The sequence below is a fragment of the Spirosoma areae genome, from assembly GCF_054781775.1.
The window spans coordinates 288358-346028 of record NZ_BAAGTT010000027.1 but is presented as its reverse complement, the minus strand read 5'-3'; the positions used below and the strand labels follow the sequence as shown (position 1 = coordinate 346028).

Annotated in this window: 42 protein-coding genes (2 of these 42 only partly in view); 22 read left to right on the top strand and 20 right to left on the bottom strand. The window is 52.0% G+C overall.

Annotated elements, in window-relative coordinates; translation table 11 throughout:
* A protein-coding gene (locus ACYVI1_RS15545; RefSeq protein ID WP_460911532.1) for a sugar phosphate isomerase/epimerase family protein crosses the window boundary here: on the top strand, positions 1 to 676 show its 3' portion. Its footprint begins 179 nt before the window's first position; the window shows 676 of its 855 coding nt (coding positions 180-855); its start codon lies beyond the left edge, outside the window; its stop codon occupies positions 674 to 676.
* Between the two features lie 14 nt (positions 677 to 690).
* Here ACYVI1_RS15545 and ACYVI1_RS15540 read toward each other — a convergent pair whose 3' ends face one another.
* Entirely contained in the window at positions 691 to 2217 is a 1527-nt protein-coding gene (locus ACYVI1_RS15540) for a gliding motility-associated C-terminal domain-containing protein (protein ID WP_460911531.1), read from the bottom strand.
* Between the two features lie 133 nt (positions 2218 to 2350).
* Between ACYVI1_RS15540 and ACYVI1_RS15535 the strand changes: the two genes are divergently transcribed.
* Complete coding sequence (locus tag ACYVI1_RS15535; protein ID WP_460911530.1) at positions 2351 to 2479, top strand: hypothetical protein; 129 nt, start codon at positions 2351 to 2353, stop codon at positions 2477 to 2479.
* A gap of 61 nt (positions 2480 to 2540) precedes the next feature.
* On the opposite strand, the gene ACYVI1_RS15530 is transcribed toward ACYVI1_RS15535, so the two are convergent.
* The 3 genes from ACYVI1_RS15530 to ACYVI1_RS15520 all read right to left on the bottom strand — a co-directional run bounded on the left by ACYVI1_RS15530 (position 2541) and on the right by ACYVI1_RS15520 (position 9862).
* Positions 2541 to 3770, bottom strand: a complete 1230-nt coding sequence (locus ACYVI1_RS15530) for a Pycsar system effector family protein (protein WP_460911529.1) — start codon at positions 3768 to 3770, stop codon at positions 2541 to 2543.
* 75 nt (positions 3771 to 3845) lie between these two features.
* Positions 3846 to 7526, bottom strand: coding sequence for a BamA/TamA family outer membrane protein (locus ACYVI1_RS15525; protein ID WP_460911528.1), 3681 nt, complete (start codon positions 7524 to 7526; stop codon positions 3846 to 3848).
* Positions 7523 to 9862: a hypothetical protein gene (locus tag ACYVI1_RS15520; RefSeq protein WP_460911526.1), complete on the bottom strand. Its 2340-nt coding sequence runs from the start codon at positions 9860 to 9862 to the stop codon at positions 7523 to 7525. Before ACYVI1_RS15520 ends, ACYVI1_RS15525 begins: the two co-directional genes overlap by 4 nt.
* Before the next feature lie 356 nt (positions 9863 to 10218).
* On the opposite strand from ACYVI1_RS15520, the gene ACYVI1_RS15515 reads away from it, so the two are divergent.
* The 6 genes from ACYVI1_RS15515 (at position 10219) to ACYVI1_RS15490 (ending at position 20226) form a co-directional block, all read left to right on the top strand.
* Entirely contained in the window at positions 10219 to 10881 is a 663-nt protein-coding gene (locus ACYVI1_RS15515; RefSeq protein ID WP_460911525.1) for an RNA polymerase sigma-70 factor, read from the top strand.
* 63 nt (positions 10882 to 10944) lie between these two features.
* Positions 10945 to 11946, top strand: a complete 1002-nt coding sequence (locus ACYVI1_RS15510; RefSeq protein ID WP_460911524.1) for a FecR family protein — start codon at positions 10945 to 10947, stop codon at positions 11944 to 11946.
* 107 nt (positions 11947 to 12053) lie between these two features.
* Positions 12054 to 15488: a SusC/RagA family TonB-linked outer membrane protein gene (locus ACYVI1_RS15505; RefSeq protein WP_460911523.1), complete on the top strand. Its 3435-nt coding sequence runs from the start codon at positions 12054 to 12056 to the stop codon at positions 15486 to 15488.
* Between the two features lie 8 nt (positions 15489 to 15496).
* Positions 15497 to 17188 (top strand): RagB/SusD family nutrient uptake outer membrane protein, encoded by a 1692-nt coding sequence (locus ACYVI1_RS15500; RefSeq protein WP_460911522.1) that lies wholly within the window; start codon positions 15497 to 15499, stop codon positions 17186 to 17188.
* 208 nt (positions 17189 to 17396) lie between these two features.
* The gene (locus tag ACYVI1_RS15495; RefSeq protein ID WP_460911521.1) at positions 17397 to 18680 is read left to right on the top strand and encodes a polysaccharide pyruvyl transferase family protein; all 1284 of its coding nucleotides are present in this window, start codon (positions 17397 to 17399) and stop codon (positions 18678 to 18680) included.
* A 187-nt stretch (positions 18681 to 18867) separates the two neighbouring features.
* Positions 18868 to 20226: a polysaccharide pyruvyl transferase family protein gene (locus ACYVI1_RS15490; protein WP_460911520.1), complete on the top strand. Its 1359-nt coding sequence runs from the start codon at positions 18868 to 18870 to the stop codon at positions 20224 to 20226.
* Between the two features lie 56 nt (positions 20227 to 20282).
* Here the strand turns inward: ACYVI1_RS15490 and ACYVI1_RS15485 are convergent, their stop codons facing one another.
* Both ACYVI1_RS15485 and ACYVI1_RS15480 read right to left on the bottom strand, forming a co-directional pair.
* On the bottom strand, positions 20283 to 21098 hold the full coding sequence (locus ACYVI1_RS15485) for a sugar phosphate isomerase/epimerase family protein (protein WP_460911519.1): 816 nt from the start codon (positions 21096 to 21098) through the stop codon (positions 20283 to 20285).
* Positions 21099 to 21292: 194 nt separating this feature from the next.
* A complete protein-coding gene (locus ACYVI1_RS15480; RefSeq protein ID WP_460911518.1) occupies positions 21293 to 22342 on the bottom strand; it encodes a phosphotransferase in 1050 nt (349 codons plus the stop codon).
* A 37-nt stretch (positions 22343 to 22379) separates the two neighbouring features.
* Between ACYVI1_RS15480 and ACYVI1_RS15475 the strand changes: the two genes are divergently transcribed.
* Positions 22380 to 23237 (top strand): SGNH/GDSL hydrolase family protein, encoded by an 858-nt coding sequence (locus ACYVI1_RS15475; protein ID WP_460911517.1) that lies wholly within the window; start codon positions 22380 to 22382, stop codon positions 23235 to 23237.
* A 206-nt stretch (positions 23238 to 23443) separates the two neighbouring features.
* On the opposite strand, the gene ACYVI1_RS15470 is transcribed toward ACYVI1_RS15475, so the two are convergent.
* Positions 23444 to 24496, bottom strand: a complete 1053-nt coding sequence (locus tag ACYVI1_RS15470; RefSeq protein ID WP_460911516.1) for a sugar phosphate isomerase/epimerase family protein — start codon at positions 24494 to 24496, stop codon at positions 23444 to 23446.
* Positions 24497 to 24567: 71 nt separating this feature from the next.
* Between ACYVI1_RS15470 and ACYVI1_RS15465 the strand changes: the two genes are divergently transcribed.
* The gene (locus ACYVI1_RS15465; RefSeq protein WP_460911515.1) at positions 24568 to 24954 is read left to right on the top strand and encodes a hypothetical protein; all 387 of its coding nucleotides are present in this window, start codon (positions 24568 to 24570) and stop codon (positions 24952 to 24954) included.
* A 42-nt stretch (positions 24955 to 24996) separates the two neighbouring features.
* Here ACYVI1_RS15465 and ACYVI1_RS15460 read toward each other — a convergent pair whose 3' ends face one another.
* The 3 genes from ACYVI1_RS15460 to ACYVI1_RS15450 all read right to left on the bottom strand — a co-directional run bounded on the left by ACYVI1_RS15460 (position 24997) and on the right by ACYVI1_RS15450 (position 27774).
* Positions 24997 to 26142, bottom strand: a complete 1146-nt coding sequence (locus ACYVI1_RS15460) for a Gfo/Idh/MocA family protein (protein WP_460911514.1) — start codon at positions 26140 to 26142, stop codon at positions 24997 to 24999.
* An 89-nt stretch (positions 26143 to 26231) separates the two neighbouring features.
* Positions 26232 to 26600 (bottom strand): four helix bundle protein, encoded by a 369-nt coding sequence (locus ACYVI1_RS15455; RefSeq protein ID WP_460911513.1) that lies wholly within the window; start codon positions 26598 to 26600, stop codon positions 26232 to 26234.
* A 40-nt stretch (positions 26601 to 26640) separates the two neighbouring features.
* Positions 26641 to 27774 (bottom strand): Gfo/Idh/MocA family protein, encoded by a 1134-nt coding sequence (locus ACYVI1_RS15450; RefSeq protein WP_460911760.1) that lies wholly within the window; start codon positions 27772 to 27774, stop codon positions 26641 to 26643.
* A 288-nt stretch (positions 27775 to 28062) separates the two neighbouring features.
* Between ACYVI1_RS15450 and ACYVI1_RS15445 the strand changes: the two genes are divergently transcribed.
* Together ACYVI1_RS15445 and ACYVI1_RS15440 are read left to right on the top strand one after the other, a co-directional pair.
* A complete protein-coding gene (locus ACYVI1_RS15445) occupies positions 28063 to 29319 on the top strand; it encodes an MFS transporter (protein ID WP_460911512.1) in 1257 nt (418 codons plus the stop codon).
* A 266-nt stretch (positions 29320 to 29585) separates the two neighbouring features.
* A complete protein-coding gene (locus ACYVI1_RS15440; protein ID WP_460911511.1) occupies positions 29586 to 31271 on the top strand; it encodes a tetratricopeptide repeat protein in 1686 nt (561 codons plus the stop codon).
* A 23-nt stretch (positions 31272 to 31294) separates the two neighbouring features.
* On the opposite strand, the gene ACYVI1_RS15435 is transcribed toward ACYVI1_RS15440, so the two are convergent.
* On the bottom strand, positions 31295 to 31456 hold the full coding sequence (locus tag ACYVI1_RS15435) for a hypothetical protein (RefSeq protein ID WP_460911510.1): 162 nt from the start codon (positions 31454 to 31456) through the stop codon (positions 31295 to 31297).
* A gap of 44 nt (positions 31457 to 31500) precedes the next feature.
* On the opposite strand from ACYVI1_RS15435, the gene ACYVI1_RS15430 reads away from it, so the two are divergent.
* Positions 31501 to 33021, top strand: coding sequence for a serine hydrolase (locus ACYVI1_RS15430; RefSeq protein ID WP_460911509.1), 1521 nt, complete (start codon positions 31501 to 31503; stop codon positions 33019 to 33021).
* 41 nt (positions 33022 to 33062) lie between these two features.
* Here ACYVI1_RS15430 and ACYVI1_RS15425 read toward each other — a convergent pair whose 3' ends face one another.
* Both ACYVI1_RS15425 and ACYVI1_RS15420 read right to left on the bottom strand, forming a co-directional pair.
* The gene (locus ACYVI1_RS15425; protein ID WP_460911508.1) at positions 33063 to 36164 is read right to left on the bottom strand and encodes a sensor histidine kinase; all 3102 of its coding nucleotides are present in this window, start codon (positions 36162 to 36164) and stop codon (positions 33063 to 33065) included.
* Between the two features lie 128 nt (positions 36165 to 36292).
* On the bottom strand, positions 36293 to 37207 hold the full coding sequence (locus ACYVI1_RS15420; RefSeq protein WP_460911506.1) for an LEA/WHy family protein: 915 nt from the start codon (positions 37205 to 37207) through the stop codon (positions 36293 to 36295).
* Positions 37208 to 37348: 141 nt separating this feature from the next.
* On the opposite strand from ACYVI1_RS15420, the gene ACYVI1_RS15415 reads away from it, so the two are divergent.
* Together ACYVI1_RS15415 and ACYVI1_RS15410 are read left to right on the top strand one after the other, a co-directional pair.
* Positions 37349 to 38134 (top strand): META domain-containing protein, encoded by a 786-nt coding sequence (locus tag ACYVI1_RS15415; RefSeq protein WP_460911505.1) that lies wholly within the window; start codon positions 37349 to 37351, stop codon positions 38132 to 38134.
* A 160-nt stretch (positions 38135 to 38294) separates the two neighbouring features.
* Positions 38295 to 41729, top strand: coding sequence for a ThuA domain-containing protein (locus ACYVI1_RS15410; protein ID WP_460911504.1), 3435 nt, complete (start codon positions 38295 to 38297; stop codon positions 41727 to 41729).
* A gap of 259 nt (positions 41730 to 41988) precedes the next feature.
* Here the strand turns inward: ACYVI1_RS15410 and ACYVI1_RS15405 are convergent, their stop codons facing one another.
* Positions 41989 to 43428 carry a serine hydrolase gene (locus tag ACYVI1_RS15405; RefSeq protein ID WP_460911503.1) on the bottom strand — a complete coding sequence of 480 codons (1440 nt, stop codon included), beginning with the start codon at positions 43426 to 43428 and terminating at the stop codon, positions 41989 to 41991.
* A 293-nt stretch (positions 43429 to 43721) separates the two neighbouring features.
* Here ACYVI1_RS15405 and ACYVI1_RS15400 point away from each other — a divergent pair, with 293 nt between their 5' ends.
* The 3 genes from ACYVI1_RS15400 to ACYVI1_RS15390 are packed head-to-tail and all read left to right on the top strand — an operon-like array spanning position 43722 to position 46814.
* Entirely contained in the window at positions 43722 to 45689 is a 1968-nt protein-coding gene (locus ACYVI1_RS15400) for a hypothetical protein (protein ID WP_460911502.1), read from the top strand.
* A gap of 55 nt (positions 45690 to 45744) precedes the next feature.
* Positions 45745 to 46200 (top strand): MarR family winged helix-turn-helix transcriptional regulator, encoded by a 456-nt coding sequence (locus ACYVI1_RS15395; protein WP_460911501.1) that lies wholly within the window; start codon positions 45745 to 45747, stop codon positions 46198 to 46200.
* Between the two features lie 47 nt (positions 46201 to 46247).
* Positions 46248 to 46814 (top strand): YceI family protein, encoded by a 567-nt coding sequence (locus ACYVI1_RS15390; RefSeq protein WP_460911500.1) that lies wholly within the window; start codon positions 46248 to 46250, stop codon positions 46812 to 46814.
* 85 nt (positions 46815 to 46899) lie between these two features.
* Here the strand turns inward: ACYVI1_RS15390 and ACYVI1_RS15385 are convergent, their stop codons facing one another.
* Positions 46900 to 48285, bottom strand: coding sequence for an alpha-L-fucosidase (locus ACYVI1_RS15385; RefSeq protein WP_460911499.1), 1386 nt, complete (start codon positions 48283 to 48285; stop codon positions 46900 to 46902).
* A gap of 112 nt (positions 48286 to 48397) precedes the next feature.
* The gene (locus ACYVI1_RS15380) at positions 48398 to 49666 is read right to left on the bottom strand and encodes a hypothetical protein (RefSeq protein ID WP_460911498.1); all 1269 of its coding nucleotides are present in this window, start codon (positions 49664 to 49666) and stop codon (positions 48398 to 48400) included.
* Between the two features lie 106 nt (positions 49667 to 49772).
* Here ACYVI1_RS15380 and ACYVI1_RS15375 point away from each other — a divergent pair, with 106 nt between their 5' ends.
* The 4 genes from ACYVI1_RS15375 to ACYVI1_RS15360 all read left to right on the top strand — a co-directional run bounded on the left by ACYVI1_RS15375 (position 49773) and on the right by ACYVI1_RS15360 (position 54468).
* Positions 49773 to 50285, top strand: a complete 513-nt coding sequence (locus tag ACYVI1_RS15375; protein ID WP_460911497.1) for a DUF2911 domain-containing protein — start codon at positions 49773 to 49775, stop codon at positions 50283 to 50285.
* Between the two features lie 11 nt (positions 50286 to 50296).
* Positions 50297 to 51430, top strand: a complete 1134-nt coding sequence (locus tag ACYVI1_RS15370; RefSeq protein WP_460911496.1) for a LamG domain-containing protein — start codon at positions 50297 to 50299, stop codon at positions 51428 to 51430.
* A 362-nt stretch (positions 51431 to 51792) separates the two neighbouring features.
* A complete protein-coding gene (locus tag ACYVI1_RS15365; RefSeq protein ID WP_460911495.1) occupies positions 51793 to 53571 on the top strand; it encodes an ATP-binding response regulator in 1779 nt (592 codons plus the stop codon).
* Between the two features lie 342 nt (positions 53572 to 53913).
* Positions 53914 to 54468, top strand: a complete 555-nt coding sequence (locus tag ACYVI1_RS15360; protein WP_460911494.1) for an RNA polymerase sigma factor — start codon at positions 53914 to 53916, stop codon at positions 54466 to 54468.
* 57 nt (positions 54469 to 54525) lie between these two features.
* Here ACYVI1_RS15360 and ACYVI1_RS15355 read toward each other — a convergent pair whose 3' ends face one another.
* The 4 genes from ACYVI1_RS15355 to ACYVI1_RS15340 all read right to left on the bottom strand — a co-directional run.
* Positions 54526 to 55608, bottom strand: coding sequence for a M20 family metallo-hydrolase (locus tag ACYVI1_RS15355; RefSeq protein ID WP_460911493.1), 1083 nt, complete (start codon positions 55606 to 55608; stop codon positions 54526 to 54528).
* 62 nt (positions 55609 to 55670) lie between these two features.
* On the bottom strand, positions 55671 to 56108 hold the full coding sequence (locus tag ACYVI1_RS15350; RefSeq protein WP_460911492.1) for an OsmC family peroxiredoxin: 438 nt from the start codon (positions 56106 to 56108) through the stop codon (positions 55671 to 55673).
* A 74-nt stretch (positions 56109 to 56182) separates the two neighbouring features.
* Positions 56183 to 57067, bottom strand: coding sequence for a S1 family peptidase (locus tag ACYVI1_RS15345; RefSeq protein WP_460911491.1), 885 nt, complete (start codon positions 57065 to 57067; stop codon positions 56183 to 56185).
* 68 nt (positions 57068 to 57135) lie between these two features.
* On the bottom strand, positions 57136 to 57671 hold the 3' portion of the coding sequence (locus tag ACYVI1_RS15340; protein ID WP_460911490.1) for a DUF937 domain-containing protein. The gene runs 370 nt beyond the window's last position; 536 of the gene's 906 nt are visible here — the last part of the coding sequence; its start codon lies beyond the right edge, outside the window; its stop codon occupies positions 57136 to 57138.

Below are 57671 nucleotides of genomic sequence, written 5' to 3'. Positions count from 1 at the left end.
AAGCACCTGCGTGACGGTGGTTGGCCCAGAGGCCAATCCGGCCAGTGCGTCGGCCAGCGTGCGCGAACAGGGGTTAATCCATCTGAAAGGAGCCATCGACCGGGCACACGCTATGGGAGCAACGGTCATTTGTGGCCCGTTTCATTCGGCGTTTGCAACGTTCTCCCGCCGGGAACCACAAATGGACGAATACGCCCACAGTGCCGACGTGCTCCACGCGGCAGGCGACTACGCGAAGCAGGCGAACATCATGCTGACCCCCGAAGCGCTGAATCGTTTTGAGTGTTATCTCTGTAACACCATGAACCAATTGGCCTATTTAGTGGCCCGAACCGAGCACCCGAATGTGCGGGCTATGTTCGATACACACCACGCCAACATGGAAGAAAAGCGATTTCCTGACGCACTCCGTACCATTGCCCCCGTGCTGGCACACGTGCATATCAGCGAAAATGACCGGGGAACGCCCGGCGATGGACACATTCCCTGGGACGACACCTTCCGAACCCTGGCCGAACTGAACTACAACGGCTGGATGACCATTGAAGCCTTTACGCGCAACGATATTGATTTTGCCAACTCCATCAACGTTTGGCGGGAGTACAACGAACCCTGGGACATCGCCGAAAACGGCCTCAGATTCATCAAAGCCATGCAGGCGAAGTACGCCAGGTAGCGGGTTGACTTAGATCACCGAATCAGACTAAGCGCACCCTGTTTCTGGTCGACGGTTTGCTGCTTTCCCTGCGTCAGGCTGTACCGGATGCGCCAGGCATACGTTCCTGCCACACAGAGCGTTCCCCGGTAATACCCGTCCCACTGAAACGGTGGGGTATCGGTCTGGAAAATAACTTCGCCCCATCGGTTGAAAATGGCGAGCGACTGAATCAGAATATCTCCGCACCCGTAGGCCAGAAAAACATCGTTGACCTGATCCTCATTGGGCGTAAAGCAGTTAGGCGCATAGAGTACACAATCGCAGGCGCCGTAGGAGATCGCGATTGAATCGGTAACGGTTGCACAGTCGTTGCTGACACTCGCCCGAAACACACCCGAACTGCTCACCGTGCGTTCGATGGCGTTAAATTCATCCTGCCAGCGAAATTCCCCTTCTGTAATGGTGGGTATAATCGTGAACAGTTCGGCTCCGCACAGGTCCTTGTTGGGGCCTAACTCCAGTTCGGGAGGTCGTATGTACCGCACCCGGATGGTGTCGGTAACGGTGCAGTTGCCCTGCTTAACCCGAATACTGTACTGCCCGGCCTGCCTGACCGTGTAGATGGTTTGCCCGGAGCCATCCTGCCACCGGTAAGTAGCTTCCGGGTTGGCCGGAACGCTCAGTGCGACCGCCTGTCCGTTGCAGAGCGTAGTATCAGCACCTAAATCAAAGTTAAGCGCATAGTTGATGGTAATGGTATCGGTCAGGACTTTACAGGGCGTAATTACGGTTACGGAATGTCGGCCGGGTTTGGTTACCAGCAGTGTGGGGTCTGTGCTGCCATCACTCCACTTATAAAAGGCAGCACCGGGCGTTGTGGCATCGAGCAGGCGGGTGCTTCGACGGCCACACAGGGTCGTATCGTTGCCTAAATTCAGTGTGATTGGCACTAAGGAAACATCGTCGATAAACAAATAATAAAACCCCAGCAAAACAGGCAGCCGGTCAAAGTTCCCAATCGTTGCGTACTTCTCTCCACCCTTTGCTTTGAGCGTGCCCGACACCCGTTGCCACTTTAGGGCCGGATCGCCGGGACTCAACTTGTTGTCGAGAATCTGCGGCTTAGCGGTCAATAATTCTTTATCCGTCGAGGTAAGCGGTTGTGCCGACAGGTGAGCGCCAAATGTTTCGGTGAGATGTTTGGCGGGCGTTTCCATGGCTACATACATCTCGAAATAATAGCACTCGTCGGCAAGCAGGGGTTTCGTAAGCGGCACGGCGAGGTATTCGGCCCAGCCTTTATCAAAAAACAAACGTGCCACGCCCTGCCCCGACCTCGGGGGCAGGGGTAATTGACCGGAATGAAAACAGCTATGGTAAAAATCAGGCGTTGCCAGGTTAGGATTATACCAGGGTACGGCTTCTTCGAGCAGATTATCCAAACGGGGGCAGGTTCGGTAGGTTTCAAAGCTGCCGTTCGGCACGAGGTTCTGGCCCATAGCAATCCGGGGCAGGTAGCTAACCAGCCAAACAAATAGCCAGATATAATTTCTCTGCATAGTCCCGCCGTACTATAATTGGCCCAATAGAGTAGTTGACCGATTCGCTCAAAACAGGGTATCGAAGATACTGATTTTCAGTCAATCTGACCAGGTTTCAGTAAAGTTATTGTCGTTACCAGATCTCTACCAAATGGACTTGATGACCCATCAGGAGTATGACCGGTATCTGAAAGAGAAAACCGAACCGCCCTTTTTGATAGTCGTGAAAGATGCCTACCGGCGGTTCGGTAGGCATGGGACAACGAATAAGCCAACCTGAATCTATTAACCGATATAAGAGCATAGCAGGTTAAAACCCGGCGTAACCCACCTCTTCAGACTCACTTCATAAAAAAGAGGAACACAACCAGAAACGCCAGAATAGACACGACAAAACCGAACATGAAAATGGTGTAGGCTACCCGTAGCAATTTGTACTTTTTGGCCAGCACACGGCCTAAGTAGTAAATATCGCGGGTCATGGTGCCGTAGAGGTAGTTCGTATCCTGCATTAACTCCCGAATGCCCCACTCATATTCGCCCAGGCTCATCTGGTGGAAATTGCCAAAGAACAACAGATTTCCTTTTTTCTGCTGAATATCCTCATGGCTGAATGTGCCCTGGGTAACGTTGGGCCGGGTGGCGAGTATCGCAAAAATGATTGTCAGCACGGCGGTAGTCAGAAACAGGGCTGTGGGCATCATCAGGTACGAATTTTCTTCAATCCGACGCGGCACAACCGACACCAGTACCGACACCATAATCGAGTTGACCGAGATCATGATGTTGGCTTTGCTGTCGGCAATTTCGCTCAGGCGAAGATGATTGGTGGAGGTGGTCCGAAACATGGTATCAATGCCCCGGTCGGGTCGGCTTTCCTTCGCTTTTTTCCTGTCGTCGGCGGGCGGTGGTGGCGCAGCAAGGAGTTCGGCAGAGTCTGGTTCAGCTTCGATTTCCGGTTTGACGTCAGCGTCTTTCTCAGCTTGTTTTTCCTTCAAACGACGAAGATTATCGGCCTGGCCTTTCTGCCGCAGCGTTTTTGCATACTCGGTAAAATACTGGTGCGTTTCGAGCAGGGCGATGTTTTGCTGCCGCCAGTCGCTGCGCGATATGTCGGTTCCAGTTAGTTTTTCCCGTTCTTTTCGAAACAACTTCTGTTTGTCGTTGTAGCCCTCGCTGCCTAAATGAAACAGGTCGGCATCACACAGGATTTCTTCGAGCCGGTTTTGGGGTGATTGCGGCATTTTGGTAGCCAGAATGCCGTGCTTCACCAGCTTTACAAGGGATTTCGGATGGTCGAATTGCCGCAGGAAACTGGCCGCCATCTCGGCGCCCCGTTCTTCGTGCCCTTCCGGCGGACCGGCCAAATAACCGGCATCATGAAACCAGGCTGCAGCCAACACCGCTAAGTGGTCTGTTTCGCCCAATTGATAGTGCTGGGCCAGTTGCTCGGCTGCCTGAACTACCTCCCGCGTGTGTGCAAGATTATGATAGACGAGGTCGGGCCGGGGCTGCTCCCCGAACAACCCGACAACATAAGCTTCAACTTGGTGTAAGAGTGTCGTGGTCATGGTGGTTAAGTGTAGTTAGGTAATGTTGTCTCTATGCATCCGCCACAGCGGCCCGGTCAAACAGCTTCTTAACCATCAAAATCGGAAACCAAGCGATATGTACGGCAACGCGCCTTCTTCCGAAAATCCAACCGAAGCCGCCACGACGAGCAGACTGGCAGGCATGGCATATAGCCCCCCCCCGTAGCCATCGTGCCAGCGTTGAGAAGGTTCGTCGTTGAGCCATACCCGACCTATATCGTTGAAGGCCAGCAGCCCCACGCTGCCCGGAAATAGAAATGATCGAAAATCAAAAAGTTTCAGGCGAACTTCCAGATTATAGTAAAACAGGTGATTCCCCGCGAATCGGTACGTTCGGAAGCCCCGCAGGTTATCCTGCCCGCCTAAGTAAAGCAACTGATAAAACGCCGGATTGCCGTAGGTTAGTCCCCCGCCGATGCGGTTGACAATCACAAACCGGGGCAACTGGCTAAAGCTGGCATAAACAGCCATCTCCGAGTGGAGTTGCGTGAGCTGATTGCGTTGTTCACCAAAGCCCTGAAGCCCCAGCACTGTCGTGTTCCAATACAAGCCTCTGGAGGGTTGCACGGGGTTGTTGCGGTTGTCGAGAGCAACACCCACCTGTAAGCCCGCGTAGCTTTCCCGGCGCAGAAACTGTTCCTGTTTGGGCAGTTGAGTTAGATAAGTTTCAATAAACCGGCCATTGTTGCCATCCTGGCTTAGTCTGAAATGCTGAAAAACCGGCCCAGCCGACACTTCCATGTGCCCACCTACAGTACGTTTGAGCAGTGCCGCCAGGTTAATCAGATTGTAGCGGGTTCGGTAATAACGAATCCCCCGCTCCTTTTCGTAATCTGTCTCGTTGCCCGGTCCGAAAAAGTTGGTAACGTTATCGGGGGCTTTTATGGACGCATTAATCCAAAGGTCATTCCGTCCGATGAGGTCTGTGAATATACCGTCGTATTTGATCGATAGGGCGTAGGTAGCCAGCGCCTGACGAATCATCAGGCGATTCATGGCGGCATAGGGAGCTTTCCGAAAGCCCTGTTTTATCCACTGAACGCCAGTACCCAGCAACAAACCATCATCTAAATTATAGCCTGCCGTTGCAAGCGGAGTCAGCTTATCGTAGACAAAAGCGTGCGGATCATACTGATTCACCGCCTTGTCGGTCGAGAGTTGCAGGTTTGCCCGATGTGGCGCGGGCAGTTCATTGGCTTCGGTACTCAGGTCGTAAATGACAGGCCTGCCGGGATTCCCGTCTACAGTAAAGACATCGGCTCCTTTGCCGCCAACAAGACGGACTGTGATGTTGGCTGACTCAGTACCGCTGACCTCGAATTTATCATTGCCTTTCTGTCCATACAATCGAATCTCGTTCGTAACCGACGCATCGAATACGCGATTGTAGACCCGCTGCGCCACCGACCCATCTTTGGCAATCTTAAATACCGAAACCGCTACCCGTTCTCCGTTCCGGTGTTCAATGCGAAATAATTCTGTTTTGTTGGAGCCGGGAATGTCCACCGCTTTGGCCAGAAAACGGTAATAACCCAGTCCTTTTTTCAAAAGCCAGCCCCGCCGGATTTTGAGTGTTTCCAGGATCCGATTGCCCGATTCCTGCCGGATAGTGTCCGGTAGCTGGTCGATGGCGCGTTGCAGCACCTCGTCGGTCAGCGATTCGCGCAGGTTCGTAATTTCTTTCGTCCAGTCCTGCACGTCGAGACCCTGCAGAAACAGCCGGTCAACATGCCGGGCGTTGAACATAAAGCCGTTCACGTTGGCGAGTTTGGGCGTAAACCCCTGAAATTTAGGCTGTAGCCAGGGCAGTGCGGCAATGGCGGGAAACAAGCCGCCAGCCCTGAAAAACACCTGGTCGCGGTCGCGGGGAATGGGGTAGAACGCCTTACCCCTTTCGGTTTTCCGGCTTCCCCAGCGCCACTGGTCTTCGTGGCGGTCCCAGTCGCCAATCAGCAAATCGAGCATTCTGGCCCGTAGCACGGCCCGCTGGTCAACCTGGTTATCGTTGTCATCTTCCAGCGCATCGAGCACTTTGGCCGTGCTGATGGACTTAGCATCACCCGGACTGCGTTCTTCGAGCAAACAAACCGAATGGCCAAAATCGGCCTGATAGATACCCAGTGCCGGGTCGTCGGGTACATAAAACAACAGCGGGTTTGCATGAGGAACCCCGGCCGCCAGCGCCAGCGTCGTAACCACCATTGGCGCGTAGGGATACCCCGCCGACACTTCGTCCTGTAATACCTCTTTGGCAATGGTTTCGCGTAACGGAACCGGCAGGGCATTGGCCGGGTCTTTCTGAATGCTTCGCAGCACCCACTCCCGCCCGCTGGCATCTTCGAGCCGCAGGGATTTGGTTTGCTGCCCTCCACCACGCTGGAGAATGGTGAAGCCGCCTTTTGTGCGGGTCAGGTCGAAAACGGGCAACGCAACCGGCGTGGCCCATTCCGTGCGGTAGTTTGTGCCGAAAAGCCAGCGATGCAACCGGCCCACACTATCGTAGGCGGGTGCAATGGCCACCCGCACACTGTCGGGGAAGGTGGGCCGCTGCACGGTAATTCGCACGGAGTCTCCGCCAGACGAAACCAGGTTGGCGGGAATTGTGAAGAGGGCCGCCCGGTGCGCTTCAGTCGCGTTGGCGGCTTCATCGACCGTGTAAAACGTGGCGATCAGCCGACCATCTACCAACTCATCCAGGATAACATATCCCCACTCAGGACTGACGAACGCAGCCAGTTTTCCGTTCTTATTCACCCGCTCGCGGTTAATGCCCGCCCCGCTAACGATGTAGTTTCGGGAGCCGTCGGCGATGTGCTGCACGGCATGGTCGTGGCCCGACACAAACACCACATTGGGGGCGGTTGAAACGGCTTTTTCCACTGCCCGAAACATCTGCCGATACCGGGGATGGGGCAAATCCTGAATGTTGCCAAATACCCCCCGAACCAGCGGATAAAGTGAACCAATAACCGGCAGGGGAAGATAAGCCCAGGATGCGAAGTCGGTTGTCGGGAAGATGTGCTGTTTGAGTTTATAATAGCCGCCATGAATGCCGTAGCTGCGAAACGGGTGATGCGTGGCCAGAATAATGCCTTTATCCTTATTTCGGAAGGCAATATCAGCCAGCCGGGTAATCAGCTCGTCGTCATTTCGGCAGGCGCAGTCTGATCCAGCAGATTCGCCCGGCTTGCGTTGGGTGTGCAGCCACCATTGCGAATCCACAATGACCAGCACCAGCTTGTTGGTCAGATGAATCTCTTCCGGGCCGGGGCATCCGTCGGCAGGCAGCAATCGTATGTTGGGCGCGTTCAGGCCATCTATCCACTGCCCCTGCTGTTTAATTCGTTCCCAGCCGTCCGAACGGCCCTGTGCCCAATCGTGATTGCCGGGTATGAACAGCACCTGAGATTGCTTTCCCAGGCCCGGCCCGGCCTGATACCGAAGTATAGCCGCTAACGAATCGTGATCGGGGCTGCTTTCGTCCGATAAACCACGCGGATAGACATTGTCGCCCAAATACAACAGCGTCGTGCGCGGGTTATCGAAATCATACCGGGCACGAACCGCATCGACCACCGGATTTTTACCGTGAAACAGCCGCCCGGCATCGCCGATTAGAATGACCCGGTGCCGGACCGAATCTGCCGGAACAGACTGCCCCGGTGCCGCCGTCAGGAAGCAGAAACTACCCACTATCCCCAGGAACCAACAACCTGTTTTACCCATCCTGTTCATGCCTGTGGGGAGTCGGTATACGTAATGCGAAGACGAAGGGCTTTCAGACGAATAACGCCCTGCATCGGCTCCAGGTCGAGGTGTTCCAGGCCGGGCTGCACCTGTCCGGCCTCCTGCATACGGGTAATTAAGGGTAAATAATCGGCTACTTCTGAGATATGGCTATACACCAGCGCAATGGTGTCGGGTTGGGTCAATCGCTCCTGCGTACCTTCGATGCAGGCTTTGTCGATTCGTTTTTTCAGCACTTCGTAGCGGATACTGTAGGACCCCTCCACATCGAACCGACGCTCGTCCTGCCGGAAACTGATGTCGACCGGGTGCGCGTGAGCCAGAATCAACTGGGTTGTCTGCAACGGAAGGGGCAGGCTGGGCAGTAGCCGGTGCGTTAACCTGGCCATCTCAACCATCGACGTCAACTGCCATTGAAACAGTTGCCGACGGACCTCTGGAGCAAAGGCCACATCGGGTGCAATTGACTGGCCAACGTAGAGGGTGTATTCGGTACCATCGGTTCGGTAGCGCTCAAAATAATGCGGATAAATAGTTTGCAGCCGCTTTTCTTCCTCGTCGATGTATTCATTTACGGTTGCGTTGAGCCAGTCCATACTCCGTTCATACCGCTTGAGTGCCTGATTGAACAGCCCGGTAGCGGGGTTCGTCCGCGCAAAATAACGGCGTACCTCCGCTTCGAGGGCGGGCTGTTCCGTCAGCAACAAATTCAGATAGGGATTTACGTCCTGCTCCAGGAAAATAGCGACTCCCTCTTCGTCTTCGGGATTTAGCCCGGCCGCCAGCTTATGCTGGCACTGGCAGCTCTCCTCCCGAAGGTGCTCGGGTCTGGCCCAGTTCGACGGAAAAGCAGGGTTAGCCAGGAGTTGGTCGAGAGCCGCCAATTGATCGGCTAAATCCTGCTGAACCGCTTTGTGCCGCTCAACCGATGAGTTGCGAATATCAACGGCTCCGTAGAGCGGATAGACCTGCGGAAACCGTATCGGAATATCACCGCCCGCCGATTCGCTTTGGCTGCGGCTCAGATACGCCCAGGCCGTTTCATAAAACTTCCACTCGACGGAAGGTTGCAGCGACGTAAATTTTTTCCGTATAAGTTGCTCTAAACTGTTGTTGAACTGATTGAGTTGGTAGCGCAGCAGTTCCTGAATGAGGGGGAGGATGCGCTCAATTTTATCCAATATGCCCTCATCGAAAGCGTTGGCCCGCGAACTTCCCATTTCGAGCATACCAAGCACGTCGCCAGCGTTTGTGACTGGATACACCAAAAAACTTTCGATACCTTGCTGAGCCAGCGCTCCGCGCTCTTTTTCGGGCAGGCCGTCCAGGCTGGGGAACAGGTAGGGAATCGGATTCCGGGCCAGTTTAGTGGCCATTTTCTGGGCGGGTGAGTTTTTATAATTGGTTGTATTTATAGCGGCATTCCGTAAGAAAATACTTCGGGTTTTACTGGCGGGGTGGTACACAAACTGGCCGTTCACCTGCGGCATCGGTATGATGCCAATCTGGAGGTCGGGCTGGCCGCACAGGTTCCGCAGTGCCGATTCAAACCGCTGATAAATAATCGGTTCGGTATCCGAATGCAGATGAGCGAATACTTCCTGTAGCTGCTGAATCGTTTCGGCCTCCGTTACGTCCTCCATCTGAAAAAACGAAAAGCCCTCGAACGTAAACTCGTCCAAGGGTAACGGCGTCACCTCATCGGGCAATGGCGCCGTTCCGTTCACAAAGTCGATCCAGGCCGGTTGGAGTGGCGGCAGCGGCTGGGTTGAGCGGGGTTCAATAAACGAATTATTGACTTCCAGCCGGTAATAACTCGTTAGTCCATTCCGGTTTTTCTGGAACCGAAACGAAAGCACGGCTTTCTGGGCGATCTGTATCCCGTAGAATTTTTCCAGAATAAGCTGATACAGAAAGCGTTGTTTTTTTTGAACGTCAACCTGATTCGGCAGGTCCAGCAGAAAATCAGGATACTGGGTGATTAACCGCTCAAATGCCGATGAATAATGATACAGGGTTAGCGGTACCGGCAAACCAAACGAATACAGCATGTCGCGTTTCGTGTGGTTTAGCGGTAACACGGCTACGGTTGCTAATTGAAAAAGACCCTTCAGGCGGGCTTCATCGAGTGGCTCGCTCTGAAGTTCGGCCAGGGCAATGGCCTCCGTAAACTGGTCAATCAAATAGGCGTATAGCTCGTATAGCCCATCGGAAGGCGGGCGGCTCTGTTGTTGTGCTTTCAGGAAAGCAACAAAAGGCCGGAACGACAACCGGAATTGAAGTGCTAAATCGTCAATCTTTGGCAGGTAAAAAAGTGTTTCCATAGCAATGTATTCTTATCGACAACTGCAACACAGGCGTATCCATAACCAAATGAGCCGACAAGACCTCAACAAACAGGAAGTTGAATTTGGGGCAGTTTAGGGCCGGATTCATTTTTTAACAATAGCGAAGGAGTCGTAGTTCAGGAAAGGTCGCTAAATGCCGGGGCGGCAGCTCAATTCTCTGGTTGATGTTGATACCAGGCCTTGAAACGTATACAGCAAGTAGTCCTAACGATTGATTCTATACGTTCCCCGTTTTCCATTAATTACCATCGGGCAAAAAAGTTTTTGCGACCATGTGGGGTAAAATAGTGCAATTTTGTCTGTGATGCAGACAAGAAAACCGCCCCCGGCCTATGGAACCTGTACCTCATAACCAGCCAGAACACCAGCAGCCCTCCTTCGTTCGGTTGTCGGATGATTCGTCTCCATCGACCACGGTTATCAGCGAGGAACAATTCCTGCGTCGCTTGTTTGAGCAGGACGCCCGCAAGGGTTGCGAGGTGTTGTTTCGGCGCTATTATGCCAATCTCTGCAACCACGCCATTCGGTTTGTGTATGCCAAAGACATTGCCGAAGAAATTGTTGCCGAAGTGTTCGCCAATTTCTGGCAGGGGCGGGTTTTCGAGCAAATCAACACCTCTTACCAGGCTTATCTCTACAAAGCCGTCCGGTATCGGGCCTACAACTACATCCGGTTTGAACTCAACCGAAACATGCCCTTCGATGCGGCTGAAAACAAGCCTGAGGTTCCGGTTCTGAAACCCGATGAAGTATTGCACTACCACGAACTCTGCCGCAAGGTAGACACCATCGTGCAGCACCTCCCCCCGCAATGCCGCCGGGCTTTTCAACTCAATCGGTTAGAGGGTAAAAAATACGCCGAAGTCGCCCAGGAACTGAACATCACCGTCAGTGCGGTCGAGCGGCTGATTAGCCGCGCCTTAGCCAAACTCCGCACCGACCTGCGGGAAGACTGGCTGCTGGGGTTACTCCTGCTAACCCATCTGCTGGCCTGAACCTTAGCCCGCCATGTGGGGTATAATTACCCTTTTTTGTCTACACGTCAACTATGACTGGTTATGAAAACATCCATTCCTAAAAGTGTCCTGTTCGACTTCTTTGAGGGCAAAGCCACATCCATCCAGCGGAAACTGATAGAAGAGTGGCTGGAAGTCCCTCAAAATGAGCCGCTTTTCTACCAATGTTTAGATGAATGGGAAAGCCAGCATCCGCAGTACCTGCCCAACACCGGGCAGGCGCTGAGCCGGTATCTGGACCAGCTAAAAACGCCACCTGTCGCCGTGGTCGCGGAGCCGGAAAAACCTGTTTCGACGCTGGTTGTCAGCCGCTCCTGGTTCAGCCAGTGGTACATGGCCGCGTCGGTTGTTATGCTGCTGGGCGCAGGGTTGTTTTTCTTCCGCAAACCGCTTCGCTACCAAACTTATCATACTGGAAACGCCCAAACCCAGGCGGTTCGGTTAGCCGACGGGACGCAGGTTACGCTCAATGCCAACTCGACGCTGTACGTCCCGCGCTGGGGGTTCAATTCGGCGAAGCGGGTGGTTATTCTCGACGGCGAAGGCGAATTTAACGTAACCCACATGGCTGACAATAAACGCTTTACCGTACAAACCGAAACCGATTTCGAGGTAGAGGTGCTGGGAACCGAATTTGTGCTGTATGCCCGCGAACGGGGCAAAAAGGTTGTGCTGAACAAAGGAAAAGTACAGATTAACTACCAGGCCGGTAAGCAACTAACCCTGAAGCCCGGCGACGTGGCCACGTTGAACCAGCGTTCCGGCAGGATGCACCTGGCCCAAACCGCCAAGCCGCAACTACACAGTTCATGGAAAAACCACCAGTTCTATTTCGACCAGACGCCCCTCTCGGAAGTAGCCGATGTGCTGCACGACCACTTCGGGGTAGATGTCGTTATTGAAGACAGCACGCAGGCAAACCGGCGCCTGGCCGGGTATTTCAAGGCAAAAAATCCGCAGGAAATCATCGACGTATTATCGACCCTGCTCAATCTGCCCATCGAACAACGGGGCAACCAGGTTATTATCCACGCAGCACAATAGGCAAAATTAAATTCTGTAGATTCTTTGGCTTTGACAATCAAGCCGTTATTCTTAATAGAATCCAAAAAATCTACAGAACCCATAGAATCTTCCAAACCCGGTTAACCATGAAAAAACAAGTACACAAATTACTGAAAGTCAGCAGTTTGCTGAGTCTGCTGTGTATTTACCAGACCGTCGTTATGGCCCAACAGGTGGCCTTTGCCCGGCGTATGCCTGTTCAGGTAGCGGCAGCCGCCCAACCTGATGCGGGCACCAAACGGCTCAAAGATGTGCTGAACGAACTGAGTCGCCAGTACAACGTCAGCATTCTGTTCGAAGAGACCATTGTTCAGCACATCATCGTCAATCCGAACGGCGCTGCGTCGGCCAAAAAGCTGGAAAAGCAGTTGGATAACCTGCTGAAACCGCACGGCCTGCGTTTCAAAAAAACGGGTAGCAGCCAGTACATAATTTTTCAGGATACCCGAAAAAACACGAATCAGGCATCGGTAGAGTCCCTCCCCCAAACCGCACTCGACATCGCTCAGAATACGCAGCAAAACAGCCTGACCTATTCGTCGGCCCTTCTGAACAGAACCACCGTTTCCACCACCCCGGCCCCTACCGACCAAACCATTAGCGGCACGGTGACGGATGAAAAAGGCGGAGGACTGCCGGGCGTAAGTGTCGTTATAAAAGGTACCCAGCGCGGCACCACTACTGACCCGGACGGTAAATACAAACTTACCACGCCTAATGATGTGCCCATTACCCTGACCTTTTCCTTCGTCGGTTATGCGTCGCAGGAGGTCGTGGTTGGCAACCGAAGTACCCTTAATATCAGCTTAGTCCCCGACAAAAAATCGCTGGACGAAGTGGTTGTGATTGGCTACGGCACCCAGTCGAAGCGTAACGTAACGGGGTCGGTGGCCAAAGTCGATTTGAAGCAACTCGTCAACACACCCAACACCAACATTTCGCAGGCACTGCGGGGCCGGGTGGCCGGTGTGCAGTTCACCGACAACGGTCGGCCCGGCCAGGGCGGCAGTATTCTGGTACGCGGGCAACGGTCAATTTCGGCCAATAACAACCCGCTGATTGTGGTCGATGGTATTTTTTTCAACGGCAGTCTGGCCGACATCAACCCCAACGACATTGAGTCGATGGAGGTACTGAAAGACGCCAGTGCGGCCGCCATTTACGGTTCGCGGGCGGCCAATGGCGTGATTCTGATTACGTCCAAAAAAGGCACGACCGACAAGCCCACCATTCGCGTCAACAGCTACTACGGCGTGTCGGACTGGAGTTATAAGATGAAACTGCTGTCGCCCGAACGCTACATTCAGAAAACCCTCGATTTTCGCAGTCAGACCGGTCTGGACGCGGACCCGGCTAAAATTGAGTCGTATCTGGCCCTGTCGGAAGCCGAAAACTACAAAAATGGCCGGACCATCGACCCCTGGGACGAGGTGTCGCAGGATGCCGGAATTCAGTCCTATGACGTAAGCATTTCGGGCCGGTCGGGTCGCACGAATTATTACCTTTCGGCGGGGTTAGTTGACGAGAAAGGGCTGATTTACAACGATAATTCCAAACGAACGTCGTTCCGGGCGAACGTCGAAAACCAAATCACGGACTGGCTCAAAATCGGCATCAATAGCACCTATATCAACCGCAACCTGTCGGGCCAGGAAGCCAGCCTGTACAATGCGTACTTTACCAGCCCCTACGGTAAGCTCTACTACGATGACGCCAAAACCCAGCCGACGCAGTTTCCCGTGCCGGAAGACCAGTTGATTGGCAACCCGATGGCGGGCCTGCTGAACAAAAACGAGGAAATTAACCAGAACCTGTTTACCAACTTTTTTGCGCTGGTGCAGGTGCCGTTTCTGGAAGGACTGAGCTACCGGCTCAACGTGTCGCCCAACCTGCGGTGGTCCCGGAATTACAACTTCAACCGGCAGGATGTAAACCGCCCCGCCGTCAACACAACCAGTGCCAGCAAAATGAATCGGCAGGATTACGACTGGGTGCTGGAAAACATCCTGACCTACGACAAACAAATCAACGAAAACCACGGCTTCGACGTGACGCTGCTCTACGGCCGCAACCATGCCGGGTGGGAGTCGACAACCGCCAGTGCATCGCCATTGGCTAATGACGCGCTGGGCTGGAACAACCTGAACCTGGGGCAGGTACAGGTGACCCGGTCCGATGGAGCCGCACAGGACGGTGTTTCGTCGATGGCCCGCTTCAACTACCGGTTCAAAAACCGCTACTTAGCTACGTTTACCGCCCGCCGGGACGGGAGTTCGGTGTTCGCGGCCAACAACAAATACGCCACGTTTCCGTCGGGGGCGCTGGCCTGGATTGTCTCCGATGAGCCGTTCATGAAACGTATTTCGGCGCTTAATCTGCTCAAACTTCGCCTGTCGTATGGCACGGTGGGGAATCAGGCCATCAGCCCCTATCAGTCGCTGGCCCTGTCGACCACCAATCAGTACGTTTTCGGCGACGGGGGTTCTACCGCAACGGGCATTTTTACGTCCAGCATGGCCAACAATGACCTGAAATGGGAAACAACTGTATCGGCCAACGTAGCCCTCGATTTTGAACTTTTTAAAGGGCGAATCGGTGGCACCGTGGAGTATTACAACATGGACACCCGCGACCTGATTCTGCGCCGTGCCCTGCCCACAAACACAGGCTTCACGTCCATTCTGTCGAACTTAGGCGCAACCAACAATAAGGGTATCGAACTGACGCTGAACACAGTAAACCTGCAACAGGGTAAGTTTGAGTGGAGCAGCAACCTGATTTTCTCGGCCAACAAAAACAAGATTGTCCATATCTATAACAGCGATACCAACGGCGATGGCCGGGAAGATGACGACCTCGGCAACCGCTGGTTTATTGGTCAGCCAGTGAGCGTATTGTATGACTATTCCTTCGACGGAATTTACCAGCAGGGCGATAACCTGCCCACGGGCTACAAACCCGGCTGGGTGCGCGTGAAAGACCTCAATGGCGACGGCAAATTCGACGCGGCCAACGACCGGTCGGTGATTGGGCAGTTGCAGCCCAACCTGCGCTGGGGCATCACCAACGTGTTTCGGTACGGCAACCTGAGCCTGTCGGTATTCATCAACGCCATGCAGGGCTGGATGCAGTCGCTGAGTATTCTGGACATTCGCAACGCCCCGACGGGCGCAGGCAACTATCCCGAACGGCCCGCCAACATGATTGACGCCGGTTGGTGGACGCCCGAAAATCAATCGGCTACCCGGCCTGGCATGAGTTACACCAATCCGCTTGGCCATAACTACTACATGAGCCGGGATTTTATCCGGATTCAGGATGTCTCGCTATCCTACGAATTTCCGAAAACGGTGCTGTCGCGGCTGAAAATCGGCAGTTTACGGGCCTATGCCAGCGGTCGTAACCTGGCAACCTTCACCAAATGGCTTGGCCCGGACCCCGAAAGCGGCTACAACCGGCAGGACTCCCCCTTTTACCCAACACCCCGAACCGTTACGCTGGGACTAAACCTTAGCTTCTGATAATCAAGATGAAACGATATACACGCCTTTATTCCCTGAATCGCCTGCTGTCGGGCGGGTTGATTGTCTTTCTTTCGTTTGCAGGCAGTGCCTGCAATGATGACTTTCTGGAGGAAATACCCGTTGGGTCGCTGAATCCTGATGTGGTACTGACGACCAAAACCGGCTTCGAGAACTACATCACGGGGCTGCACGTAGCGGCTCGTGAGGAATTTGCGGGCTTCGATGCCCTGCACGGTCACGTTACGATGAACATGGGCACCGATGTGGGCACTCCATCCCTGCCTACTTACAATTTCGTGGATTATAACGTAACGCTTGTGCCGAGCTACCAGGGTGCTCAGTACTACTGGGATTGGGCGTACACGCGGATGCTGTCGCGTGCCAACACCATCATCACCTACGCCCAAAAACCGGAAATTAATGGTATCTGGGCCAATGAAGCCGAAAAGAACGCCGTTCTGGCCGAAGCCCGGTTCTTTCGGGCCTATACCCATAACGTGCTGGCGAATCTGTACGGGGGCGTTCCGGTGGTTGAACAAATCTTCACCGGCCCCAAAACTGATTTTGTCCGTGATACACGCAAAGAAGTGTACGAATCGGCCATGAAAGATTTGGTGTTTGCCTCGCAGTGGCTTCCCAAAACGGTGGACAAAAGCCGCGAAGGGCGCATCGTGAAGGCTGCTGCCGACCATCTGCTGGCGGAGGTGTACATCAGTCTCGGTGAGTACGACAAGGCCAGCGCCAGCGCGTCCGACGTGATTAATTCGGGCCTATACAAACTCATGACGACCCGCTTCGGCAGTGACAAAGACCTGCCCGGCGATGTGTTTTCGGACCTGTTCAAAGACAACAATACCAACCGGAGTTCGGGGAATCAGGAAACGATTTATGTGCTTCAGATTGAAGACCAGACGCCCGGCGGGAAGCCCGTGACGAGCATTTACGATAACAACACCAATAGTGGTGGCACAGGTGGCAATCACTGGCTGCGGGCCTGGGGGCCATTTTATGCCAACCTGAAAGACCCGGCGGGCAAATCGGGTATGGTGCTGGTCGATAGCATGGGCCGGGGTGTGGGCTGGATTCGACCCACGAATTACGTCCTGTATGACATCTGGAAAGACAATTTCACGAACGACATGCGGAACTCGCCCTACAACATTCGCCGGACGTTCAAGTACACCAATCCCGCGTCAACGTTCTTCGGAAAAACCGTGGGCAAGCTCACCGCCGACGTCGATACCATGCAATCGCTCTACCCGACCATCCGCAAGATTGAGGGTAAAGTGGGCAAAACGACCGATAACACGTATGGCAAAACCTTCAAAGACTACCCGGTGATGCGGCTGGCCGAAACCTATCTTCTGCGAGCCGAAGCCTACCTGCTGAAGGGCGACAAACAGAAAGCCGCCGACGATATCAACGTAGTTCGTGCCCGCGCCAACGCCAAACCAGCTACCGCCAGCGAGATGTCGCTCGACTATATCTTAGACGAACGCGCCCGCGAACTCATCGTGGAGGAGCAACGACGCCGGACCCTCACCCGGATGGGCAAGTTGGTGGAGCGGGTTCGTAAATACAGCATCCGGGCCTCCACCCGTACCACCATTCAGGACAAACACGGCCTTTTCCCGATACCCCAGTCTGCCATCGACGCCAATTTCAGCGCGAAATTAGAGCAGAATCCAGGGTATTGACATAAGACCGCTGCCAACTTAGGTGTGATGTCGGTGTTAGTGTGGTGTCGGTTTCTCAAAACCGACACCTTCTCGTCAGCAATCGTGTCGGTTTTGAGAAACCGACACCACACCGACACCACACCGACACCAACACCAACACCGACACCACACCGATGCACGTGTGCTGGTGTAACTACATTTTTTTATAAGAAAGCCCTATACTTTTATGAAAAATCATACGACCCGTCGCCAGTTTCTGCAAACCACCGGCCTGGCTGCTGCCGGAACCTTCCTGATTCCGCAGTTGCTGAAAGCTGCCGGGAAAGCTAACCCGGTCATTCTGCTGACCTCGGGCTGGCAGGACATCAATATCGGCGACATTGCCCATACGCCGGGGATACTGGCCATTCTGAAAGAACGACTGCCGCAGGCAACCGTTATTCTCTGGAAAAAAAGCAAAAGCGAACGGGTCGAGGCTCTGCTCAAGCGGCATTACCCGGCAGTACGCATCATTAACGGACAGGTAGACAAAACCACGTTTGTGCCGCAGACCGATGAGGTGAAAGAAGCCTTCCAGAAAGCTGATTTCTTCCTGCATGGCTCTGGGCCGTCGGTCGTAGCGGTCGATTTTGTGGACGCCTGGCACCGGCAGACGGGCAAACCGTTCGGCATTTTCGGCGTAACGACGCAGGACGTAACCCCCGCCCTCCGCGATTTGCTGCAACAGGCATCGTTCATTTTTACCCGCGAAACGGCAAGTATCGAAAAACTGAAACAAGGGGGTGTAACGAGTCCGCATGTGGCGTTTGCTCCCGACGCTACCTTTGCCCTGACCATTCAGGACCGGGAGCGGGCACAGCAGTTTATGCAGACGAACGGGCTGGAACCAAAGAAGTTTATCTGCGCCGTTCCCCGACTACGCCGAACGCCCTACTATAAACTCAAACCCAACAACAGCGGGTGGAGTCCAGAGTATATTAAAGAGATGGATGCCCTCAACGACAAGTGGAAAGAAATCGACCACGCCAAACTGCGGGAAGCGATGATTACGTGGGTGCGCCAGACGAAAAACAAAGTCGTGGTCTGTCCCGAAATGACCTATGAAGTAGACATCATGGATGAACTGCTCATCAATCCCCTGCCCGATGATGTGAAGCCGTTTGTGGTCAAACACGATTACTGGATGCCCGACGAAGCAGCTTCGCTCTACGCTCAGGCCCACACCGTGCTGAGTTGCGAGTGTCATTCGCCAATTATCGCCCTTACCAACGGAACGCCTGCGTTTTACCTCCGTCAACCCCAGGACACTATCAAAGGCCAGATGTACTACGACCTGGGCCTGGCTGACTGGACATTTGAAATCGAGCAAACGACCGGAAAACAGATTGCCGACCGGCTCATGCAGGTTCACGCCGACTACCCCACCGCCGAACGAAGCATTGCTCAATCGCTGAAAAAAGTCAGGGCGCAGTACGACACGGCTTTTAACTTCATTAAAAAGCAGGTTTGACGTACAGCATCCGGGTTTTATCACCCGTCAGGCTAAACACGCTTTGTTGTCAATTCCGCAGTCGGCTATCAACAGCCTGAGTATTAACAAGCAGTTGTCGCACTTTATAGGTTGGTTTCCAAAAGGCCGTCAGACGTTTCTGTCGGTCTTTTTATAAACATTTTCAGTTAAGCCTTTCCTGATTTTCATGCAAAACCGCCGAGACTTTCTTAAACTCTCTACCCTGTCGGTAGCCGCGACGACGCTCCCCGTCTCTATTATACCGGCGACAAAGTCGGTAAGCCCGGCTGGTTCGGCTCAAAAGCCCGTCATTCTGCTCCGCTCGTCCTGGAACGACGCCAACATTGGCGACCAGGGGCATACGCCCGGTACGCTGCGGCTGCTGCAGCGGTACGTGCCCGAAGCCGAAATTCTGCTCTGGCACCAGACAGCCCGGCCCGAAACGGAGAAGATTATCACGAAGAATTTTCCGAATGTAAAAATCGTCCGGGGAGATTTCTATGATGGCGACAAACCCTTCGAGGGCGAGTTAAAGGACGCGTTCGACCGGGCCAATCTGTACATGGTCAACTCCGGTATGGTGTACAACTACGGGCTGTTCGGTTATGACTGGCCCGCGACAATGGCTAACCTGACGCCGTTTTACTACTGCCTCGACCGGGGCGTTCCCTTCGGGCTGTATGGACAGTCGTTCGATAAGTTCGCCCATCCCGCCATGCCCGTTTTCAAGGACGTGCTCAGCCGGGCCGCGTTCATCTACACCCGCGACGACGAATCACGGAAGTTTTTGAAAGAAAATAACTTCAAACCTGGTGTACTCGAATTTGGGCCGGACGGTTGTTTTGGTATCGACGTGCGCGACGAAGAAAAAGGCGTGGCGTATCTGAAGAAAGTCGGATTGGAGGACCAGAAATTTCTGGCCGTCGTTATCCGCACCAACACAAAACACGTATACGACACGGGCAAAGGCAGTTTGATGAACCCCGCCCAGGCTACTCCCGAACAGCAGGAACAGGACCGGGTGCGGATGGGGTACGTGCGCGACCTCATCACGACCTGGGTGCGCGAAACCGGCCTGAAGGTGTTGCTGGCCCCCGAGGTCAGTAAGGAAGTGGCCCAGAACAAAACGAAGGTATATGACCTACTCCCCGCCGACGTGCAGAGCAAGGTCGTCTGGCGTGACTCGTACTGGAACGCCGACGAAGCCATGTCGGTGTACGCCCGTGCCCATTCGATGTTTGGTATCGAGCCGCACTCGCTCATCATGGGGCTGGCGCTGGGCGTGCCGGTCGTTCACGCCCGCTCCCTGTTGCACGGGCGCAAGGGCTGGATGTTCCGCGATATTGGCCTGCCGGAGTGGCTCTTCGATATCGATAAGACGTCGTCTGCCGACATCACCAAAGCCGTGATGGACATTCACAAAGATTATCCGCTGGCCAAAGAGAAGGTAAAAAAAGCCATGCAGTTCGTAGCCGACCGGCAAAAGTCAACCATGCAGGTGGTTCGTAAAACGGTAAAACTGACTGAGGGTAAACTCAGGGGTTGATTCCGATCGGGCTATGCGTCCGATGAGCCAGGTCCTGATACTACCTGATACCCTGCTTAATTGACCGATTCATACCGTTTCTTTAACAGATTCAGCATGAACACATTCACCTCCCACTGATTGGCTACAGGCATTTGGGTGTAGGGAAGCACGGGCATGTAGGTGGCTGGCCCAAACTCGGTCGTTACGGTCAGTTGGGTACCGGCGGCCCGGTGCGTGTCAACAATTTTATCCCACCAGGCCAGGTGCGCGTCGAGGGTTTCGGTCCATTCGGGGGCGCGGGGGTCGTTGACCTGCGGCCCTTCAGGATGCCCTACCCGACTGTGGATATGGTCGGTATGGCGAATGGCCCGTGTGACTGTTTCAAGCTGATTTTCGAGCAGCGATTCATGCACGTTGCACCAGTGCGAAATGTCGAGAGCAAGCCGAATGGTGGGAATTTTTTGCAGGTAATCGTGGGTGATATGAGCCGCAAAAAACGCCTTGCCCCGGTGCGTTTCGTGAATAATTTTCACGCCCGTTTCGGTAGAAATCTGGTCGGCGAGGTCAATCAGCCGTTTATTTTGGCTAAAGGTAAAAAAGTCTTTCCCGGTCTGGCAATTGATGAACAGCGGCCGGGCGGCAATCAGGTGGCGCAGGTATTTCTCAAAACTACGGGCGTGTTCGTCGAGATCGGTTTCGTGCGATTGCCAGTATTGCCCAATCAGGGCCAGACCGTGTTTTGCCAGACTATCGAGAATAGCCATTTTTTCGGCTGAATCGAACGGTAACGCCATTTCGACACCGTCGTAACCGGCCTCTTTTACATGTTGGCAAAACAAATCGAACGGTAGCGTATTACCCCAGGCGGGCGCAAAAAATTGGAGCGTCATTGATTTTGCAACGGGAGAACGTTGTTTAAACCCCAAATGTAAGGCGTAAAAAAGTTGTAACGCAGACCGGGTCGGCTGTAAGGCGCAAAGAAATACACAAAGGGGATAGAATAAATCTTTAGTGGTGTGCTGGTTTTTAGTCAGCAGACTTTCGGGTGGTTAGGTGGCTGGTTTAACGTAAGTTGCGTGACGACTTATTCCTGATGTAGGCCGTTAAAATCAAACCAGCGTTTTACGCGCAGATTGATAAATCGTCTCAGATATAACTCGTTCAGAAAAACGCTCGAATAGTTGTCGAATCGCTGACACTGAACGCCCAAATAGAAAAAATAAATGCTGACGCCCAACATAGGCAGCAGTTGTTTTTCTTCATCGCTGACTGGCGTAATGGACTCGTAGCCAGCCAGAAAACGTTCTTTCTTATAGCTGAACTCCTGTTCATTCGGTTCGGTGCTGTGAAGCTGCAGCAGGTAGTAAGCGATGTCGTAGGCAAGTAGTCCGTTGCCGCAGAAATCAAAATCGAACAGGGTAATCGTGTCGTCTTTGGCGATGTTGAGGTTGTCGAACCAGATGTCTAAATGTACAACTCCCTGCCGAACGCTGGAGGCCTTAATTGTTGAAAATTGATTCAGCAGATAGTGCTGCGTCTCCTGCATAAACCGCATTTCTTCGGACTCGGCAGGCAGGAACTTCGTCAACTGCTCAAGTGGCTCAAGCAGCATAATCTGGGGCGTGTAGGTCACCCGGTTCAGCGTCAGGTTGTGGGTAAGTTGATGAAAGCGGGCCATAATTTGCCCCAATTTGTCATGCAAATCAGCCGAAAAGGTAAGCCGTTTCTCACCTTCGGCAAAGGAAAATAGTACGCCAAACCGTTTTCCTTCCGGCGCATCAATCACCTGGATAAAATTTCCGGTGTTATCGGCAATCGGATACGACACGGGAATACCATTCTCGTTTAGCAGCTTCAGGAGTTTTAGTTCCTCACTAATGTCAACCTGAGTACGCCAGTTCAGGCTATAGAGCCGGAAAATAGCTTTGGCCGGGCCATCTGTAACCAAATAGGAATGATTTATGCCTGCTTTCAGCAGTTGGCAAGTGGTGTTTGACGATAGACTGTATTTTGGCTGAATAAATTGAGCAAGGTGCGTTGTGGACAGAATTGAGGAGGAAACGGGGAAGGTGGCCATAAACTGGGAGTAGGTCAGAAAAATACGTTCGTTGGCAGCTATCAGTAGCTGGTTCATGAGCCACCCTTTATAACAGACAACCATCGGGCACAACATGACGAATCAGGCAGTAACGACTAAAAAACACAGGAAACCGCTGGCTATACTCTTAGCGCTGGTTTGCCTGATCAGTTCCTTCAAACATAAAGAACTTACCTGGGTGGCCATTGGGGATTCGATCACCTATTTAAATGAGCATCCCGATGAAACCGGTAATCGAATCACCAAAGGCTATATGACCAGGGTTATTGAGCGACTGCCTTATATTCACTATACCAATCAGGGCCATAATGGCTGGACGGCAGGACGGATTGCTTCGGCCATTGAAACCCTGGGTCTGGTTAAAGCCGATATGTATTCGGTGTTTCTGGGCACCAACGACTGGTGGTCGGGCCGACCATTAGGCCGTTTTGCGGATTATGAACACAATGCGGGCAACACCACTGTTTATGGTTCATTTCGCATCATTATCGACAAACTCCGCAGGCTGAATCCCAGTGCGCCAATTCTGTTGATTACCCCCATGCAGCGGGTAGATTTTGTGTACCTGCTTAATCCTAAAAATAACGCGTATGGGTCCTACAAAGCCAAAAATGGTCAGGACCTCGAAGCGTTCGCTAAGGCCATTGATTCCATTGGCCGCTACGAGCATCTTCCGGTGGTTGATTTGTTTCACATGCGCGGCTTACAACACAAGAAGCTGGTTAAGTATAAACGGCTGAAAGACCCACAAACCGGTGTGTATGCCAACCATACGTATCCGGGGTACATCGGTCTTCCGTTTAATCCTGAAACCGATGCGTATCCGTACCCTGTTGACGCCATTGATAAAACGTATGATGGGTTACACCCCTCCGATGAAGGCTACGCGTTGATTAGCCGCCGGTTGGTAAAGCTTATCAAAAAATATTGATTTCGGTTAGAAACCCAGTATCAGCAGTTAATGCTGCGGGCAACTGCAAAATGGCGATCAACAAAGACCCTATAGACGCTGGCCTAACTCTGGAATGAAGAAACTGCAAAGCGCAGCCAGCACATGACCGCCCGAACCCTGACCAGCCATAAAGTGGAGTCAAGTTTGAGATGGCACCGGCCACCCAAACCTGACTCCATATAAAATCACAATCCCAGCACCTTCTTGTTAAACTCCTCATCGCTGCCCGTTCCGGCGAAGTCATCGAAAGCCCGTTCGGTAACGCGGATGATGTGGCTTTCGATAAAGGGTGCGCCCTCGGCAGCTCCCTGTTCGGGGTGTTTCAGGGCGCATTCCCATTCCAGTACGGCCCAGCGGTCGTAGTCGTACTGCGCCAGTTTAGAGAAAATGCCGGAGAAATCGACCTGCCCGTCGCCCAGCGACCGGAACCGCCCGGCCCGCTCGACCCAGCCCTGAAAACCGCCATACACGCCCTGCTTACCTGTTGGGTTGAACTCGGCATCTTTCACATGGTAGGCGTAGATCCGCTCGTGGTAGAAATCAATAAATTGCAGGTAATCAAGCTGTTGCAGCACAAAGTGGCTGGGGTCGTAGTTGATGCCCGCACGGGGGTGATTGCCCACTTTCTCCAGGAACATCTCGAAGGAAATGCCATCGTGCAAATCCTCGCCGGGGTGCAGTTCGTAGGCCAGATCGACGCCCGCTTCGTCGTAGGCGTTCAGAATAGGCATCCAGCGGGCAGCCAGTTCAGCAAAACCCGTTTCGACCAACCCCGCCGGACGTTGCGGCCAGGGGTAGATAAATGGCCACAGCAATGCACCAGAAAATGTTGGACTAACCTTTAAGCCGAGGTTTTTGCTGGCTTTAGCAGTCATCAGTAGCTGGTCGACAGCCCAGGCCTGCTGATCTTTTGGTTTGCCCGCCAGTTCAGCCGGTCCGAAGCCGTCGAACATGGGGCCATAGGCTGGGTGAACGGCCACTAATTGCCCTTGCAGGTGGGTAGCTAACTCGGTGATTTCGACGCCAATGTCTTTTAATTTTCCTTTTAGCTCGTCGCAATAGGTTAGGCTCCCGGCGGCTTGTTTGAGGTCAATGACACGCGGGTCCCAGGTGGGAAGCTGCACGCCTTTATAGCCGAGGCCGGCCATGTATTTGGCAATGGATTCAAGCGAATTAAATGGGGCTTCATCGCCCAGAAACTGGGCCAGAAAAATGCCCGGGCCTTTCATGGTTTTCATGTACTTTACTGGTAAATGGGTGAAATTTTTGGTTCTGAATCTGTTATATTGCCGACAAAGAGATTGAAATTATGAAGAACGAAGATCGCATCGTTGAATTGCTTGCCGAAATGCTTGTCAAGCAGGATGTTTTTATTGATGAATTACGCAACGTCAAAAATGAGGTTTCTGGCGTCAAAAGTGAGTTAGTGGGTGTTAATCAACGACTTGATGAACATAGTACCCTTCTGAAGGAACATTCTGAAATTCTCAAAGAACATTCCGAAATTCTCAAAGAACATTCCGAAATTCTAACTCGCCATGAACGCCTGTTAGAGCGTAATGACGCTATGACCGAACGCATTCTCAAACTTCTCTCGGAAGACGTAATTCGTTTTGAGGAAATTCTTGATGTAGAGCAGTTCGACGAAGGCAAGCGGATTGTTCTGCACAAAAGCAAGTATGCTTCTAATGTATAAAGTGAAAACGCGGCCCGACAACAAACCAGGCCGCGTTTTCAATTAAACCTCTACCCAGGCCTGCCTGCGGTTGCTTTCCAGAATTTTCTCACAAATCAGCAATTCACGGTAGCCATCGGCGAAGGTCGGGAAGGTTGGAGTTGAGGGTTGTTTACCGGCGGCAATGGCCTCGTACACTTCCTTGAACAACTGTTTCGACGTGTCGGGGAAGCCCTCGTTATGACCCCCCGGAAACGAAATCACCGACCGTGCTTCGGGGTGCGCCAGCGAGGGGTCGCGCATGAACGACTGGTTGGCCCCATCGCGGTTGCCAATCCACATTTCGTTGGGCGCTTCGGAGTTCCAGGCGAACGTTTTCTTCGACCCGGCAATCTCTAATTTCATTTGATTTTTACGCCCCGCCGATACCTGCGACACCGTGATAACGCCCCGATTGCCATTGTCGAATCGCAGCAGCACGTTGGCGTGGTCTTCAGTGTTAATGGGCACGTCGGCATAATCTTCTGGCTGGAGCATCTTCCCCGAATACGTCTCGACCGGCTTCAGCGGCTTCTTACGGACTTTATGCACCGTGTTGAAATCGGCCATAACGGCCACCGTTTTCAGGCCTGTGATGTATTCTAAGCTGTCCATCAGGTGCGAACCAATATCGGCAATGGCCCGCGAATCGCCCGATTTGTCGGGTTCGAGTCGCCAGTTGTAGTCGGTGTCGTAGAAAAGCCAGTCCTGCAAATAGGAGCCGATAATCGAGTAAATATCACCCAGTTCGTCCCGTTCCCGCATGACTTTCATCTGCCGAACCAGCGGGTAGTAGCGCAGGTTGAAATGCACGGCGTTGACCAGGCCCGTTTCTTTTGCCAGTTGGACGAGTTCTTCGGCTTCATGCAGGTCTTTTGCTAATGGTTTTTCGCACACGACGTGCTTTCCCGCCAGCAAAGCCGCCTTCGACTGGGCGTAGTGCAGGAAGTTGGGCGTACAGATATGCACCACCTCGATGTCCTCCATCTTCAGCAGTTCATCAAACGTACAGGAACGTTCGATTCCCAGTTGGTCGGCTTTCTGCCGGGCGAGTTCGGCCGTTACTTCGCAAAGCGCGACGACGTTTGTGTTAGGTAGGCGACGCAGGGCTTCGATGTGTGCGGGGCCAATGAATCCGGTGCCAACGACACCAATCTTGATTTTTTGCATTATTTAATGAGCGAATTAATGAATGAGCGAATGAGTGAATATATAAGGGTAATTGCTGAGTGGATTAATGGATGAGCGAATTGATGAGCTTACTTAGTGTTGCTGCGGGATTTAGACAGAATTTTGAGAACTTGATGCCCTTCATCTATTAATTCTCGCAATCGCTCCTCTGGAACAATTTCCGTAAAAATCAGCGTATTTAACCAGAATAACGACTCGTCAAGTTCTTCGACTGTGATACTAAGTTTAGCGAAGAACTCATTTTTACTTCTGGCGCGCCGAACAGCCCTGTAATTACAAGCAGCGGATGAAGAGGAACGAATCAATTGTTTACCAAAGTGTTGTGCTTCATAGGCATTAGGCAAAGCTCGAAAAACCCGCACACACCGAATCATAAACGTTTTCAATCGTTTCTCTACTTCTTCGGCAAATAATGCTTTTTCTTCGGGGCTGTACATTAGGTGTTTTATTCGCTAACTCGCTCATTTACTAATTCGCTCATTGAATAAACCTGGTCCACTTCTCCTCTGACTGATTCGAGGCAATGACGGTGTCGATGAAGGCCAGGCCGCGAACGCCATCGGCAGCTTTAGGGAAATCGTAGATGGGGTCAGGGTCGCGGCCTTCCATGTGCGCTTTCACGGCGTAGGCGAAGTTGCGATAGATATTGGCAAACGCTTCAAAGAACCCTTCGGGATGACCGGCGGGCATTCGCCAGTGTGCCTTCGCCGACGCCGACAGATTGCCCACATTCGGGCGGATAATCCGCTGGCCTTCCTGAGTTTTGTACTTCAGCGTGTTCGGCTCCATTTGGTGCCACTCTAAGCCACCGAGTTCGCCGTACACAAAGATTTTCAGGGCGTTTTCTTCGCCGTTGGCAATCTGACTGGCGTGCAGAACGCCCCGCGCACCATTGTCGAACCGCAGCAGCACATTACCATCGTCGTCGAGTTGGCGACCGGGCACGAACGTGCTCAGGTCAGCGCAGAGTTCGGTTATTTTCAGGCCCGTAACGTATTCAGCGAGGTTTTCGGCGTGGGTGCCAATGTCGCCCATGCAACCGGCGGCACCTGATTTAGCCGGGTCTGTCCGCCAGATGGCCTGTTTGTAATTGTTGTCTTCCTCTTTTTTGGAGAGCCATCCCTGCGGATACTCAACAATCACTTTCCGAATCTGGCCGAGTTTGCCGTTACGTATCATGTCTCGGGCTTCTTTCACCATCGGGTAGCCCGTGTAGTTGTGGGTCAGACCAAACACCAGACCCGACTTCTGGACAATCTGGACCAGTTCTTTGGCTTGCTCTAAGTTTATCGTCATGGGCTTATCGCAGATGACGTGGAAGCCATTTTCGAGGGCCATCTTCGCGGGCGGGAAGTGCATATGATTGGGCGTTACGATAGACAGGAAATCCATCCGTTCGCCCTCCGGCAACGCTTTTTCTTGCTCGATCATTTCCTCAAACGAGGTGTAAACCCGATTTTCGGGCAGGTACAACGCGTGGCCGGTGGCTTTCGATTTGTCGGGCGATGAACTGAAGCAGCCACAAACCAATTCGATTTCGCCATCGAAACCAGCGGCCCGGCGGTGAACGGCACCGATGAAGGCATCGAGTCCTCCGCCAACCATGCCCATTCGCAGTTTTCTGTGCATTGGTACGTAAGTTGAGTGTAAACGAATCAGGAAAAGGGAAGTAGGGGGTGGGTTTACTGTCCTGGGGTCCAGGTTTCAGGTTCCATGTCCCATCTGGCGAACCTGGAACTATCTTTCAGAACGTCCCCTTTTTTGCGCCGGGAAATTAGGTGTTTTCTCTTATTTTTCGGAAATTTTGCACAAAAACGCCTGTCGAGCGGGGAGTTTGTCGTCTCTTTTGTCTTTTGCTCATTAATAAAGTTGAAAACTCACAAAAACCCTTTCTATAAAATGAACCAAACCGTCAATCCTTCACGGCTTTTTCTGGCCAGTTGTTTTGCCCTCATCACCACGGCCTTTTCCGCCAGCATTCGGGCCGGCATTTTGCCTCAATTACAAACTGAGTTTGGGTTTAGCGCCGAGCAGTTGGGTAACATTACTTCGATGTTCTTTGTGGGCTTTCCTGTTTCGATGATCATCGGCGGTTTGGTTTACCATTCTGTAGGTCCCAAACGGATTATGATGGTCGCGGTTGTCTCGCACACGCTGGGGATAGTACTTACCATATATGCGGGTGGGTTCACTGGCTTGATGATCTCTACATTCTTCATCGGATTTGGCAATGGCTGCACGGAAGCAGCCTGTAATCCCATGATCGCGGATATGTACTCAGGTTCAACAATGAACAAGATGCTGAACCGATTCCACATGTGGTTTCCTGGCGGAATGGCACTTGGCTTTTTACTCTCCTACGCAGTCTCCACCTTTACAGCAGGCGTATCCTGGCAGATTCAGATCTGGATAATTATGATTCCTACCGTGATTTATGCATTTCTGTTTTTTGGGCAGACTTTCCCAACGCCAAAAGTGGCAGGGGTAACGTCGTTAGCCAAAAACTTTCAGGCCATGCTGACCCCCTTGTTCCTGTTTATTTTCTGCTGCATGGCATTAACGGCGATCACCGAATTTGGCCCACAGCAATGGTCAACGCTTATTTTGAGTGGCAGCGGGGTCAACCCGTTGTTGATTTTAGCACTGGTAGCAGGCCTGATGGCTATTGGCCGGTTTTTTGCTGGTCCGCTCGTTCATAAACTTGATCCAACCGTCATATTGTTAGGTTCTGCTGTTTTTGCCACCATCGGTATTTATTTATTCAGCAACCAAACCGGAGCAATGGCCTATGTTGCCGCTGTGTTCTTTGCAATTGGCGTGTGTTATTTCTGGCCCACCATGATCGGTTTTGTTGCCCAGCGGATTCCGTTGAGCGGAGCGTTGGGCATGTCGATTGTGGGTGGGGTAGGTATGTTTTCGACCTCTATTTTCTCACCCATCATCGGCTCTTGGATTGACGGGGAACGCATCGAAAAAGCCGCTGCCGGTCTGTCTGGTGATGCCCTCGAATTAGCCGCCGGACAGGCCACGCTGGTCAAAATGACAACGTTTCCGATTATTCTGATTTTTGCGTTCACCGCACTCTTCTTTTGGATGCGTAACCGCAAGGCAGGCCGCATTGATGAGAGCGTTGTGCTACAACAGCCGCAATTGTAAACCTATAATCTGCAAACTCCTAAATCCCCTAAAGGAGACTTTGCTCATTCGCGGATAAAGTCCCCTTTAGGGGATTTAGGAGTTTGCAGATTGCTTCTGATGATTCTGATAATATACTACGATCAAACCAAACAGCCCCAAACCAAGTAGTTTCGGGGCTGTTTGGTTTATGGAGAGCCGGCAACCGATAACTAATAACCGAAGCAGCCTACTTGCCTGCGCCTTAGTAAGTTAGTAACTTACAGGGGTTATCAAACTTCCTCATCATGAAACGTGTTTACCTGTATTCGTTTGTGCCGATTCTGCTGGTTTTCTTAGTAGTTGGCAAACGAACCGGACCAGCCAGATCCCTCCTGCCTGCCCCCGTCTCCACCCTTGCCTTCTCAACAATTCCAATCTGTGGTTTGGCTCACGTTGGCGGTATTCCAAATACGTTGCTGAAACAATCCGTTGCCCTTCGTTCAAACGTCGGTCAGTTTCCTGCGCCGACATCCACAAAAAACGAAAAAGCGCAGGCTTATTTTGAGCAGGGAATGGGCTATCTGCACGGCTACGCGCTGGTCGAATCGGCCCGTTCCTTTCATGAAGCGCTACGCTATGATTCAACGATGGTGATGGCGCACGTTGGCCTGAGTCGGGTGTATATGGAACTGGACGATGCTAAAGCCGCCCAGAAAGCCGCTGAAACCGCGAAAGCCTTATCTGGTTATGCGTCGGAGCGCGAAAAAGCCCATATTGAGCTGCGGTTTGCCCAGCTAAAAGCCGTTGATTCGCTCAATAACCAAAAGCTTCTGAACGAGTACCGGTTGAAAATTAACCAGACCGTCAAACGGTTCCCCCAGGATGCTGAACTGTGGCTCATTGCCGGTAATGCCTACGAACGTTTTGCCGACGGGCGGGGGCAGGGTTCATCGACGGCCAGCATTGCTATTTACGAAAAAGTCCTGCAAACGCATCCCAATCATCCGTCGGCGCACCATTTTCTGGTTCACGCCTACGAGGGCATGGCCGATTATGGTAAAGCGCGGGAACATGGCGAAGTCTACGCCCGGCTGGCCCCTAATCTGGCGCATGCCCTGCACATGTATGCCCATGATCTGATGAAAACCGGCGATGTAGACGAGGCCATCGCGCAGATGAAGCAAACCGATGCCATCGAGCGAAACCTCTATAAAACCGAGAAGTACGAATCCATGTACGACTGGCATCATATCCATAATATTTCGCTGCTGGGGCTTTGTTATCAGTATCAGGGCCGGATGCAGGAAGCCGAACAGTTAGTGAAAGAGCGCTACATGACCGCACGACCCACCAATCCGGAGCGGACGTTTTACAACAAAATGGGCTACCCGGCCCTGCTGATTACCCAAAACCGGGATGCCGAAGCCGTTCCTATCGCGAAGGAATTAACAACTGGGAAAACGCCCGGCGAGCGGGTCATTGGTCATTACCTGCTGGGTCTGACACAGGTTAGGAAAAATCAACTCGATCAGGCCCGCCTTTCGCTGGAAGCCTCGCAGAACGCGCTGAAAGAAGCAAAGAAGGCGGCCAACACGGACTGGCTCAATGCCTGGCTGGAGCCGCATCCGAAATTTTTAGCGGCCCTGATCGCCCTATCCGACCCCGCCGAACGCGAAAAAGGGCTGGTCGACATTCGCAAGTTCCAGACCAGTGCCCACGAGCAGTTTGGTCCCGACCCCTGGATCGAAGCGTTGTTTCAACTGGAAATGATTGCCCAGGTAGCCTGGCAATTGAAACTGCCCGACTTTGCCGAAGAATCCACGAAGCTTCTGGCCGAACATGACCCGAATTATCCCGGCACACATTACGCTCTTGCCCGAATTGCCAGTTTGAAAGGCGACGCTGCCCTTGCCGAGCGCGAGCGTCAACTGGCCCGGCAGGGCTGGTCGAAAGCCGATGCAGCGTTTCTGTCGCAAAACTTCCCCAAATAAGGGTGCTAATAGCCTGCAATGGACTAACTGCGACGGCGCATGTAGGTCCGTAATTCGTCAATCGCTTTGTCCGCTTTAAAGAGAATCAGGGTAAATTTAATGGCGATGAACAGTATGAATAAAAAGAGCGCAATCGAAATGAGTTGCCAGAGCAGCAAGCCAATAGTAGGATTGATTAGATTCATAGACAGACGTTTCAGATAAGGTGGCAATCTACTACTTTAGGGCCATGAAAAATGTATTTCTGTCTATTTTTACCGTCTTTTCGGTTACAGCAACCGCTCAAAATCAGCCCACGTTTGTTACGGACAGCCTCAATGCCTACATTAAGCGCGGCATGGCCGACTGGCAGATTCCGGGGCTGGCCATTGCCGTTGTGAAAGATGGCAAAGTCGTCGTCTCCAAAGGTTACGGTGTTAAGGAGATAGGCGGGACTCAGCAGGTAGATGAAAACACGCTGTTTCTGATTGCGTCGAACACCAAGCTGTTCACCGGCACGGCCCTTGCCAATTTAGAGAACGAGAAGAAGCTGTCGCTGAACGATAAAGTCACTATACACCTGCCCGACTATAAACTCTACGACCCGGCGGCCACGCAACTCGTCACGATTCGTGATTTGCTTTGCCACCGGCTTGGCACCAAAACGTTTCAGGGCGACTTTGTTTTCTGGGATGGCAACCTGAGCCGCGCCGAAGTCATTGACCGAATGCGACTATTAAAGCCCGAAGGCCAGTTTCGGCAGGATTATGGCTATTGCAATTCGGCCTTCGTGACGGCGGGCGAAATCATTCCCAAAGTAACCGGCCAATCGTGGGAGCAGTATGTCGAAAGCACCTTTGTGAAACCATTAGGCATGACCAATACCTACATGCTGACCGCCGGTGCCGAAAACCGCCCCAACATCGCCCGGCCCTACACCACCAATTTTGGTTCGCTAAAACGCCTGCCCTACGATCAGGTCGATAACCTGGGCCCGGCAGGCAGTATGGTCTCGTGCGTGAAAGACCTCAGTAAATGGCTGCTGATGCAGTTGGACAGCGGTCGGCTGGATGGCAGGCGCATTTTGCCCTGGACCGTTGTGCAGAAAACCCGCGATGCGAATACGGTACTCGGCAGTCGCAAATCCGGCGTGTTTCCTACGCACATGCGGGCTTATGGGCTGGGCGTACTCATGACCGACTATGCGGGTCGGCAGGTCTACTGGCACACGGGCGGGGCCTTCGGTTTCGTAACGAATACCTGCTTTGTACCGGAAGAAAAGCTGGCCATCACCATCCTGACCAACCAGGACAATCAAAGCTTTTTCGAGGCACTACGCTATCAGCTACTGGATGCCTACCTCGGCGTTCCGTACACCGACCGGAGCCGTTTTTTTCTCAAAGCGGCCGTGGAGGAGGAGAAAAAACAGGATCAGGAACTGCAGGCAATGGCCGACCGGGTCGCTAAGAAAACCAAACCTGCGTTGCCTTTATCGGCTTATACCGGCACGTATCTCAACGCTATCTACGGCACGGTATCCATCACGCCTGATGGCGACGTACTGAAGGTTGCGTTTGAGCACCACCCTACCCTATCGGCCCGACTCGATTACATGGACGACAACACCTTCCGGCTGACCTATTCAAACCAATCCTACGGCATTTTTCCTACAAAATTTACGGTTAAGGGCAACACCGTTACGAGCGTTGACATTAAAGCGAGTGATTTCGTGGAGTATGATTCGTATGTGTTCGTGAAGGCCCCGCATTGAGTCTGCCTGCCTACTTCGTAGCTGGTTAGTTAAACGAGCAATCAGGCCGAAACAGGTACCGAAATCTCGACGGTGGTCCCTTCCTGTTCAATTGATGTCAGCGAGAAATCGCCTTTCATCAGGGCGGTCCGCTGTTTGATATTCACTAAGCCGTTGCCCGACGACTGACTAACCAGCGAGGGCGTGAAGCCGCGCCCATCGTCGCGGTAGGTGAGCCGCAGGGTGGGCGCTTCGTAAGTGAGTTGCAGCCAGACAGCGTTGGCGTTGGCGTGCTTCAGCGCATTTTGCAACAACTCCTGCACCACCCGAAACAGGTTTATTTCGACGCTTTCGGGCAATGTTTGTGGAACATGCTGCGGCTCGAATGTCACCGTCAGGCGATGGCTTTCATTAATCAGGTCCACCATTTCAATAATCGTCTGCACCAACCCCGCTTCGGCAAGGCTTCGCGGGTGCATGTCGTGGATAATGCTGCGAATCTCGTCAATTGACGACCTCAGCACGGCCAGCGAACGGGCTTTCAGGTCATCGACTGAACCAGTAGATGTGCCCAGTGAGGTCAGGTACATCTTCAGAACGGCTAAGTTGGTTCCCACACCATCGTGCAGTTCTTTAGCAAACCGCTGTCGTTCAAGCTCCTGCGTTCGGATGGAAAGGGCCAGTTCGTGTACCCGGCGGTCGTTTAGCTGCCCGATTCGATACCGGTAAACGCCGTAAAGACCGCCCAGCAACAGCGCAATCAACGCCACCCGAAACCACGCCGTTTCCCAAACAGGTGGTTTGATCAGGATGGCCAGCGAAGCCCCCTGCTCATTCCAGACCCCGTCGTCATTACTACCCTTTACCCGAAACACATAGTTGCCCGGTGGCAGTTTGGTATAATTCGCCACGCGCTGGTGCCGGGCCTGTACCCAATCGGGGTCAATGCCTTCTAATTTATATTGGTACTGGTTTTTTTGCGTGTTGGAGAAATTAAGGGCGGCAAACTCAAACGCCATAAAATTCTGGTCGGGGTCGAGCGTCAGGCGAGCCTGATTTGGGTTGTAGGCACTATCGAGTACGGTCAGGCCCGTAATTCGGACCGGCGGCACAAAGGTGTTCTTCGTTAATTGCCCGGTTTTGAAATAGGTAATGCCGTTGACACCTCCAAAAAACAGCGTGCCGTCAGGATGGCGGTAGCATACATTGGTATTGAACTCATTGCTTTGCAGACCATCCGATACATCATAGTTTTTCAGAACACCCTGCGTAGGCGAAAAGCGGGTCAGCCCCTGATTGCTGCTCAGCCATAAATACCCTTCATTATCTTTCAGGATGCCATAAATCACATCGTTGGGCAACCGAAAAGCCATTGGCCCCTGCTGACTCGTATACTGTTTTGTGATAACCGATCGAACTAAATCGAGGGTGAACAGGCCGCAGTCCGTACCGATCCACAGGGTTGAACCATCCTGCAGCAACGAGCGGATATTCAGACAGGACAGGCCATTGGTAGCCGTAAAGGCTTTGATTTTCTGCGTATTACGGTCATACTGAATCAAGCCTTTACCCAGCGTACCGAACCAGATTAACGCGGGCGAGTGCTGATAGACCAGTCTAATGTTGTAGGTCGAAATAGCACTTATGGCTGGCAGATCGTGCCAGTCTTTCCATTGTTTGGTTGCCAGATCGAAGCGTGTCAGCCCGCCATGCCCGGCCACCCAGATTTCTGCTGGACGCCCCATTGGCCCGTTCAGCATGTGAGCCGCATAGGCATACTTTTGTTTGTGCGGCCCAGCCACCGGATATACCCGAACGGTTTGTCGGCGCGGGTCATACTGCGTCAGTTCGCGCCAATTGGCAAACCACAGGTTCTTATCTGAATCGGCCGTAATAACCCGCACTTCGTTGTGCATGGCGCTGGCTGTTGGAGCAACCGTTTCGGCGAACGACGTAATGGTTCTGGCCGGGATCGAATACCGGGCAAAGCCGCCGGTTTCAGTACCGATATAAAGCTGGTCATCCAGCCCGAACAGCCTGAAAATCATATTGTCGGGCAAACCCTGCGTCCGATTTTCGGCCCGTTGCTGAATCAACCGAAACGAAAATCGGTGGGGATCAGATTTGTCGACGCCCTGGCTGCTGCTGCCCACCCAGATGATTCCCTGCCGGTCCTGATAGAGCCGCCAGACAAAATCCTGGCGCAGGCTTTGGGGATTGTTCGGCGCGTGGCGAACATACGTAAACCGACCTGTTTCGGGATGATAAATAGAGATACCGCCGGTTCGGGTGCCGATCCAGACGCGCCCGGCCCGGTCGCACAGGAATGTTACGACATCGTTGCTGCTCAGGTGCCGGTCCGTATTGCCCAGCTTAACATGAAAAATAGTGGGCTGTTCGGAGGCCGGGTTTTCCAGCCGGAAAGCGCCATCGTCGGTCGTGCCAACCCACAAACTCCCCCGCTTATCGAACAGAATTTCCTGAAAAAGTGATTTGGTTTTTAATTGGTCGCGTGCCTGAATGGGGGTAAACCGGTCTCGCTGTGCATCATATCGGTACAGTTCATCGAAGGTCGAAACCCAAAGTTGTCCATCGGGTGCAAGCCGGCAGCTTTGCAGGGCATTGTTGTTGGGAAAATAGGTTTTGACTTTTTTCAGAGCCGGATCAAAGCAAAAAAGGCCGTGCGCTACCGTTTGTATCCAGATTCGGCCTTGCCGGTCTTCGATGAGTTGCTGAATAGGAACAGTATCTACCGCGTGCCGAATGCCGAAGGTTTGGGTGAAGCGGCTTGTCTGCCCACTCCTGCGGTCGTACAGATTTAGCCCGGCGCCCGTACCAATCCACAGCCGCCCGTGCGAATCGGCCAGCAGAGTCTGCACCAGATTACTGTTCAACGATGCCGTCTGACCCGTTCTGAAGACCTTAAAGCCATAGCCATCGAAGCGGTTGAGGCCGTCCTGGGTAGCAAACCACATAAAGCTATCGTAGCTGGCAATGTCGTTTATCGTACCCTGCGAAAGGCCTTTCTCCTGCCCATAGTGCTCAAAGGACACTTCTTCCTCTTCTTTCTGACCCCACTCGCCCAGCCGGGCTGGCGTGGCTCGCAGTTGACCACGCACCGTAAGCGAACACCCCCAAATAAAGGCATAGAGCAAATACCGCATGAACCTTCAGAGTAGGTGATTACCCCGGTCGTGTTTTGTTCGATCCGGGTGTGTCCCCTAATTTACGGTAAATATTTTTCCGGTGCGTTTCTACTGTTCGGGCCGGGAGAAAGACCAGGTCGGCCATGTTACTTTTTCAACTCCTTCAAATCGGCTAACGTGCCTTTTATCGTGGCTACGAATTTACTGTCCTGAAACATTTTATCGCCCTCTTTATCAACAAGTTTGCAGCGAAAATTGACCAGATAGGTCGTGTTTTTTTTGTCGAACAGCAGTTTGGGCAGCACATTCAGCGTTTTTCCGGGCCGGGCCGTTACCGGAAAAACAACCGGCGTTGTCGCCTGCGCTTTAATCAGAATCGGGTCGGGCTGGTGTCCGTCCGCAATTTCCTTCCCATCAATGGTGACGGTGTAACGGGCGTCGGTTATGTTGAAGGGAAACTTATTTTTATTCGTCACGCGCACCGTTGTCGCTACATCGGTTCGCTTCAGGCCCAACGGGCCAAAGTCAATATCGTCAATCTTAATTTTGGGGATATAAACCGTTGGCAATCGTTTTTCCATCGTAATAGCGAACGTTTTTTCGCCCAGAATCGGGATATCGAGGGCAAAGGACGAGCGTACTTTGTAGGTTGTGCTATCAATGCCTTTTTGCTCCAGTGTTTTAAGCACCTTCGTCATTGTTTCAGCCTCCAGCTTAATGGGCAGCGTAATCAGCGTGCTGTCGCCGGATTTAAGCTCAATCGTTTTTTTATAAGCATCTTTTACAACGGGGGTATCGGCAATATAGACCGTATAATCCATCTGATGCGCTTTGAAACCTACCGGTAAGGGGTTATCAATTAGCAGGTCCATCGTCATCAGGATGGCCCCATCGTTAATATCGGTAATGTTCATGCGGCCTACTTCCAGCCGGGGCTTTAGGGTATCGTCGTAGGCGCCACCTTCACTCAACTGCTCATTTTTTATGTTTCTATACCATACATAGGCACCAATGCCTCCAATCAGTACCAATAGGAGCGCAACAATCCATCCCTTTTTCATAACGTGTTGTTTCCTTAATAAGAAAAGGTAACTATTGATTACTGCAGACTGTTCTAATCCTGATTATACGGTGAGGGGAACGTTAAACTTTTCCGGGCGAACCAGGTCTTATTTATAGAATTTATTTAGGCTCCACGCACAATGCGCTTTATTCTGTTTGGTCTGTTACTACTCACTGCCGCCTGCCGCCGTCCGTCATCGCAATTTGCGGCTATGCTTACACCGGCAAACCAACCCGCCGACTACACCCGGTACCTGAAAACGGGGGATGAACTTGTGGCAATCGGCAGTGAACCAACCTGGTCGCTGACCGTCAACCCATCAAAAGGAACAGTGCGTTTCAGCGTATTAAACGGCGACAGTACTAACACGGCCGTTCCCGAACGCCAGACTGATACCGACGGTACATTCCGGTATAGGGCCCGATCCAACGTATCGACCGCTGATTCGGGGCAGCTAAACGTAGTTTTCCGGCCCGATAGCTGTGTCGACAACCTATCGGGGCAGCAGTACGACTACCGGGTTCATGTCAATTTTCGGGGAAAGAATTATGTCGGTTGTGGGGCGTCGCTGCGGCAGCTTACGTTGCTCCAGGACAATTGGGTGCTGACCGAATTTCAGGGACGTCCGGTTGCGGCCACGGACCCAAAAAACGAATTGCCCCACCTGGAAATTTCACTCACCGAAGGGCGTGTAGCCGGAAGTACGGGCTGTAATCGATTGACCGGCACTGTGAAGGCCGACACCCGGTCCATTCTGTTCGGACCCCTGGTAACCACCAAAATAGCCTGCTCAGGAGACGTTGGGGAGCGGGAACGCAACTTTTTGAACGACTTACGCACCCCGCTCGCGTATCAGGTGGGCGATTTAAAATTAACGCTGCTCCGGGGTGGAAAGCCAATTATGGTCTTCAAAAAAGTAGATTAACGGCTTTTCCTGCTTTATTTCCAGCGAACGCCTACACGGTAGCGTTCGCTTTTTCGTTAATTTTGTTCTTAGTAGAAGTCAATTGAATCACAAATAAGTTAACCTTTCCGATTGACGTTTAGTTGATTACATACTCAATCTGCATAAATCCCCAAACTCTATGAAAAACTCACGGCTCCCCTCCCGCGCCTTGCTGCTGGCGGGCGTGCTGGCAGTTTCTGTGTCCGGTGTTGATACATCGGCATGGGCACAACCAACAGCCAAGCGCACGACAGCCACCAAATCAACGATGGCTTCGGCTGGTAACCCTGTTGCCCTGAACCGGGTACTGGTTTTTTCCCGAACAAAGGGCTACCGGCACGCATCGATTCCGGTTGGCAAACGCGCCATTATGAAACTCGGTCAGGAGAACGGATTTGCCGTTGACACGACCGAAGACGCGGGCAAGTTTACCGAGGCAAACCTGAAACAGTACAGCGCCGTTATCTGGCTCAGCACCACCGGCAACGCACTCGATGATGCCCAGCAGGCTGCTTTCGAGCGGTATATTCAGGCGGGGGGCGGTTTCGTGGGTATCCACGCGGCTGCCGACACCGAATACGACTGGCCCTGGTATAATCAATTAGTGGGCGCGTACTTCCTGAACCACCCGAAACAGCAAAATGCCGAGATTGAGGTGATTGACAAGAGTCACCCGTCAACCAAAATGCTGCCCGACCGCTGGAAACGCTTCGACGAATGGTATAGCTATAAGAGCATTGTTCCCGAACTAAAAGTGCTGGCTAAACTGGACGAAAAGACCTACGAAGGTGGTAAAAACGGCGATAATCATCCGTTCATCTGGCACCGCGAGTTCGACGGTGGCAAGTCGTTCTACACCGGTGGCGGCCATACCGACGAATCGTATAGTGACCCTCTGTTTTTGCAGCACATTCTGGGCGGGATCAAATCCGTGATGGCCACCAGTCTGAAATTCGGGCAAGCCAAAACGCAGCCGTTTCCCGAAGAAAACCGCTTTGAGCAGCAGGTGTTGATTCAGGGTATGGACGAGCCGACCGAATTGGCCGTGCTGGATAACGGCAAAATACTCTATGCTCAGCGAAAAGGCGAACTAACCGTTTTTAACCCAAAGACGAAAACAAAAAAAGTAGTCGCTAATTTCCCCGTATTCAATAAGTTCGAGTATGGCCTGATGGGGCTTAACATTGACCCAAATTTCAGGCAGAATAAGTGGATTTACGCTTATTATTCCCCGCTAACGGGCAAGACTGTTGCCGACACAGCCCAGCATCTGTCGCGCTTTGTGTATGACGATGTAAAAGACACCCTTCTGCTGAGCACCGAAAAAGTGCTGCTGACTGTTCCAGTCAAGCGCGATGGCTGCTGCCACACGGGTGGTTCGATTGCCTGGGACCGTAAAGGGAATCTTTACCTGTCTACCGGCGATGATACGAATCCGTTCAACTCCAACGGCTTTGCACCCATTGACGAGCGGCCGGGCCGGAAAGGCTGGGATGCCCGGCAGACATCGAGCAACACGAATGACCTGCGCGGCAAAATTCTGCGTATTCATCCCGAAGCCGATGGCACCTACTCCATCCCCGATGGCAACCTGTTTCCCAAAGGCAATCCAAAAGCACGGCCTGAAATTTACGTCATGGGTAACCGTAACCCCTACCGCATTTCGGTTGACCAGCGCACGGGTTTTCTCTATTGGGGCGAAGTTGGCCCGGACGCCGGTGAAAACAGCGAAAAATACGGTCCACGGGGTCATGATGAAATGAATCAGGCGCGGCAGGCAGGCTATTTTGGCTGGCCCCTGTTTGTAGCCGACAACCGCCCGTATCACCAGCGCACCTTCGCCGACAGCACAACGGGGCCACTATTCGACCCCATGAAGCCCATCAACGATTCGCCCAATAATACAGGTCTGACGGAGTTGCCCCCAGCCCAGAAAGCGTATATTTATTATCCCTACGCCGAGTCGCCGGAGTTTGGTGAGATTGTTGGTAAAGGCGGTCGTAATGCTATGGGTGGGCCGGTTTATTACTACGACGATTACCCGGAGACAGCCGTGAAGTTCCCCCGGCATTATAACGGGAAATTCTTTGCCTACGACTGGATACGCGACTGGATACACCCCGTTACGATGAAGGAGAACGGCGACTTCGTGAAGATGGAACCGTTCATGTCCGGCACGAAATTCTCGCACGTGATCGATATGCAGTTTGCCAGTGACGGTTCGCTTTATACGCTCGAATACGGCCAGAAATGGTTTGGCGCCAACGCCGACGCCCGTCTGTCGCGTATTACGTACAATGCCGGGAATCGCAGGCCTGTGGCGATGTCCAGTGCGAATAAACTGGTCGGCGCGGCTCCGTTGACGGTGAAGTTCGACGCAAAAAATTCAGTTGACTACGACGGCGATGCCTTAAAGTACGAATGGTCCTTTGGAAACGGCATCCCTAAACAAACGACGGTTACGCCCACGGTCACGTTCACGAAGCCTGGGCTTTACCCTGCTACCCTAAAAGTGACCGACGCTGCCGGGAACGTATCGACGAGTAAAATAGAGATCAAAGTCGGTAACGATGAACCCAAAGTAGAAGTAGCGGTGGCCGGTAACAAAACCTTCTACTTTCCTAACAAGCCGGTTAAATACGCGGTAAACGTTGTGGATAAAGAAGATGGTACGCTGCAAAAAGGCATCAATGCCGACGACGTAACAATGACCATTGACTACCTCGAAGGCTTCGACAAAACGATGCTGGCCCAGGGGCATCAGGCGAACGCTGGCTTTTCGACCGGCAAGCGATTGATGGAGTTGAGCGACTGCAAAGCCTGCCATGCCATCGACCAAAAATCCATTGGGCCAGCCTATATGGATGTAGCTAAGAAATATAAAGGTACGCAGGCTGAAGCCAGACTGGCCCGTAAGATCATAACGGGCGGTGGTGGTGTCTGGGGCGAACAAGCCATGAGCGCGCACCCGCAACTGAAAGAAAGCGAAGCAACCGACATGGTGCGCTATATTCTCTCGCTGGCCGATGATAAGGCGGCCAACCGGCAGCCCCTCGCGGGCGATTACGTACCGGTTCAGCAGAAAAAAGACGGTTCGTACATCCTCACAGCCAGCTATACCGACCGGGGCAACGGGGCTATTGGCCCGTTGACCGGCTCAACTTCGCTCGCCCTCCGTTCGCCCTCAATGAAGGCTGTTTCGGCAGATACGAAGCAGGATATTTTCCAGTATGATATTCCGCAGATGGGACCAGCCGCTATCGGCACCAAATCGGGTAGCTACCTCGCCTTTAACGACATCGACCTAACGGGCATTCAGGGCATCACATCAACGGTATTTGCTCAGAACGAGCAGGTAGCCGGTGGTAAACTCGAAGCCCGGCTCGACTCGCCCACCGGCACATTACTGGGCGAAGCTGATGCCAAACAGGGAACAACAGGACCAATTAATCTGCCGTTCCGCCAGCCGGTTTCGGGAATTCATAAGCTTTATCTTGTTTTTGTGAATCCCAGCGCCGGACAGAAGGCTCTGTTTGCTGTCGATAAGGTTCAGTTCACAATGCAGGGAATGTAAGCATACCGACCTATTTTTATGAACCAAACCGCCCCGGCCATTTGTGGCCGGGGCGGTTTGGTTTCTACTATTGATCCGTGAATTAGTTTGTAAAGAATATGACTTCCTTTTTATGAACGAAGGCCTGCACCCATTTCCGAACGCGTAGGACAGCCTGAAGTCTGAGTGATGGTGGCTTGTGCTTCGGCGCAGGGTAGCCGTGCAGGGCCATCTGATTGTAGTTTACCATTGTCTATGCAACGCACAAATGTTTACAGAATCACTCACGGATCAATAAAGTTTTCAGTCTGTTTTTAGCTTCCTCGTTGTTTGGATTAATGGCGATAGCTTTCTGATAAGATGACATGGCATCTTTCTTACGATTTAACACCTCATAGGTTTTGGCAAGGCTCACTAACGCGATATCCCGCCCAGGAAATTCGGTGACGTTGTTTTCAAAAATAATTCGTGCATCTTCATACCGTTTCACTGTAAATAACTGATTGCCAAGCTGATCCATAGCGAGCCAATCGATGTAATACTGGCTCGTATCCGCTTTCATTCGTTTATAGTCTTCAACCGCTTTTCGGGCATCCTGAGTCGCGAGTGCTGTTTCTAAAACTTTGTGAACGGGTTGTTTCAGGACAATGGGTTTGTTATACAGAATTCGCATCAGATTAGACGTAATACCAAAGAAATGAGTCGGGGTGCTATTACAAAGGAAGACAATCAGGCTGTTGGTTTCCGGTATACGAATCAGGAACGACAGGAATCCATCGGTCATACCCAAATGATAGTTTGTAAAAACACTATCGGTAGCGGTATATTTAAACTGTTGATTAAACCAGCCAAATCCATAGCGCCACGGCCTGATACCTGGCGTAAACATCTGGTCCGTCAGTGTTTTATTCAGGAGTGAGTTATTCGTAATCGCCAGGTGTAATTTAAATAAGTCGTCGACTGTTGAATACAAATCGCCGGTTCCCATGGTATTCGACTGATCACGAAAATCAGCACTGGTATACCCTCCTAAACTATAATCATAGCCCGAAGCCCGTTGAGCCACAATCTGAGTATGGTAATAAGAGCCTGAATGGCTCATGCCAATTTTGTCGAAAATATCTTCTTTCATTAACTGGGCATACGATTTTCCCGTAACCCGTTCCATAATATAACCGAGAGTAAAATACCCCCAGCTACTGTAGTAATAGTTTGTACCAGGCGTAAAGACAAGTGTCGAGTCCATATATAAGTTTATGTACTCATTCCGGGTGAAATAGTGGCGACTAATTCTGGGAAAGAAGTCGTTGATTATATCATAATTCGGGAGGCCCGATGTGTGGTTTAAGAGTTGCTTTAGTTTGATACGACTACCGTTGTTTTTTGAGAACTCAGGTATATAATCAGCAATTGTTTTGTCCAAATCAATTAAGCCTTTCTGGACCTGTATGAGCATCAGAATAGCCGTCAGCGGTTTTGAGACAGAACCAAGCATGAACTTAGTGTCGGTCCTATTGGCTATATTCCACTCCCGATTGGCCATCCCAAAGGCCTGTTTATAAATGACCTTCCCTTTTTCGGCTACTAAAAGACTGCCATCGAACATGTTAAACTGATGATACGCCTTCATCAGCAGGTCCAGACGTTCTTGCTTACTTTGTGCTTTACTAAGCAGAAAAGCTAAGAAAAACAGGCAGATAAGTATAAAAAGTCGTCTCATCGTATTTTATCGCCAGCTCTGGAAATCTTCCCTGCTTCTTAAAACTGGCATGTATGTATAGTGTTAAACGTGTAGTTTGCTATTACCTGAGCAAAGCGTTAACGTTTATAGACTTACTTACGGATCAATAGAGCCGCCCAATCCTTATCAGTCCTGACTAAACAGGAAATTTGCGTTGCTGGTGAAGGTTTAACCTACATAAAAAGTTAGTTTAAACTCGTTACCTTTTCATTAACTCGTGTTCAGTTAAACCATTTCGCCGGAAAGTAGTCTATTTGTTGTTCTTTTCACCGATGCTTCGAGTGTATCCAACCGAAATTCTGCCCCAGCCACGCCTTCTTTTAGTGTGGCTGATGCTTGTTGTGGGCTGTGGTGCGGGTGCATTGGCTCAGTCTGATACAACGCTGCAGAATGCCCCTAAAATATTAGTAACCGACTCGCTGCCAACCCCCGCTTCGGTAGTGCCAGCGGATAGTGTTCTGATGCAGCGCGACAGTGTTTTTTATTCCCGTCTGAAAACGTCGATGTATAAACATCGGCTCACCCGTCAACTCTATGACGCCGTTTTTCAGGATGTTTATAATAGCCGATTAACGACGGGCGAAGTCAATCAACTCGAAGTGAATCCGTTTAAACTCTTTGAAGGGAAGATTATTGGCGATATTTACATTCGGCGGCTTAGTGTGTTTGGGCAAACCGTGTATGATACCCTGCGACAGCCCGGCAACTGGATTGAGCGAACAGGCAGCCGACTCCATACGAACACCCGCGAACACGTCATTCGGAATTCATACCTGCTGTTTCGGGCGGGCGATGCCGTAGACCCAAATGTTCTGCGGGACAATGAGCGGTTACTACGGTCTACATCCATTTTTCATGATGCCCGAATTCTGCTTATTCCCCGCAGCGGCAGCAAACAGTTTGTGGACGTGTATGTGATCACCCAGGATGTCTGGTCGTTGCTGCCCAACGGCGGATTTGGGGGCATCAATAATTTTAGCATCGGATTCGATCAGCTCAATTTCAGAGGCTTAGGCCATCAGCTTTTCGCTCAGTTTGCCTATTCGGGCCGAGACCCGCGCCAGAAAACAGAATACCAGGTTCGCTACAAAGTACCCTTTATTGGCAAGACGTTCCTGACGGCCCAAAGCGACCTGTTGTATCTGCGCGATCTAAAACAGGTGTCGGTCAGGCTGTTTCGCCCTTTTTTGACGCCCGATATGAAATACGCCGGTTCGATTGAACTAAACCACACGCAGGTAAACAATCGAATTATCACGCGGGACGACAGCGTTCTGCTTGTGCCGCTAAGCTATAATTATTCGGATATCTGGATAGGACGGTCGTTTCGATTATTTTACAGGCAACACGATTCGGACGAGAAAGGCCGTTCACGGCTCGTTCTTGCCTTACGACAAACCAATTATACCTACCTCAAACGACCCGACGTAACGGCGGATACCAACCAGATTTATCAGGATAGCCGAACTACGCTGTTTAGTGTGGGGTTCTCCCGCCGTAAATACGTCCGTGATGTGTTGATATACGGCTTTGGCCGCACAGAGGACGTACCCATCGGTGAGTCAGTAGCCGCCTTAGTTGGCTACGACAATGCGGAATTGGGCAAGCGGCTCTACAGCGGGGTGAATTTCTCGCAGGGCAAATACGTCCGGCGGGTGGGGTATGTGTATGGGTTGATAAGCCTGGGGGGATATGTTCGCTCAAAACACATTGAACAGGGCGTTTTCTCGCTCGAATCAAATTATTTCAGCCCACTAATGACCAGTAAATGGGGCAACATGCGCCACTTTTTCAACACGCGCTACACAACCGGAATTGGTCGGTTCGATAACGAATACGTGACCCTGGGCCGTAGCGGAAGCGGCACCAACACCGATGGCATCGATGTCAACAGCGATGCCCTGCGGGGCACGAAACGCTGGTTTATCAACTACGAAAATATTCTGTTCTCGCGGCTGAATCTGATCGGATTCCGGGTCGCTTTCATCACATTCGTTAACCTGGGACTGGTTAGTTTTCCGGATCGACCGCTGTTGCGTGGACCAATTTATCAGGGATATGGCATTGGATTTCGGTTACGAAATGAAAACCTGACGTTTAATAGTTTTCAGATTCGGCTGGCCTATTACCCCAATATTCCCGATAATACCATTCCATTCCGACAGGCTTTTGAGGGTATTCCCGTATTGCGGTTTCGGGATTTCGACTTGTCGGCCCCCCAAATTATTCCGTACCGGTAGAAAATAAGTGTATTTAATGTATCAACATTTAATGTAATTGTTCTATCTTTGTGCCATGTCCATTGAAACTGATATCAAACAGGCTACGCCATTTGTAACGCCTTATCATCGGGTGATGGTTAATTTGATATTTACCAGTAACTGGATGGTGGCCAGTCAGTCGTATCTGCTGAAACCGTCGGGGCTGACCTCACAACAGTATAACGTGCTGCGGATTTTGCGCGGCCAGCATCCGAACCCGGTGAAGGTGACCGACATTACAGAGCGCATGCTCGATAAAATGTCGAACGCGTCGCGGTTGGTTGACAAATTAGTGGCCAAAAAATTAGTGTTGCGTACTGAGTGCCCCAGCGACCGCCGGGCGGTCGATGTTGTCATTACAGACACTGGGCTGGCATTGCTGAAACGGTTGGATACGGATCTGAACGAGTGGGCCGACGAACAACGAAACAAATTGACCGAGGAAGAGGCTATTCTTCTTAGCCAGCTACTCGACCGATTACGCACTTAATGTATTTACCGTTCATTTTTTGTACACTTAATTTAACATACATCCCAATGAAAAAAGCTACCCTATTTGCCGCTCTGCTGTTCTCGTCAGTACGTGTTTTTGCTCAGGAGTGGACACTCGACAAAGCGCACGCTAACTTAGGCTTTACGGCGACCCACCTGATGCTGTCGGATGTTGACGGAAAATTCCAGACCTTCGACATTAAAATGACCTCGGCGAAACCCGACTTCACGGATGCTCAGATCGACGTAACGGCCGATGTGAACAGCATCAATACCAACCAGGAAAAACGCGATGCTGACCTGAAGAGCGATAAATTTTTCGATGCCGCCAAGTATCCAGCGCTAACCTTCAAAAGCAAGTCGATTAGCAAAGTGTCGGGCAATAAATATAAATTGATGGGCGACCTGACGATGCACGGCATAACGAAGCCCGTCACGCTCGACGCCACCCTTATTGGGCCAATTACGCACCCCATGAACAAGAAAACCGTTGCAGGTTTCAAAGTGTCGGGCGAAGTAAAACGATCCGATTTTACCTTAGGCACCATTCCAACCGCCGTTGTTAGTGATGAGATTGCTATCCGCGCCAGCGGTGAGTTCAGTAAGAATTAACTTAGTTCGTTTTAGTCCATAAAAAATCCCCGGCACCATCTGGCGCCGGGGATTTTTTATGGACTAAAGCCGGCCTGAAAACGACTCACTCACCTTCGCCCGCCGATGCCTTGAATACCCCCACTTCGGCCAGTTGCGCCGGGCCATTTAAACAGGTGAGAAACAGCCGTAACTTCGACGACTTTACCGCCGGGAAACGCAGAAGTCTCTTGTAACCTACCGTGGAAAAGGTCTCAATTGGTTTCCAGTCAGTGCCATTCCAGTACTCGACCCGCCCCCACACCACTCGTTGCCCATTGGCGATGTTTTCCTGAATCGAAATTCGGTCGAACGCGGTTTCATTACTTAACTCAATTGTCAGGGGTTGCATGTAATCCAGGCTTATGAACGTATCAAGTTGCTTATCAGTCAATTCAGGCTGTTTCGCAACCAGGTTTTTTTTGAACGTTGCATCCAGAATATCGCGAAACTCCCTCAGGCTGGCGATGTCGGGTTCTGACAGCAAGCCTTGCCGATTCGGCGGTACGTTTAGTAAGAGCAGGCTGTTCCGGCCCACCGACTTGTAATACAGATCGACCAGATTTTTACCTGGTCGCACTTTTGTGTCTTCTGCGGGGTGGTAAAACCAGCCGGGCCGGATGGATACGTCGGTCTCGGCCGGAACCCACTGTTTGCCTGATGAATCGCCCCGATTGAGGTACTTCGAATCAGCTTTACCCGGAGCTAAGCCGTCGGTATTGATGGTTGACCAGCAGGTTTCGCCCGCGTTACCTGCTTCGTTACCTACCCAGCGAACATCGGGACCAGCATCCGAAAACATGACTGCCTGTGGTTGCAACTGCCGCACCAACGCCCAGTACCCGTCGAAATCGTACGTCATATCTTTGGCGTTTTCGCCCTTTGCCCCATCAAACCAGACTTCTGAAATGGGGCCGTAATTGGTCAGCAATTCGCGGAGCTGACTTTTGTAAAAGTCGTTGTAAGCGGCTGTACCATAGCGCGGTTCGTGGCGGTCCCAGGGCGAAAGATAGACCCCGAATTTCAGCCCAAACTCACGGCAGGCATCGGCCACTTCACGCACAACATCACCTTTGCCGTTCTTATAGGGGCTGTTTTTGACAGAATGCTCCGTTAGTTTCGAAGGCCAAAGACAAAAGCCGTCATGGTGTTTGGCGGTAATGATGGCCAGTTTAAAACCGGCGTCGCGTAAGGTCTTAATCCATTGGCGGGCATCAAGTTTGGTCGGGTTGAAAATAGCCGGGCTTTCGGTGCCATCGCCCCATTCCTTGTCGGTAAACGTATTGACGGTAAAATGCAAAAACGCCGTTGTTTCGAGCTGCTGCCAATTGAGTTGGCGGGGTGTTGGCCGAACCTGCGACCCGTTGGGCTGGGTAGTTGCCGGCTGCGCCCGCAGGACCAGCACCGTTAGTAAACTTAGCCAAAATACACCGACACGGGTAAGTTGTTTCATACTGGTTAGGTTGCAATTTGGGTTTGGCAAAAAGTTAAACTTTGTGCAGATTCATCTCTTTAGCTGGCAAGTCATTTCTGATCTCGTCAACCGGTCGACCCTTATACCTTGTTCACTGAAACCGGGCATACTGTACCGCGCCCGTTCCCAAAAATCCGTAACGCAACCCAACCACCCGACCCGGATCGTCTGTAAAATTACCCTGATAAACACGCTGATTGTTCACGTATATGGTTGCCCGTTTTCCATGCACCTCATAGCGAACCGGTACCCACCGGCTGAAATCGACGCCGAAGCCCGATAAGTCGGTGGTCTGTCCACTGATTGGCCGGTTACCTACCACTAAATTTAATTCGCCCACGCACCCCGGTACCGACAAGGGAATCCGGTGGTACCCTTTCGTACACAATAGCATAATGCTAACGGGCTGACACACAGCCTGCCCCTGGCTAAACGTACTCCGCACTGCCGTCTCGAACACAAATTGACTGCCATCGACAACAACGCTGCTATCGACCCGCGACAGCAGCAGTTCGGGTGCTTTGTCTGTCAATGAAATTCCCAGTGTTTTCAGATCGGTAGCCGTAATCGACACTTCGCCTGGCTTTTCGACGATGTTTGCCCGTAGATATAGTGGAATGGGGGCGTGCTCAACCAGACCGAGCCAGCCATCCGAAGCCACAAAAACGTCGTGTTCGCGCACGATGGAGTCGTTTAGGATCAGTTTAGCGCGGTAGTAACCGGGTCTGTAATACGTACTGGCGTAGGTATGCCCCGATTTGTCGACGCGGGCGCAGAGTCGGGAGTCCCAGCTTTGCTGAATGAATACACTGTCGGCATTGGAATCGACAGCATCGTATTGAAACAGAACCGTATTGGGAACGCCTTTGGCCACCGGGCGGCTTGTAAATGAAACCTGACCGTAGCGCAGGGTCGTATCCCGCTGCCTGTAGGCCCACACAAAGCAAGTGAGTATCAGCAAACCAACGCATGATACAGCCATCCAACGCCGAATGCCGCGCGTAGTCACTGGCCGGGTAACCATCGGTTCAGCGCCGGGCAATTGTGCTGGTTCATCGGCCTGTCTGAGTTCGTAGGCAGACGGGCTGCCTACGCTGGTTTGCTGAAACGCCCGCCAACTAACGTGCCCAACAAAGCGGGCCAGCGTGTCGAGTGTGGTGGGTGTGGGCGAACTGTTGTAGCGAACCCGCCCCCAGAGCCGTTTGAGGGTACTGACACTAAGCGACACCCCCGTTTCGGCCAGAATCTGCTCGCTGAGTTGCTCAAAATCGCGGTTTTGCCAGTGCACGCTGTTGCCCCAGCCTACTTTCTGTTCCACCAACCGGCGGCACTGTACCCAGCTATCGTCTTCAGAAACCATTGGTAATCAGCGTGAACAAACATGAACAGATATGAACAACCGGCGCTAACCCTGCTTTGCGGGTCAAGCTTTACGTTTGCCTTGTTCTTAAACAAATATAAACAAAATGAACGCAAAGCAACTCCTGTTCTCCGTGGCCTATATGGTGGCTACGCTCACAGTAAACGCGCAAACTGACCCGGCCTCCCGCCCCAGCCCTCCTGCCCAGGCGAAAGCTACCGTTGGCGGTAAAACAATTACGATTAATTACGGTCAGCCATCGGTGAAAGGACGGGAAGTCTGGGGCAAACTTGTTCCCTATGGCCAGGTTTGGCGTACAGGCGCCAACGAAACCACCTCCATCGACTTTTCGGACGATGTAACCCTCGAAGGAAAACCGGTTGCCAAAGGCCGCTACGCCCTGTTCACCATTCCGAACGAAAAAGTCTGGACCATTATCCTCAACAAAACTATTAAATGGGGGGCCTTCACCTACAAACAGGATGAAGACGTGCTGCGGGTCAATGTGCCGGTGAAGCCGTCTAAAACGTTCTCCGAAAAAATGGCGTTCGCCATTTCCGACAAAGGCGTGGTGTCGCTGGCCTGGGCCAATGAGAAAGTTGATTTTACCCTGAAGTGACGAGAAAGACCATGAAAAAATTAGGCTTATTCACTTGCCTGCTGCTTTCGTTGTCGGCATTCGCCCAAAAAAAGAAACTGGTCAGGCCGATAGCAACGGCAGTTGTGACTGTTCCAATGGTGGCCGAACGGTGGAATGTTGGCCCGAAAACGGTTCAGTTTGTCACCTACAAATCGATTCCCGCCCTGAAAATCCTGCCGCCGGGGAAGGCGGTTTTAACTGATGTGGTGTTCAAAAACGGCACCATCGAGTATGACATCGCCCCCGAATCGCCACCCTTTACCGGCATCTATTTCAGGCGTCAATCCAATGAGGAGGCCGAGTATTTCTATCTGCGGGTTGGCCGGGCCGAAAACCCAATGGCTCTGGACGCCATTCAGTATGCGCCCGTAATTAAAGGCGTGAATCTCTGGGACTTATTGCCCGCCTGCCAGGGGCCGGCGCTGTTCAAACGCGGTGAGTGGAACCACGTTAAATTGGTTGTGTCGGGTCGTCAAATGCGGGTCTATGTGAACGACATGGCCCAGCCCACACTCGATGTGCCGCAACTGGAAGGTAACTCGACCGAAGGCGGCCTGGCTTTTGACGGGGCGGCCATTATTGCCAATCTGGTCATTAAACCTGACGATGTAGCCGGGCTGTCGCCCACCGAAGGACTTGATCCAACCCGCCATGACCCCCGCTATCTGCGTAAATGGGCCGTTAGCCAACCCATGCCCCTACCCAAAGGGCGTGAACTGACGACCGATGATTTCCCGAAGCCCGAAACCGCCTGGCAACCCCTTGAGGCCGAACGGTTGGGATTGGTTAATCTGACCCGCCTATTCGGAAAGAGCGAAAGTCGCCGGATGATCTGGCTGGCCATGAAACTTCGGGCCGGTGCCGAGCAAAAACGGCGCGTAGCGTTGGGTTTCAGCGACGAAGTATGGGTTTTTGTGAATGGTCAACTGGCTTACACGGATAAAAATTTATACCGTCAGCCCATCATGAAAGAGCCTGAGGGGCGGTGTTCACTCGAAAATTCTCACTTTATATTACCTCTCAAAGCGGGCGAGAACGAACTGCTGATTGGAGTAGCCAATGATTTTTTCGGGTGGGGCATCATCGCCCGGTTAGATACGATGGAAGGAATCGGCGTGGAGTGATTCAGTCACCCGGTGGGCGGCAAGTGGTAAAAACAGGGGTACCGGATAAACAGGACTTTAGCGAATAAGAGCAAGTCCTGTTTATCCGGTACCCCTGTTTTTACCACTTAAGATCGTCCTGTATTCCTCACCGTATCACCCTTTTTTATATACACACAAAAACCTATTGACTACTTAATCTATAAACTCATATATTAATACTGAGTTCAACGTAACTTTCAACTACCCGCCCCGTCTGATTAGAAATTAATACCCTGCAGGGCCTTGCTTTTATTCAAGTAATACTACATTAAGTTTATTTCATTAGATACATGCAATCGGTTATTATTTATTACCGACCGTTGATCGTACTAACATTAGTATTGACACAACTTCTGGTGAATATACTGTCGCAGTTCTTTTCATTGCCTCTGGGCCTTAATCTCTTTGGGCTGAGTAGCCTTATAGAGTGGTGGGCTATCCTTTTTTATATCGTACTTATTCTGGGCGTTGGGTATATATGGGTTCGATCGTATCTAAACGAGCAGGAAGCTAAACAGCTAAAAGCTGTGGACGCACTCAAAACGCTCTTTTTCACCAACATCACGCATGAACTCAGAACGCCATTGACCCTGATCCTGGCCCCGGTAGAACAGTTGAAGCAACGTTTAGGCGATGCCGACGATCAGCACCAATTAGAACTTATTAACCAGAATGCCCGCAAGTTATACGACCTGATCGACCAGTTGATGGACCTCTCAAAAGCTGGCGCCAAAGCGCTTCAGGTCGACGAAAGCCAGGGCGACATAGGCACTTTTGTGGCGCAGTTGGTGCATTCTTTTGACCAACAGGCGAAATCGAAAGGCATGCAGTTGACTTTTCGGGCCGATAAGCTGATGTCGCTCTATTGGTTCGATGCCGACAAGCTGGAACGGGTCGTTTCTAATCTGGTCGCAAATGCTCTGAAATTTACGCCCGCCCACGGAAAAGTAACCGTTAGCCTGACGGTTGAGACTATTTCTCAGCCCGACTCATCGGTGGGCGCTGGTTCGGCTCCGAATTCGTGGCTTCATCTTGAGGTAGCCGACAATGGGGTTGGTATTGTTCCCGATAAACTTCCCTACATTTTCGACCGGTATTACCAGGCTCACAACGCCAGTTTAGCCGACGAACTACCGGATGTGGGCCAGCAGAAAGGAACCGGCATTGGTTTAGCCCTGGTTAAGGAATTAGTTGAAATTCAGCGGGGCACTATTCAGGTTGTGAGCAAACGGAGTATCGGTACAACGTTTACCGTTTATTTACCCTGCCGCCCGGCTGCGTCGGTGCCCGCCACCACGCAGTTACCTGCGCTTCCGGCAGTAGGCCTGCCAAAGGTAAGCTCTGACGAATACCCACCCGGCGAAGAACCCATCATTTTAGTGGTGGAAGATAACCTGGCCTTAAGCGATTATATCGCCAATAGTTTGCCCGCATCTTATCAAATTCACCGGGCTATGAACGGAGCCGAGGGACTGAAAAAAGCCTTCGATATCATACCCGACCTGGTGATAAGCGATGTGATGATGCCAATTATGGATGGCTATACCCTTTGCCGCTGGCTGAAAGAAGATCCACGAACCAGCCATATTGCCTTTATTTTGCTAACTGCCAGAGCCTCGGTCGATAGTCGCCTGGAGGGTTTGTCTTTGGGAGCCGACGACTATATAAATAAGCCATTCCACATAGATGAGCTTCGGGTACGCGTGCGAAATTTATTGGATCAGCGCCATCAGCTTCAGCAGTGGGCGCTGGCCAGTATTAATAATCCAGACGCCCAGCCGACGCTGCCTGCTCCCACCGATCCGCTCGTTGAAAAGCTTTGTCAGATTGTAGAGCAACACCTCGATGAAACCGCTTTTGGCGCCGAAGAACTCATGGCAGCCAGTGGCATGAGCCGCATGAATTTACACCGGAAGCTAAAAGCCCTGACCGGTTCGTCGACGAGCGAATTCATCCGTAACTATCGACTCAAACGAGCCGCACAACTGTTGCGCCAGGGTCATACTGTGTCCGAAACGGCCTACTTAGTCGGCTTTGAAGACCCCTCCTATTTTACCCGTTCTTTCCGGAAGGTGTACAACGAGACACCTTCCGTATTTGCCCGTAATAATACCCTATAATATACTAATTCATTATTTACTTATACTAATACTATTGTTTGACTGAAAATTATACGAACAATGGTACACCAGTACCATTTTTTGATACAGAATTACCAGTCCTTCTACGTAGAGTCCCTGAACTTTGAGGTTGCATAAGGTTAAGCCTACACGGCTTACTGATAACACCAATTGTCTTATTAGTAAGAATCGCTAAGAAGCTATCCCGTTCACGTTCAGAAGGAATTCAATAAGTACAGGTCAATTTTTTCTGGTTGAGCAGCGTAACAGAGCGGCTGATTTACCCAATGGTTCACGTAGCTACGGGTCGTACCGACCCTCATTTTTACACTTCAGTATAGTATGAAAAATTTTCCTTTATCAGGCAAACCAAACGAATTGACAGGCCAGACTATTGACAATGTCGAAAGCTTCGACACCATTTATACGCGTTATTCAGGCAAGGTTTATCAGAAATGCCTGTTAATGACTAATGATACCGAGACTGCGAAAGATTTCACGCAGGATATTTTCATCAAGGTCTTCTTCAAACTAAATACGTTCCAGAATCGCTCGGCTCTGTCAACCTGGCTCTATTCGATTGCTCATAATTATTGCTTAGATCAACTCCGTGTGAGCAAACGCTTAGCCACCGAAGCCCTGTCAGACAGAATGATTAATGAGTTTACGGAGCCTGATCAGTCGGTGAGCGCACAGTGGCACGCCCTGGAGTATTCACTGAATGATTTGCCCAGCCAGGAAGCAGCCCTGCTGCGGCTTAAGTATGAAGATGGCTTATCAATCAAAGCCATCAGCGAGCGATACGAGGTATCGGAGAGCGCCATTAAGATGCGACTTTTACGCACCCGCGATAAATTGCAGGAACTTTGCACCAATCACCAACTATTGCTTCAATAATGCGTTTCCCCAACCCCCGCACCCGCTGAACCAGGGGTTAGGGAAACGCAGGAGTATCTACAGGACCTGCTCCAGCATCTGAATATAGCCACTCACTCCTTCTTCGATTTCGTGCAGGTGAATGTACTCATTTGCTGAGTGCGACCGCCCGGAATGGCCGGGACCACATTTGAGGGAGGGGCAGTGCAGAACGGCCTGATCAGACGTGGTTGGGGAACCATATGTAGACCGGCCCAGGGCAATTCCGGCCTGCACAATCGGATGGTCGACGGGAATGCCCGATGGTTTGAGCCGGATCGAACGGGGCCTCACCTCAGCCCGAATATTAGCCTTAATGATGTCAACCACTTCTTCCAGCGTGTACTGCTCCGTCACCCGCACATCGATCGTGAACGTGCAGGCGTCTGGCACAACGTTATGCTGCGTACCGGCGTTGATAATCGTTACCGAGAGCTTCACCGGCCCCAGCGTTGGCGATACCTTCGGAAAGGCATAGGTTGTGAGCCAGCCAATATCCTCAATGGCTCTGTAAATGGCATTGTCGCCCTCATCTCGTGCCGCATGGCCGCTAACGCCGTGTGCCGTGCAGTCGAGAACGAGTAGTCCCTTTTCGGCAATGGCTAACTGCATTTCGGTTGGTTCGCCAACAAGAGCAACGTTAATGGGTGGTAATTCGGGCAACAGAAGTTCCAGGCCATCGCGACCCGAAATCTCCTCCTCGGCAGAAGCAGCCATGATCAGGTTGAAAGCCATGCCTGGTCGGTTGTAAAAATGCACAAACGCTGCCAGTAGCGAGACTAAGCACCCGCCAGCATCATTACTGCCTAAGCCAAAGAGTTTTCCGTCGCGTTCCAGGGGGTCGAACGGGCTGAGTGTCCAGGAGGTATTGGGTTTCACGGTGTCGTGGTGCGAGTTCAGCAACAGGGTTGGCTTTGCCGGGTCGAAGTGGCGGTTCTGTGCCCAGACATTGTTTTTCAGCCGGTTGAACGGAATCTGCCTCATCCGGAAAAAATCCTCAATCAGCCCGGCCGTCTGGCCTTCCTCCCGGCTGTAAGAGGGGGTTGTAATCAGGCGTTTGAGTAGAACAAGTGCATCGGCGGCAAGGGCCCTGATATCCGTCGGCCTGTCTTGTTGGGTCATAAAAAAAGGCGTTGACTGCCCAAAGATACAGTCAACGCCTGGTCAATAGCTGTTAAATTTACCTACGCTTCCAGCGTGGCTATTTTTGTTACCTGAATATCAGGGTGAAGCGCCTTCGAAATAATACAGTTTTTTGCCGCCCCAGCCGTAATTTCCTCAAATTGCTCCTGCGAAATTCCCGGTACTTTGCCCGTAACCTGCAGTTCAACGGCCGTAATGGTCAGTGTATCGGTATCCATTGTCAGGGTGGCGCTCACACTCACCTTGTCGGGTGTGAAGCCGGCCTGAGCCAGCGCAGCGCTGGTGGCCATTGAATAGCAGCCCGCATGAGCAGCCGCCAATAACTCTTCGGGGTTGGTTCCGGCCCGGCCGTCTTCACTGGCAAACCGGGTTTTAAATGAATACGGTGTTTTGTTTAACACACCACTGAACGATGACACCTCACCGGTGCCAGTCTGCAGGCCGCCTTCCCAGACAGCCGAAGCTCTGCGTTTTAGCATAAATAAATAGGTAGTGCGCGTTTGTGGCACTCGTTAGTTAACGACCAAAGATACAGCAGGGTTTTTATAAGAAGCTATCGTTCATAGAACGTCACGCCCTTTTCCCGCAAAAACGCTTTGATTACGTCGACGTGAACGCATTGGCCGACGTTCAGAAAGGGGTAATTCGATACGCGGCTTTTGCGCCCATTAACCAATACTTCCAGGTTTTCGATGTCGAATCCCAGATGCAAATGGCGTGTAGCTGACTGCATTCCGTAAACTAATCCGTTGGTATCGAACAGCGGACCGCCACTCTGCCCCCGCAGGCCGGGCGTACTCATTTCAATCCCGGCAATCCCCCCGTTGCCGCTTATTAGCCGGGTAACAATGCCATCAATAGGAAAGCTGGGCGACACCACCCGGCCTGTCGTTACCCACTCAATGTCATCGGCAGCGGGGTTGTAGCGAAAGTTTGTGAATTCAGGGAATGGATACCCTAACCGGCACAAACTTCGGCCAGGCTTTATACGGCCCGTATCGGCCAGAAAAATCGCGTGTGAGCGATACAACAGCCGATTATAGCCCTTAAAATGCAACAGAGCCAGGTCCTGGGTGGGATGGCGTTCAATCGTAAGCTCCTGGAATTGATCCACACAACCGATAAAATTGTTTCGTACCCGGATGATGGTATCGGCATTCATTTTGTGCCTTGCCTCCAGTTGGCTAATCAGCGCCCCGGCATTTTCCTTACGGGACACATCGCGCCGGGCACCCTGAAATTCGCGGTACTTATGATAAATCTCATCACTCTGGGCAATAAGGTCAGCAACGTGTTTACAGGTGACAGCCCATCCGTCCTGATTCACAAAAAATAAGGTGGCTGTGCCGGGCACTACCTCGTCGTGGCCATAAAGCCGAACAATGGAGTGCATGGGGCGGGTAAACGAATCAACGCGTTCAATTGCGTCAACAAACATAAACAGTACGGTATAGCGGTGGGTACGTAGAACCCTGCAAAGTAAGCAATACTTACCGACTTATTAACCTACCGCTGTTGGGTCGAATCGCGGATGCCGAGTGGGCCGGGTGCCGTTGAATCGGTTGGTTGCCCATTGGCGTCCCGAATACTTTGCCGCGTTGCTGCCGACGTATCTTCCACGGCGTTCGATTCCACACGAGATGTAGAGTCGGTGCTGACGCCGTCGCTGCCATTCTGGTTTTGGCGGCACTTTTGCACCAGCAACGCCAGCACCAGCACGGCAATGGCAATCATGGCCCAGCGCAGCCACCGCACATTTTCGGTACGCCGTTCACCTTCGGTGCTTTTCGGAATGTTTGGATTGACGGGCGAACCGCTCAGGTTGTCGGCTCCCTGCACCAGCGTTTGTGGTCCGGCAGGGGTGTTAAGTTGATCGAAGCCCAGTAAGTCCTGTATAGCCTCCAGGCCAGTGGGCAGGGCCTGCCGGAACTCATCGGCCTGCCCCAGCAGCAGCGTTTTCAGGTTCTCAGCGGTGAGTCCCTTTTCCTGCTCCTGACGCCCTAAAACACTCATGAGCGCCGAGCCAGCCAGGCCCAGAATCG

What these genes read in the sequence shown, in the direction of transcription:
- ACYVI1_RS15510 (WP_460911524.1), top strand. Translation starts at nt 10,945, where the DNA reads ATGAAAACATCCATTCCTAAAAGTGTCCTGTTCGACTTCTTTGAGGGC.
- ACYVI1_RS15460 (WP_460911514.1), bottom strand. Translation starts at nt 26,142, where the DNA reads ATGCAAAAAATCAAGATTGGTGTCGTTGGCACCGGATTCATTGGCCCC.
- ACYVI1_RS15400 (WP_460911502.1), top strand. Translation starts at nt 43,722, where the DNA reads ATGCTTCGAGTGTATCCAACCGAAATTCTGCCCCAGCCACGCCTTCTT.
- ACYVI1_RS15350 (WP_460911492.1), bottom strand. Translation starts at nt 56,108, where the DNA reads ATGCTAAAACGCAGAGCTTCGGCTGTCTGGGAAGGCGGCCTGCAGACT.
- ACYVI1_RS15525 (WP_460911528.1), bottom strand. Translation starts at nt 7,526, where the DNA reads ATGAACAGGATGGGTAAAACAGGTTGTTGGTTCCTGGGGATAGTGGGT.
- ACYVI1_RS15430 (WP_460911509.1), top strand. Translation starts at nt 31,501, where the DNA reads ATGAAAAATGTATTTCTGTCTATTTTTACCGTCTTTTCGGTTACAGCA.
- ACYVI1_RS15360 (WP_460911494.1), top strand. Translation starts at nt 53,914, where the DNA reads ATGAAAAATTTTCCTTTATCAGGCAAACCAAACGAATTGACAGGCCAG.
- ACYVI1_RS15390 (WP_460911500.1), top strand. Translation starts at nt 46,248, where the DNA reads ATGAAAAAAGCTACCCTATTTGCCGCTCTGCTGTTCTCGTCAGTACGT.
- ACYVI1_RS15440 (WP_460911511.1), top strand. Translation starts at nt 29,586, where the DNA reads ATGAAACGTGTTTACCTGTATTCGTTTGTGCCGATTCTGCTGGTTTTC.
- ACYVI1_RS15465 (WP_460911515.1), top strand. Translation starts at nt 24,568, where the DNA reads ATGAAGAACGAAGATCGCATCGTTGAATTGCTTGCCGAAATGCTTGTC.
- ACYVI1_RS15470 (WP_460911516.1), bottom strand. Translation starts at nt 24,496, where the DNA reads ATGAAAACCATGAAAGGCCCGGGCATTTTTCTGGCCCAGTTTCTGGGC.
- ACYVI1_RS15435 (WP_460911510.1), bottom strand. Translation starts at nt 31,456, where the DNA reads ATGAATCTAATCAATCCTACTATTGGCTTGCTGCTCTGGCAACTCATT.
- ACYVI1_RS15500 (WP_460911522.1), top strand. Translation starts at nt 15,497, where the DNA reads ATGAAACGATATACACGCCTTTATTCCCTGAATCGCCTGCTGTCGGGC.
- ACYVI1_RS15495 (WP_460911521.1), top strand. Translation starts at nt 17,397, where the DNA reads ATGAAAAATCATACGACCCGTCGCCAGTTTCTGCAAACCACCGGCCTG.
- ACYVI1_RS15385 (WP_460911499.1), bottom strand. Translation starts at nt 48,285, where the DNA reads ATGAAACAACTTACCCGTGTCGGTGTATTTTGGCTAAGTTTACTAACG.
- ACYVI1_RS15415 (WP_460911505.1), top strand. Translation starts at nt 37,349, where the DNA reads ATGCGCTTTATTCTGTTTGGTCTGTTACTACTCACTGCCGCCTGCCGC.
- ACYVI1_RS15395 (WP_460911501.1), top strand. Translation starts at nt 45,745, where the DNA reads ATGTCCATTGAAACTGATATCAAACAGGCTACGCCATTTGTAACGCCT.
- ACYVI1_RS15515 (WP_460911525.1), top strand. Translation starts at nt 10,219, where the DNA reads ATGGAACCTGTACCTCATAACCAGCCAGAACACCAGCAGCCCTCCTTC.
- ACYVI1_RS15445 (WP_460911512.1), top strand. Translation starts at nt 28,063, where the DNA reads ATGAACCAAACCGTCAATCCTTCACGGCTTTTTCTGGCCAGTTGTTTT.
- ACYVI1_RS15410 (WP_460911504.1), top strand. Translation starts at nt 38,295, where the DNA reads ATGAAAAACTCACGGCTCCCCTCCCGCGCCTTGCTGCTGGCGGGCGTG.
- ACYVI1_RS15505 (WP_460911523.1), top strand. Translation starts at nt 12,054, where the DNA reads ATGAAAAAACAAGTACACAAATTACTGAAAGTCAGCAGTTTGCTGAGT.
- ACYVI1_RS15520 (WP_460911526.1), bottom strand. Translation starts at nt 9,862, where the DNA reads ATGGAAACACTTTTTTACCTGCCAAAGATTGACGATTTAGCACTTCAA.
- ACYVI1_RS15530 (WP_460911529.1), bottom strand. Translation starts at nt 3,770, where the DNA reads ATGACCACGACACTCTTACACCAAGTTGAAGCTTATGTTGTCGGGTTG.
- ACYVI1_RS15450 (WP_460911760.1), bottom strand. Translation starts at nt 27,774, where the DNA reads ATGGGCATGGTTGGCGGAGGACTCGATGCCTTCATCGGTGCCGTTCAC.
- ACYVI1_RS15420 (WP_460911506.1), bottom strand. Translation starts at nt 37,207, where the DNA reads ATGAAAAAGGGATGGATTGTTGCGCTCCTATTGGTACTGATTGGAGGC.
- ACYVI1_RS15370 (WP_460911496.1), top strand. Translation starts at nt 50,297, where the DNA reads ATGAAAAAATTAGGCTTATTCACTTGCCTGCTGCTTTCGTTGTCGGCA.
- ACYVI1_RS15480 (WP_460911518.1), bottom strand. Translation starts at nt 22,342, where the DNA reads ATGAACCAGCTACTGATAGCTGCCAACGAACGTATTTTTCTGACCTAC.
- ACYVI1_RS15405 (WP_460911503.1), bottom strand. Translation starts at nt 43,428, where the DNA reads ATGAGACGACTTTTTATACTTATCTGCCTGTTTTTCTTAGCTTTTCTG.
- ACYVI1_RS15455 (WP_460911513.1), bottom strand. Translation starts at nt 26,600, where the DNA reads ATGTACAGCCCCGAAGAAAAAGCATTATTTGCCGAAGAAGTAGAGAAA.
- ACYVI1_RS15355 (WP_460911493.1), bottom strand. Translation starts at nt 55,608, where the DNA reads ATGACCCAACAAGACAGGCCGACGGATATCAGGGCCCTTGCCGCCGAT.
- ACYVI1_RS15380 (WP_460911498.1), bottom strand. Translation starts at nt 49,666, where the DNA reads ATGGTTTCTGAAGACGATAGCTGGGTACAGTGCCGCCGGTTGGTGGAA.
- ACYVI1_RS15375 (WP_460911497.1), top strand. Translation starts at nt 49,773, where the DNA reads ATGAACGCAAAGCAACTCCTGTTCTCCGTGGCCTATATGGTGGCTACG.
- ACYVI1_RS15475 (WP_460911517.1), top strand. Translation starts at nt 22,380, where the DNA reads ATGACGAATCAGGCAGTAACGACTAAAAAACACAGGAAACCGCTGGCT.
- ACYVI1_RS15485 (WP_460911519.1), bottom strand. Translation starts at nt 21,098, where the DNA reads ATGACGCTCCAATTTTTTGCGCCCGCCTGGGGTAATACGCTACCGTTC.
- ACYVI1_RS15345 (WP_460911491.1), bottom strand. Translation starts at nt 57,067, where the DNA reads ATGTTTGTTGACGCAATTGAACGCGTTGATTCGTTTACCCGCCCCATG.
- ACYVI1_RS15535 (WP_460911530.1), top strand. Translation starts at nt 2,351, where the DNA reads ATGGACTTGATGACCCATCAGGAGTATGACCGGTATCTGAAAGAGAAA.
- ACYVI1_RS15540 (WP_460911531.1), bottom strand. Translation starts at nt 2,217, where the DNA reads ATGCAGAGAAATTATATCTGGCTATTTGTTTGGCTGGTTAGCTACCTG.
- ACYVI1_RS15490 (WP_460911520.1), top strand. Translation starts at nt 18,868, where the DNA reads ATGCAAAACCGCCGAGACTTTCTTAAACTCTCTACCCTGTCGGTAGCC.
- ACYVI1_RS15425 (WP_460911508.1), bottom strand. Translation starts at nt 36,164, where the DNA reads ATGCGGTATTTGCTCTATGCCTTTATTTGGGGGTGTTCGCTTACGGTG.